This is a genomic window from Okeania sp. SIO2C9 (assembly GCF_010672455.1).
GTDB lineage: Bacteria > Cyanobacteriota > Cyanobacteriia > Cyanobacteriales > Microcoleaceae > Okeania.
In genome coordinates, this window is record NZ_JAAHGO010000001.1 from 113,595 (window position 1) to 171,265 (window position 57,671).

Consider the following 57,671-nt stretch of genomic DNA (forward strand, 5'->3'; position numbering starts at 1 on the left):
ATAAAAGCATCTATCTTGCTCTGTATCAATATAAAAATAATTCAAATATTTGGGAATTTGAGGATGATGCAAATTGGCAATAACTTTAGCTTCCCTCTCAAAAAGTTCTAATATTTTCCAGTCTTTTACTTGTTGTAAAGAAACAGCTTTAATTGCTACTCGTCGATAATTTGTCAGGTCTTCTGCTTCATAAGTAATTCCCATTCCTCCTTTTCCCAAAGCAGCAACAATACGATATCGTTGAGCAATAATATCATTAGGTTGGTGTAAAGTCATTTCAGTTAACAGTTATCAGTTATTAGTATCTCCTGGAATAGGGAGACTTGATACCAGAAATTTTCGGTCATATTCACTATTTTATAGAAAAGTCTTTATTCTATTTTACCTCAGACTAATTCACGTTAATCTAAAAAGAGAATTTTCTAGTTCAAAACTGGTATTGAAGCTATTCATTCTGACTGCTGACTCCTGACTCCTAAAAATATCCTAGCTATTTGTAGCAAAAATTTATCAAATTGGTATAAGGTGGCAGAGAATTATCATTTCCCTTATGGGTTTAATACCCCACCGTCAATGGGGGCGATCAAAATTGTTTGGGGGACGTAGACGCGGAGCGGCCCTTCGTTGACTATCCATAAGCAATTTTCCCTCCTGACTCCTGACTCCTGACTCCTGACTCCTTCTTCAATAAATTTATTAATCATGCAAATTCAGATTCAAACATTTACCGTCCATAAAAGATTTCCTTTAACTATTAGTCGAGGAACTACTGCCGAAAGTAACAACATTTTGGTAAAAATACAACAAGAAGGTATCGAAGGTTGGGGAGAAGCTTCACCTTTTTCTGCAGGGGAAAAACCACAAACTACAAAAATTTTACAGCAAACTTTAGAGCAAGTGACCCCCAGTCTAGAAAAGTTTACTCCACTTGACCGACAACAAATAGAGCAAATTTTGATAGAGTCAGAAATTCCATCCGCCGCCAGAACAGCTATTGATATGGCGTTGCATGACTGGGTAGGTAAAAAAGTAGGGTTGCCTTTATGGCGACTTTGGGGGTTAGAACGCGATCGCATTGTTCCCATCTCAGTTACTATTGGTATCAGCACCCCCGAAGCTGCCAAACAGAGAGTGCGGAACTGGCTAGAATTTATTGATGCGCGGGTATTGAAAGTAAAATTAGGTAGTCCAGAAGGTATTCAAGCAGACCAGGCAATGTTGATGGCAGTCAAAGAAGAAGCGCCCGCAGATGCTTTGTTATATGTAGATGCTAATGGAGGTTGGAGTCTGGAGGATGCAGTCAAAATGTGTGACTGGTTGGCTACAGTTGGGGTTATTTATGTAGAACAACCATTAGCTGCTATTTCAGCGATCGCCGATCTACCTCATCTTTATAGTCGATCGCCTTTACCTATTTTTGTGGATGAAAGTTGTTTTACTGCTAAGGATATTCCCGTTTTGGCAGAAATGGTGCATGGCATCAATATTAAGTTGATGAAGTCTGGGGGGTTAACTGAAGCAATGCGGATGGTTTATTTAGCTAAAGCTTGTGGGTTGAAAGTAATGTTTGGTTGTTATTCTGATAGTTGTTTGGCAAATACAGCAGCAGCACAACTTGCTCCCCTCGCTGATTATTTGGACTTGGATAGTCATCTCAATTTGATTGACGATCCGTTTATTGGTGCGGTGATGGAAAAAGGGCGGTTGTTGCCGAATGGTTTACCTGGGTTGGGAGTTTGTCTGAATAGTGGAACCTACATTCCGCACGTCAAAATGTAGTATAGAATCAGGAGTCAGGAGACAGCTATACTGGAGACATAATTTTAGAATGGCGCCCCTACATATGGCGTTTTTAAGGTTAATTTGCGTAAGTCCTGATGATTTGAAATGCTATGCTTGATTACCATCTCCTCTACTACCCTACTCCCTACTACAAAGATATATAGCAAACTTTTTGAGATTTGCTATTACGAGAGACAGCAGTGGGAGCATCTTGCTCCTGTGCTTTGTTACCAACATAGCTCCATTATTCGCTTCTTCCTTCTTCCTTCTTCATTCTTCCTTCTTCAGTCAATTTAACTGCACCTCTTTTTTAACATCTATTAATACTTTATTGTCTCGAATCAAACTATACTGACTCTTCCATTTACCTAGAGCAAGTGGACGCTGAGAATTATTGCGTTTACCGACATATCCCACCCATGTCTTTTTAGCAGATTTAATTTCTGTTTTATTGTCTATAACCTGCTCGCCATTAGGAGCAAATAATTGATAATGCTCTATATCTCCAGACAAGACACCGTATATTTGTACCCAAAATATTAATGCTGCAATATCTCCAGGTAAAACTGTGTCATAAAATTTGCCTTTCCATAAATCATCCATAGTAGGTGCTTCCCCAGCAAACCCAGTCCGAATAATACCAGTTGGTTTATAACTCAATGGTTGTTGCCAAATTGAGTTACGAGCAGTATTACAACCACTCTCAGCATTAACTCCCACAAATGGATCTACGATTTTTCCCTGATATCGAAAGCTCAAATGTACATGAGGAAAGGAAGCTAAACCAGACTCTCCCACCATTCCCAGTTCAGTACCTGCTTCCACAACTGTTCCTGGTTTAACGACAACACTACCATTGCGGAGATGGCAAGACTGAGTTTCCCAACCATTACCATGATCTATTACGACTCCATTACCGCATTCAATGCCATCAACTGCTTCTTTATCTGCCTGATTTTTTACGCGTTTGTCAGGTATTCCATCTCGCACTCTTAAAACTTTGCCTGGAGCTACTGCTTCTACAGGTACACCTCTGGTCATTGTTTTTTCATCCGGTATAGCAAAGTCTGTTCCTTTATGACCATCGTAAGTTTGCCTACCGCAACCAAAATCTACTGCTTTTGGACTAGGATCGCGATCGCTGTACAATAAAATAAAACAGTCTTTGTCTAAGTTACATTTTACGGGTAGGCCAAACTTGGAGTTTGGTACTTGAGCAATAGAATTGTCAATAATAGAATTTTCAAAGAGTGGAGTATTGGCATTAGCATTGTAGCTAGCTAATATTATGACTAATATTGTGAGGAAGGTGTAAAAATATTTTTTCAGTTTCATAAGTTTTTTATCCTCTAAAATTCATCATCAGCTTAACAATAGACAACTCTAGAAAAGAGGGAATAGGAGGAAAGAATTAATCAGGACTTACGCAAATTGACTGTCAAACCACCATCTGTAGGGGCGTTTGCGGAGCATTCCGTTAGGAAATGGCATTCGCCCTCTCTATGATATAGAGTCTCTACGTAAGTCCTGTTAATAATTCCCTTCTGCCTCCTGTCCTCTAGCTTTCCTGAGAAATTATCAATTATTTATCCCTGTTGCCTGTTGCCTGTTGCCTCTCTCCTAACTAACATCAAAAACATGATAACCCCATCCAGGTAAATCCAAATATAAACCTCGTGAAACCAAATTATCTCCCAAGCGATCGTGACTAATATCACTCATTAAATCTTGTAGTCGATACGTTTCACCCCTGAGACTCTCAAATGGCAACTGAACATAACATTGCCCTCGATAAGAAGCATAATTAACAGTTATCAACAACAGTCGCTCATCTTTTCCTTCCCAACTGAAAGCAATAAAATTATTCGATGTAGAATTTCCTTCCCATGCAGCAACACATTCAAGTAATTGCCAATTTCCCTCATGGAAAATATCCAGAGCTAAAGAATCTAATAATTGATGGTAAAATCTATCTATGTGTGGAACAGTAGCTTCTTGAGGAGCATAACATAAGTGCATCGAAATTTTTTTAGACCAACCTTGTAACTGACCTTGATGGAAAAAATGTAAACCAGGGGTAAAATAAGTCAAAATGGCAGCAGCTTCATGAACTCTTAGTGGAAAATCTGTATTCGCCCTTGGTTCATCGTGATTTTCCATAAACCGTGCTAATTTTTTTTGAAATTCAAGGCCAGCATAAAGATGCTCTCTGACTGGAACTGCCTGCTGTTGATGGAGGCGATCGTATAAGCGTTTGTCATAAGTGAAATTAAATCCTAACTGTTGCAACTCCCATTCCAAATTCCAATATACTTCTGCCATAAAGATAAAATCTGGATATTGCTGTTTAACTTGGGAAATTGCATCAGACCAAAACGGTTGTATTGGAATACCCCAAGTCTGCTCAAAAATATCTGGCAATATTAGCATTGCCATGTCGCAGCGAACACCATCGCACAAATGAACAATATTGAATAACTCTGCTAACATCTCCTCCTGTAATTTGGGGTTGCCGTAGTTCAGTTGCAAAGTATCAGACCAACCTGGAAAATAGGGGTCTCTTCCATGAGCAAATATTTGGCTACCTGCTGGCAATTCTATTCGTATATAGTTGTGGGGTTCTCGTTCAAGATCGGCCTGGGTTCCCTGAACATAAAAGTCAGGATGTGTTTGTATCCAAGGATGGTCGGGGGCGGTATGGTTGGGGACAAAATCAAGCATGAGTTTTAGTCCCTTTTGATGGAGGCGATCGCGCAGTCGTAACATAGCTGCATTGTCACCTAGATTTTCATGGACGTAATAACCAGTTACTGCAAAACAAGACCCACAAATATAATCTTCTTGGAAATCATCACCAAAAAGTTCTATAGCTTCCTTTCGCACATCAGGATTTGCACGAGAGATATCTCGCGCCATTATTCCTGTTTGCCAAACTCCTAAGAAGTACACCCAGTCAAATCCCAAGTTTACTATTTGGTCCAATTCTGCATCGGGAATATCATCTAAGGTGGCGCGACGACCCAACTCTTGGGACAATCTGTTGAGCCAAACACGGGTGTTTATTTGATATAGGGAAGGATTAATCATATAGAAGCTATTTGAGAGTTTTAAACTATTTATAACATCTTGAAAGCAAAGCTGAAAATAACTAAAGTCCTATAGAACAAATCTCTCATATAAAATCCGGTTAAACAGTCGTCATTGCGACGATAGGAAGCAATCTCCGCGCACCCTTGAGATTGCTTTCCTTACGGAATGCTACGCAAACCTTCCACTCCGTTCCAGTCGCAATGACTTGGAGATAGTAATTATCCGGATTTTATATCACTGGCAAAGCGATCGCTTGTTTCTGATCTTCTTTACGGATAAGGTTATTGATGCTGCATCTAACATCAAGTTGGTATTGTTTTAGTACAACGCTCCCAAATCAAATGTCCGGTCAACCGTTTGTCACTCCCCTTAAAGGAAGGTGTAGTTAATAATAAATAATTTTCTCTAAATTCAAAGAAACGTTTTTGGTTTGTACCAACCCAATTAGGAAATAAAGAGGCTTTAACATGGTGAATTACTTTTTTATCCTTAATTTCATAGCTACCACAATAGGAGATATATGTTTCCATAGCATTAGCTTTCTCTTGTGTACTTCCTCCCAAAAAATCTGCAGAGGAAAACTTGGGACGCCTTGCAGCCATAATTACCGCTGACATATATCCATCTTCTGCATACATTAGATATCCGATCGTATCTTGACCGTATGGGTAGGTTACTTCACCATTTACATCTTTGAGTTCAAAAGATACCAGTCGCCAAGTTCCAACAAATCGGTTTTGTACCATTTTATATCATGTCCGGTTGAATAGTTAAATTTTGGAGGAGGGAAGGCAGAAGGCAGAACGCAGAATGGAGGAGGGGAAGAAAAGTTGGTTGTGCGTCAAGAAAGTGTGGTAAGGGTGGGAAGTGTGGGGAGGGTGGGGAGACAGAGGAAGTAGGAGAAATAATTCTACCTGTATATTTTCCTAACTTTTTGGTCGCTCAAGCTGAAATATTTGCACTTTTTTGGCGGCCAAAATGCTAAAATTTTTATATATCAGTGCTTTTAGATTAGATTTGCCAGCCATACTTACTTATCCCACACTTTACTGATGCACAAGCGAAAAGTTCAAAGGGTAATGGTTTTTTTACTGATTATCCGGACATGATTTTAGTTCCTGATTTTGTTTTGCAACAGAACTATTTCCTACTACTGGCGTGACACGCCTAAAACTGTGTAATAGATTTTTGTTTCTAGGTCTCTTGATATCCCACACTCCCGACACTTCCCACACTTCCCACACCCCTCATCTAATCAACCATTTAAGGTGTGTCACGCCACTACCTAACTCCCATACTCCCTAAGCACGAAAATCATAGTCTAATTCAGCAGCGCCACTTATTTATAATATTTATTTTCTTGGTCTTCTTTCATCCAACTTCCGATATACATCTCGCAATTCAACATTATGTTGGGCTAGAGCAACTAAAGTATGGTAAAATAAATCTGCTACTTCCGAAGCGATCGCCTCTTTCTCATCATCCTTACACGCCATTACTACTTCTGCTGACTCTTCCCCAATTTTCTTGAGAATCTTATTATCTCCCCCAGCAAATAATTTACAAGTATAAGAACCTTCCTGGGGATGGTCGCGACGATCGCAAATCACATCAAAAAGCTGAGATAACATATCCGCACGTGGCTTGACAACCTCCCCATCTACCAGATGAAAACAACTCCTTTCTCCCTTATGGCAGGCAATATCTCCTACCTGTTCCACTCCCACTAACAAAGTATCGCTATCGCAGTCGTAGCGCATCCACTTAATATTCTGAAAGTGACCAGAAGTTGCACCTTTATGCCAAAACTGCTGACGAGAACGACTCCAAAACCAAGTTTGCCCTGTTTCTAGAGTTTTTTGCAATGCTCCCTGATTCATCCAGGCCATCATTAACACTGTACCATCTAAATAATCTTGAACAATAGCAGGCACAAGTCCTTGTTCATTGTAACGAACCTGCTCCACTGGAATTGATTGACTTAAAGCTACTGGTTCGGAGGTAGACATAATTTGCAAAAAAAATCTATTTGTGTACTCCTAGTTTAGGATATCTTCCCTAGTCTTTTCTAAATGTTTAATCTTAAATTAAATTTTATTATTTTGTTATCATAAAACATAGAAATTGTCAAAAAATAGCTTCATAATTCTCCAAAATTAACCTTAAATATGCACTAACTGCAATTATAGAATTAGGCAAATATTAAATATTAGGATTAGGTTTATTTTAATTTGGTGATAACATAAAATCTCCTATATGGATTTACATAAAAACGAATTAAGGAGATGAAAATTGGTAGTAACTACACTGAATACCACTAAATCTGAAGAAATTTTTGCAGCAGCCCAAAAACTCATGCCTGGGGGAGTAAGTTCTCCGGTCAGAGCATTTAAGTCTGTTGGTGGCCAACCAATTGTATTTGATCGAGTCAAAGGAGCATATATTTGGGATGTTGATGGCAATCAATATATTGACTATGTTGGTACTTGGGGACCAGCTATCTGTGGTCATGCTCACCCAGATGTATTAAATTCTCTCAAAGAAGTTTTGGAAAAAGGCACCAGCTTTGGCGCACCCTGTGCTTTAGAAAATATCTTGGCTGAAATGGTTATTGATGCTGTACCTAGCATTGAAATGGTCCGCTTTGTCAATTCTGGTACAGAAGCTTGTATGGCCGTACTGCGTTTAATGAGAGCTTTTACAGGTAGAGACAAAGTCATAAAATTTGAAGGTTGTTATCATGGCCACGCGGATATGTTCCTCGTTAAAGCTGGTTCTGGTGTGGCAACTCTGGGTCTGCCAGACTCTCCTGGAGTCCCTAAGTCTGTTACTAGCAATACCCTAACTGCTCCCTACAACGACTTAGAAGCAGTTAAGCAACTTTTTGCCGACAACCCTGACCAAATTTCTGGTGTTATCCTCGAACCAGTAGTTGGTAACTCTGGATTTATTATTCCAGATGCAGGTTTCTTAGAAGGGTTACGGATGATTACTCAAGACAATGATGCTTTACTGGTGTTTGACGAAGTTATGACTGGCTTTCGTATTGCATACGGTGGCGCTCAGGAAAAATTTCAGGTTACTCCAGACCTAACAACTTTAGGCAAAATTATTGGTGGTGGTTTGCCTGTAGGAGCTTATGGTGGTCGCGAGGATATTATGTCAATGGTAGCCCCAGCAGGCCCAATGTATCAAGCGGGAACTCTATCTGGTAATCCTCTAGCTATGACTGCTGGTATTAAGACTCTTGAGTTATTAAAGGAACCAGGTACTTATGAACAGTTGGATAAAATTACTAAAAGACTTGCTGATGGCTTGTTAGAGCTTGGTAAAGAAACTGGTAATCCTATTTGTGGTGGGCATATTAGTGCAATGTTTGGTATCTTTTTCAATAAAGGACCAGTTCACGATTATGATGATGCCAAAAAGTCTGATTTGAGCAAGTTTAGCAAGTTCCATCGTGGAATGTTGGAGCGAGGAATTTATTTAGCTCCTTCTCAGTTTGAGGCAGGTTTTACTTCTTTAGCTCACACAGAGGAAGATATTGACAAAACTTTGGCTGCAGCAAAAGAAGTTATGTCTAGTCTTTGACATACTCCCGACGCTGCACGATTGCGACAACGGGTGATTCTTAAACTCGCAAAGGAGTTGCAGTTTATACAGAGGTGATGTCCTCCTCCTGTATCTATAAGTATACCATGTTCTGGCTCTCATCCCGGCGCTGAATCAAATATTACAGCGCGGGACTTCCCGCCAGGAAAGTTAAATTTGTTATGTACGATTTTTATTCTGACTTTTAAACTTCTTCTTAATTGAACAAATGCTTCATAGAATTTGGCAATGGCTCAAAAATTTATGGGCAAAACTTTTAGGGTTGTTTTCTCACTCTCATCTAGATTTATCTGAGGACACTCAACCAACTTCTGAATCTTTGCCCCCACTGACAGATACAGATTACGATTTTTTGTTTGCTCAACTATTGGAGGGTGTTGCCCAGGGTTGGCAGTCTGAGCGCGTGCAGAAATTTTTTGATGAATTAGGAGAAAGGGGCAAACCTGAACTTTGGCAGGAATGGTTGCAACGGTTTGGAGAAAGGTTATTAGTCTCCCCTAAACCTAATGATGAGTTAGCTCAGAGAATGGTAGGGTTTGCTGAATTGACTCGACCGCTACCCTCTCTACAATCTTTGGGAGCAATGGGTAACAACATTGGTACTCAACTTTTAAGTAGGGATGATAGTGGGGCGATCTGGGAATATGATGGACCTGATGTTGGTGTTTCTCCACCTCTACAAACATTTGTGAGTGAAGAAAAAGATGATGATGCCATGTCAGAATTAGTAGTTAAACTTCAGGAAAATCCTAATTTATTAGCAACAGTTGCCCAGCAGTTAGGGGTACAAACGAGTGACCCTAGAGTAGTTATTCAGGCAATGGTTAGTCAGCTTGGGGTAGGAGTGGAAAATCAAGCACAGTCTGCTGAGAGTAATGCTGAAATATGGGCGAAGTTGGGTTTAGAGCAAGCTAAAGCAGGAGATTTAGTTGGAGCAGTTGATAGTTGGGAAAATGCTCTAGCTCTCAAGTCAGATTACCATCAAGTTTGGTACAATCTAGGGAAAGCTTTAGTACAACTAGAAAGGTGGTCAGAAGCGATCGCTAGCCATGACAAAGCAATAGAAATTAAGTCTGATGATTATTTGGCTTGGAATAACCGCGCTGAAGCACTGGGAAAGTTAGGAAGGTGGCAAGAGGCGATCGCTAGTTGTGACAAGGCTCTAGAAATTAAGGTAGATTATTATTTGGCTTGGTATAATAAAGCTAGTTTTCTAGTTAACTTAGGAAGTTTAACAGAAGCTATTGGTTGTTATAATAAGGCTTTAGAAATTAAACCTAATTTTGACAATGGTTGGTATGAGCGGGGAAATGTTTTGAGAGATTTAGGTTTAATGGAAGAAGCTAATAAAAGTTGGGAGCGCGCTAGGGAAATCAAGTCTAATTGACTACTTTAGAAGCTAAATTCATCAATATTCTGAGCTAATAGACATCTGGTAAAAATCAAAAATCAAATCAATTATCGTACAGAAATTATCAATTATTTCCCCCTCCATACCTATTCCCTATTCCCTCTTTTCTGGAGATGTCTAATAGACATCTGGCAAAAAAATCTATAGGCTTTTGGCGAATAGTAGGCAACAGGCAACAAGGGAAGAGATTTTTAGGAAAAAGGTACGAAAAATGATTTAGGGAAGTTAATTTTACAACTCTAGCTTATCTTAAACAAAGGGCAAGTTTATTTTATAGAGATATCTAATAGTCTTAAATAGGATAAATCTTTATTTTTTTATTTCTTTTAAAATAGTTAGGGAAAAGATAACTAGATAGAAATATGACTATGACACAACTGCCAGGTCCAAAAGCTCCAGTTTTGATTCAACTCCTCCAGTGGGTAGCCAAACCCTTGACATTTATGGAAAAATGTGCTTCAGAATATGGAGACACATTTCAAATAAAATTGAATTATCCAATGGTATTTATCAGTCATCCGAAGGCCATTGAAGAGATTCTTAAGACTAATCCCAAACAGTTTGATTCTGGTGTAGGAAATCAGTTTTTGCAGCCACTATTGGGAGATAAATCCCTAGCTTTGCTTGATGCTACTCTCCACCAACGTCAACGTCAACTATTAATGCCACCCTTTCATGGGGAACGAATGCAAGCTTATGGTGAGTTAATTTGCGCTATCGCTGAAAAAGTAGCTAGTAAGTGGGTAGTAGGGCAGCCATTTTCTATGAGAGAATCAACTCAAGAGATATCTTTAAAGGTGATATTACAGGCGGTCTTCGGTTTAGAGGAAGGACAGAGGTATGATAAATTAGAGCAACTTTTGACTTTAGCTCTAGAATCACTAGCTTCTCCCTCGAAAGCAAGTATGCTATTTTTCAAGTTTCTCCAAGTTGATTTGGGTAAATGGAGTCCGTGGGGTAAATTTCTCAGACAACGGCAAGAAGTTGATGAGTTGCTATATGCAGAAATTGCCGAACGTCGTCAACAACTAGACTCTGAGCGCTCTGACATCCTTACAATGTTGCTATTAGCTAGGGATGAAGCAGGGGAACCTATGAGCGATCGTGAATTGCGGGATGAGTTAATGACACTACTATTTGCCGGACATGAAACTACTGCCACAGCATTAGCATGGGCGTTTTACTGGATTCACCGCCAACCAGAAATTTATAACAAGCTATTGTCAGAATTGGAAGACCTTGGAGATAACCCAGACCCAATGGCAGTTATCAAGCTGCCCTATCTGAATGCAGTTTGCTCTGAAACTCTGCGCATCTACCCAGTAGCAATAATTGCATTTGCGCGAATAGCTAAATCACCAATTACAATTATGGGTCAAACATATTTAGAGGGTACTGCTCTAGCTCCTTGTATTTATTTAACTCATCACCGGGAAGATTTGTATCCCGAACCAGAAAAATTTAAACCAGAACGATTTTTGGAAAGGCAATATTCTGCTTATGAATTTTTGCCTTTTGGCGGTAGTAGTCGTCGTTGTATTGGAGCAGCATTTGCTATGTTTGAAATGAAACTGGTATTAGCAACTATTCTCAAACGTTATAGTTTGGCCTTGGCGGAGAAAAAAACAGTCAAACCAGTGCGTCGCGGTGTAACTTTAGCTCCTGCTGGTGGAGTAAAAATGGTAATGACTGGGAAGCGTATGTCACAAACACAACAATCTCCCTCGGTTGCTACTGTATAGAGTGTGGGGAGTGAGGGAGTAGGGGAGTAGGGATAGGGAGTATTTTTTGGTGGTGGTGCATTCTAATGGTGGTGCATTGTCATTATTTTTGTGACAAAAACAGTGGGAGCATCTTGCTCCCGTACCAGACATCTCTTGTTCTTGTATACCATTAAGGCTACAGGACTAGGCATTTTTCTACCTTTTGCCCCTATTCTCATTCCTCAATTTCCTGACTTATGATATCAAATCCGGTAGCATCGGTGTTATTCAATATTAAAGATAAGAGTCTATATTGTAGGGGCGCAATTGCGAAGCCCATGCCATCAGGCTATATGGCTATTCGCCCTTACCCATTGTATAACCATCGAAGGAATTATATTACTCCGAAGCCAACGGATTTGATATGAAACGCCCCTACAATAGAGTTGTCGCTAAATAGAGGGAAAAAATCGCTCCAACCTAGACAGAGCAATAATTCTCAGTATTTTTAATTCCTAATATCTAGAATCTTTACCGAATTATTAATTATTAATTATTAATAATTAAATAATTCGCGCCTTGAAGCCTCCCTTGGATAGGGGAAAAAGCGGTCGAGGGATGGCGAGGTCTCCTCGCCATATCCAATCGACCAAGAGAAAAGAAATAATATCTCCTGATATTCAATCAAGAGCGGTTTTAACCAGAGGTAATTATCAATTATCCATTATCCATTATCAATTAATGAAATAACAAGCTTTTTGGGGATTTTTTAGGTTATAAAGCGACAAGTCTAATAGTTAATAGACATCTCCTCCACCCATAGGGAGTAGGGAGTAGGGGGAAAGAATTGATAATTTATGTGGGATAATTGATTTTATTTTTTATTATTGGAGATGTCTAATAGTTTCACATAAGCTTTATTTATTCGAGCAAAACTCTAGCTACTTTTAAAGGTGTCTGATAGTCATGTGCTAAATTGACACCAATTTAACCCGCACCTACAAAAATTATTGCTGCACAACTAACACCGAACACTTCGCCCGGTGAATTACATAACTGCTCACACTACCTATAACCATTTCGCTGAAAACAGAATGTCCTCTGCGTCCCATAACTATTAGTTCAGCACCCCACTCCTCGGCTACTTTACATATCTGCTTTCCGGGTACACCTTCAGTTTGAATAAATTCTGTATTTACCCCTGCTGTTGTCGCTTCGTTAGCCCGTGACTGCAACATTTCTAGACATTTTTGGTCAAAATCTTTCCATTTTTGTTGATATTGCGCAATCAATTCTTTGTTAAATTCCCGGGAAATTGCTCCAAATTTAACGGGTATTTCTCCTTCTTCGGGAGATAAAACGTGTAATAGTTTTAAGTATGAATTATTTAGTTTTGCTAAGTTGAGAGCAGTGGCAAATACACGATTGCCTGCTGCTGATGTGTCCATTGTTGCTAGAATTTTTTGATACATAATCTTGATGATGAAAATCTAGTTATTTTATCTCAGGACTTACGCATGAGGTACGAAAAACTAGGGCTTGAGATTGCTTTCCTGTGGTTCGCAATGACGAAAATACGTTGTAATGCGTAAGTCCTATTATTTGATACTAATATTGTATCCGAATTATTAGAAAAATATATTTTTTTTAATTTTGATTTCACTATAGTCAATCTCAGACTAATTATTCCTACTAATTATTCCTAGTAGTCTGTCAGCTTTGAATTGATGAGTTGAGACGACCAGAGGGAGCAGAAAAGACAGAAGCTACAGAGGAAGATTAACCCATCAAAACTAACTTGACAGACCACTAGTGAAAATGGGAATTCTGATTTTGAGTAGCTTTCTTGATACAGTTAGCTACTACCAGAGTATTCATAATCAATTATTCATATAGCGTTTTTATCTGGGATGTGGAAACCAAATGCTATGAAAAAGGTATGGAGGGAGTAAAGGAGGGAAAACAGCATTAAATAGTAGCAAAAACAAGAATATAAGCTACTCTAACTGCACAGTTTTTTGACAAGAAAAAACCTCTATTTAGATTTACAACTCAAATAAAAACACTATAGATATCAATGAATACTAATGAATAATTGCTCATGACTAATCAATATCCCCAATAATAAAAAAATCAATCAATTACTGCATTCTTATTCATCAAATTTTTCCCCGTACTCCCTACTCTGTAGGGACGTTGCATACAACGTTCCTACTACCTCTTTTCTAAAGATGCCTAATAAAAAAAGCTAATCCTGTACAATATGAACAGAACAATGAGCACGATGAATAACATAATTACTGACACTACCCAATAGCAGTTCACTAAAAACGGAATGCCCACGGCGTCCCATAACGATTAAATCAGCATTACACTTTTGAGCTAATTTACATATTTCCCGACCAGGGTTGCCTCTGATTTGGGTAAATTCTGTATTGAACCCAAGTTCTTTTGCTTTATCTGCTTTTGATTTCAACATTTGTAAACATTGTTTCTCAAATTTTTCCCAAAGTTGATGATATTCTTTCATCATCTCTGGGTTAGTGCCAATGTCAGTACCAATCATTGGCCAATAATTAATCGGACTTTCTTCTGCCTCCTCCGAGAGAATATGAACCAACATCAGACTAGGGTTACTGATTTTTGCTAACTTTATGGCTATATCAAACACGCGATCGCCCATAGCAGATGTATCGATGGCAACTAAAATTTTTTCATACATAATTAATACTTCCAGTGGTTTTGTTAAATATCTATTTACATTGTATAAAATTACCAAGGTTATCTAATAATTAAATAAGTCAAGAATTATGAATCTTAATATCTTACCAGGTAATAGTTTTCCCATTGGCGCGACACTCTTAAAAGACCCCAAAGGAGTAAATTTTTCAATTTACTCTAAAAATGCTACAGCAATAGAATTATTACTATTTGATGAACCTGACGCAGCTCAACCAGAGCAAGTAATTTTACTCGACCCCAAACAACATAAAACCCATCATTACTGGCACATATTTATTTATGGTCTTAAGGCAGGGCAAATATATGCTTACCGAGTTTATGGACCACTTGAGCCAGAAAAAGGTCATCGGTTTGATGGTACAAAGGTTTTATTAGACCCTTACGCCAGGGTAGTAGTGGGACAAGAAAAATATAGTCGTGAAGCTGCTACTGGTTATGGTGATAACTGTGCTTATGCTCTCAAAGGGGTAATAGTTGACCCAACTACTTATGACTGGGAAGATGATGTACCTCTAAACATACCCTACGCTTATACAGTTATCTATGAAATGCACGTTGGTGGATTTACTCGTAACCCTAACTCTGGCGTTTCCCCAGAAAAACGGGGTACTTTTGCCGGACTAATTGAAAAAATTCCCTACCTGAAAGAATTGGGAATCACTGCTGTAGAATTATTACCCGTACAGCAATTTGATGAACAAGATGTGCGCGAACCTCTCATCAATTATTGGGGTTATAGCCCGGTCGCATTTTTTACTCCTCACCACAATTATAGTTCTCGCAAAGATATTTTCGGACCGATGGATGAATTCCGAGATATGGTAAAAGCTTTGCACAAAGCTGGAATAGAAGTAATTTTGGATGTGGTTTTTAATCATACTGCAGAGGGGAATGAAAACGGACCGACAGTTTCTTTCCGGGGATTGGAAAATTCTACTTATTACATTCTGGAGACAGATGACTCCACTTATTACAGTAACTATAGCGGTTGTGGCAATACTTTCAATACAAATAATCCTTTTGTACATCGCTTAATTGTTGACTGTCTTTGTTACTGGGTTAGAGAAATGCACGTTGATGGGTTCCGGTTTGACCTAGCATCTGTTATGTCTCGGAGTATGACTGGCGATCCGTTGGAAGATCCACCTGTGTTATGGGCAATTGAATCCGATCCTGTTCTGGCAGGGACAAAAATTATTGCGGAAGCTTGGGATGCTGCGGGATTATATCAGGTGGGTTCATTTATTGGCGATCGCTTTGCTGAATGGAACGGACATTATCGTGATGATGTTCGTCAGTTTGTCAAAAGTGACCACAAGATAGTTGATAAGTTAGCAGCTAGAATTATGGGTAGTCCTGATATTTATCCTCAACCAGACCGCGAACCCAATCATAGTATTAATTTTATTACTTGCCATGATGGTTTTACTATGAGTGATTTGGTTTCTTATAATGAAAAACATAATGAAGCTAATTGTGAAGATAATCGCGATGGTGCTAATGATAATTATAGCTGGAATTGTGGAGTTGAAGGATTAACAAATAAGTGGGAAATTGAAAGATTACGACTGCGACAAATTAAGAATTTTTTCACCATATTATTTTTCTCCCAAGGTACGCCAATGATTTTAATGGGAGATGAAGTAAGGCGAACTCAACTTGGTAATAATAATGGTTATTGTCAGAATAATAAACTAAGTTGGTTTGATTGGGAGCAAATTGAGAAACAAACGGATTTACTGCGATTTGTGAAAGGGATTATTAATTTTACCCAAGAGTTAGAAATGATGCGGGTAGATAAGGTTTTAGCTACAGTTGGTTCGGGTTCTCCAGAATCATCTTTACCTAGAGAAGAAGGGGAAGTTTACCCAAATGAAGTACCCAATATTAGTTGGCATGGAGTACGTTTAGATAAACCTGATTGGCATCTTGATTCTCGGACTTTAGCTTTTAGTTTGAAGCATCCTGAAAGTGGTGAATATTTTCATATTATTTTGAACGCTTATTGGAAACCTTTAATGTTTGAGTTACCACGTTTAAAAAAAAGGGAAAGTTGGTATTTAATTATTAATACTGCTTTTCCTTCTCCTAAAGATTTTAATGGTTTAGATACAGCTACAAAAGTTATTGGCGTTAGGTATCGGGTCGAGCCGCGAGCTGCTATTGTTTTAATGGCAAGATTTGATTCAGTGGAGACTTTACCGAATAATTAATAATTAATAATTAATAATTAATAATTAATAATTAAATAATTCGCGCCTTGAAGCCGACCCTTTTAAGGGGAAAAGTAGCTTAATTATAGAATTAATTGTATAGTATTAGTAGTCAATATAGTTAATTTCTTCATTTCCTAATGAACATAGGCATTTTATACACTGGGGGAACTATTGGTTCTGTACAGGGAATTGATGGACTGTATCCACTAGATACCTCTGGTTTCCAACAGGCTTTCGATGAGAATATTTTGCCGATTCTTAAAAGTCAATATAAAGATTGTACTCTTGGCTACATCGATATCGGTTTTGGTCCCAATAACAGCACTCTTGACAGTACCAACTTGCAGCCTGAAGACTGGTGTACGATTGCTATGGCAATCCTTAAAGCCTACAATAGCTATGATGCTTTTATTGTACTGCATGGCACGGACACTATGGCCTGGACTGCTTCAATACTGTCATTTTTGATGACGGGGCTAGATACCCATGGCAATTATAACGCTTTGTTGAGTAAGCCTGTGATTGTTACTGGGTCTCAACTGCCACTATTTGTAGAGAAAGAGGATAAATCCTATACTGTACGCTTCAACACAGATGCACTCCAAAACGTCTGTGGCGCAGTCACTTCCTGTTATGAAGGTGTGCCTGAAGTTTGTCTGTACTTTGATTCCAAATTAATGAGGGGCAATAGAACAGTAAAGACTAACGCCAGTGAGTTCAAAGCCTTCTCCACTCCCAACTATCCTAATCTTGGAGAATACGGCCTAGAGTTTGATGTGGACAACAAAGTAGTGCGTCCCTTACCCACAGACCCGGACCTTGCACTCTCTCAGGAAGGAGAGTCTGCTTATAACACTTTATTGGCTCAACTGAACTACATTAAAGACAATATTAACAACACTACCGTTATCCCCTTTCCGGCTTTCCCCGCCTATTATGATACCTCTGTCAAACCCAATACCAGCGTACTTGGCAATATGCTGGAAGCCTGTATTAATCAAGGAGTAGACGGTTTAATCTTAGAGTCTTATGGCGGAGGAAATTTTCCTTCTGGGAATCCAGACACTCCTGAGAATGGGGCTATTTACAAAATTCTCCAAGAGGCTAATAACAATGGTACGGTAATCGTTGACTGTACGCAGGTTCTAACGGGGACTGTCAATTCTCAGACTTATGCAGCCGGTTCCTGGCTAGCGGAGGTAGGCTCGGTTGGAGCTTATGATATGACCCCAATTGCAGCTGCAGCTAAACTGACTTACTTAAAGATATTGTCTCACTACAATAACTATAATTGGGATTAATACAAGATTAAGGAACTGATGATAACTAATCTGGTGGGCGAGATTATGGATGTCAACGTCCTAGATGCCAGAGGTGAAGGTTTTTTAGCACCTGGAGAGACTATTATGGCTCTTGATGGCTTAGATAGTTATTTATATTTTTTTTACCTTTTTTTCAATATTTCCTTCTTCTTCCTTCTTCCTTCTTTCTTACTTCTACTATTTGTAACAAATACTTATCAAATTGGTATTAATAGGGGTTTCTTGCACAATTGCTACTCAAACCCCTCTTTGCGTAAGTCCTGACTTATATATTTTGCGATCGCATACTAACCAATATAAATCTATATATCCCTTATATATCAAGCGCTTCAACTACATACTATACCTGATGACACGAATCTTCGCTTTACGCCTCAATGTAGCTTTTCACTGTTTTGACAAAATTGCCTTTTGAACGCTGATACTCGTAAAGCGTTTTGAAAAACTCAAGATCGACCTTGCGCCAGCTAACCCAGCCAATTCCTGAATATGTATCATCAGACAACGAGTACAGTACAAACCTTAACACATTGTTGATGTAAATCAGCGAAAACCCCTCTTGCTCCAGGATGACATTCTCTGTAGCACTACGCTGATGTACCATGATCTGGAATGGTGATTCGTTTTTCCAGTCATCTTGAATAGATTGATTGAGATGATTATATACCCTATTCTTGAAGTGATGAGCTTCATGCTCAAGCACAAAGCGCTCTTCTCTATCGGTATCCATTGCCGTTGTCCTGAAAAAATCATGCTTTCCCTTGGTTATAATCTTGCGGACAAAAGGAATGGAATATATAGCCTTGACATTACCTAAAGCATAAAGCGTTTCCACCGTCTCCAGTTGTGAGACAAAAAAGCGTCCCTGGTCAAGATCAAAGCTATTATCAATCACTTGCTTCAGTTCAGGAACTGTCTCCAACTTATCAGGATCAATATCGCTTAACAAAGCCGGGATGCTTTGTCTTTTTTGATATTGCGTATCAGGAACCAAAGTAAGTTCTCCCGTCTCCCCAGTAAGGAGATGATCTCTTAGTTGGCGTTGGAAAGAAGGAAAGTATACCTCCTCCTTTTTATTCCAAAAAATTGACTTAATTGACAACTCTCCCGATGAACTGACGGTATTATTAGTCTTCCAGTCTGCAACCACATGACCGACAATTTGTGATTTACCCAGGTGGGGTTCTCGTTCAGCTTGCCAAATCTGTACAGCTTTATGGGTTGGTCTGACGGGACCGACTTTCAAACTGTATTCGTGATCGAAGCTATAGCTATAAGCTTTTTCTTCTTGACGATTCTGTTGCGCGGTTCGCTCAATTTTACCTTCCATACCTGTTCCTTGAAGTGATAATGTTACTCCTGCGGATGTTTGTACAGAAGAAAGGCTGATTGTGACATTAGTATCATTGAATGAAATATTCTCATCATTCAAAGTAGCATAGTATTCTTTTATCAGAGTAAACCTAATTCCAGACAAATTATTGAAAGAATCAGTGTTTCGCAATCTTTTTACCAACTCTTCATACAGCAAACTTAGTATTAGTGATGAAGGCAGTGCAATTAACACTAATATTATCCATTCAGAGAGAGTCGATAACCAGAAAAAGGAAAGAAAAGAATTACTGAAAAAAATAGGCTCTGTTTCATCAAAGAACATATCAAATGCCAATACATATTGATTTCCATTAGTGTCTTTGAAACGATACCAGAGTGTTCTTATGGCATTGGGCGTAAAAGTATCAGTGATATCAATGAAAGTTCCAGTAAGTCCTGATGTATCTCCAGAAAAATCTTCCAAATAAACAGTCTCATATTGACTTATACCAGATTTATACCAAGGGCGCTCCCTGTAGTCAATTCTTCTCCCATTATTGTAAACTCCCTCTTTAGTACCAGGATAAAGAGCTATAACACCATTTTTTTCATCAAATAAGTACACAGTGTCTATTCTGAATCCAGGTAGTCGGTCTAAAAAATTAGAATCGCCTGTGAGATTGTTAATAAATATTCTGCTATATTCTAGACTAACGTCTTCACCTTTTTTCGAGACTAACTCAGCACCTTGCCCACGCACAATTTGGTCAAATTGACGAACAACAATGTCTTGTTTTGATTGCTCAGAGCGCTTTTTGTAGTCGGTTTTCGATTCTGTATCAAAGTCAGCGACACGGATACAATCAAAAAAGGCTTCTTTTTGATTTTTTCTTATGGATATTATGGGGGGCTTCACTTGTGGATTACATTTAGGAATAGTTTTTTCGAGACCTACCTCGTCCCTTATGAGCAGTTTATCTTTAACAATTTTCTCAAGATTTTCCTGAGCGTCTTTGATAAAATCCTCAAAAACCTGAGTATTAGGTGTTCCTTCTTTCAAACCTTGATACCATGCAATATTAAGAGCTTGTCGCTCTAATTCCTGAGGTAATCGAAAACTTGGAACTGCAACGAAATAGAATGCGATAAAAGCGAGTAAAAACCTTACTGGTTTTACAGACTGGAAATTCATTGAATAATTTCTCCAAAACAACAACATCGCTCAAACCAAACAGATTGAGGGAACAGCTAAAGAAGACTAAATATAATCAGGACTTACGCAAAGGCACTATTTATATTCCAAATACTATTGGACAATAGTTTTGAGCGCTATATATGACGTATCTGCGTAAGTCCTAATTTTATATAGAATCCGGTTACACAGTATATGTTTATAATTCTATCCACACTTTCTCGCCTTCAATCTCCGGAAACGCTCAACCCTTCCCACACCCAAATATATGATAAGTATTCAACCGGATTTGATATTACAGGTACCGAAAGCAATTGGGCCACGTAGCTAATTACAGCTTGAGGAATGTCTGCAAAACGCTCAGGGAAACGGGTTTCTAAACGATTTAATTTTTGGCGTTGCTGAAATGTAATGGTAAGTAGCTGAAGGTAAAATTGAAAAACTTATTTTTTGCGTTCATGCTTAATCTAAAAATCATTGGAGTTGGTCTTCTAGACATTGTTATCGGTTTATTAGCAATTGTGGGAACTATTGCTGCTTATCAATATCCTCGCCTGAGATTACTGGAAGAGGAATTGCCCGATGCTATTCGTGATATAGAATCTGGTTGAACAGTCGTCATTGCGATAGCAAACGGCAGCGTTTGCGAAGTATTCCGTAGGAAAGCAATCTCAGGGGTGCGCGGAGATTGCTTCCTTCCACTCCGTTCCAGTCGCAATGACTTAGCTATAGTAATTATCCGGATTTTATATGACTCCTAATATTATTCAACCAGCCGTTAAAATAGGCTGGCTAATTTTCTTGTATCTATTTTTAGGTTTATCCAAACAGTTGTGTTTGTCCTTGAACTTCCTCAGATCCCCGATGAATTGTTCGACTACCTTTAGGAATGTAAATCCAGCCAAACTCTTGCAGGCGGTAAGTTAAATTAGAAATGCTGACGCCTAACTCATCCTTAATTTTATAAAGATTTGACCACTTAGTTAAATCTTTGCCTTGTCTTTTCTCCTCAAGAATCGATTTTGGCATCAATAAACAGCCTGCAAAATATTGAGCTTGCCATTCAATAGAATCAATTTTGCTGCCACTTGCACCCCGACAAACAAAAGGCTGTTCTGACTGATTTGGTGTTCCATAATCACCAAGGTCGAGTTCTAACTGTTTCACAACTCCATCTGCTTCATCCTGATTAATATGCAGCACCCAATGACCAATTTCATGGGAAAGTGTTGATTCTTGAAAGCCTTGAGGCTTATCTAAAATCTTTTCATTGAGTTCAATCAGTCGTTCGGTTGGTAAAATTCGGGCAGCGATCGCTCCCCCTTCGTCAGGAGGAATTTCATCCCAAACCACTCCCAAGTCTAAAAAATCAGCAACTAAAGAAGCTTCAAAAGGCCATCTGGGAGCAAAATTTGTGGTCTTATGCATTCGCCTGAGAATATCATTTGCCCGACGCTCAATCGACTCTTTGCGATAAAAGCAATACGGTTTGAGGATACTCACGGCTTATTCTCCTTCTGTTGCAGCTTGAGATATTCTGTGAGCGAACTCAGGATTTTCTTGCATTCGTCGGAACAATGCTAGCATCTCTTTTGGATTTTGTTTGAGAATTTCCTCGTACTGTTGAGGAATTCTGCCAGCGAGGAAAATTAATTCCTCTTCATCCAAATCGAGATTTCTAGCTAACCCACGAATCACTTCTTCTTTTGGTGCATAGTCGGCGCGATCGTTCTCTAGCTTGGACAAATATGTAAAGTCCACTCCTAAGAATTTGGCCAACTCTCGTTGGGAATATCCTTTTTCTTTACGGGCCTGTCTAATTAACTTTCCAAAACTTTTTTCCACGGCTTTTACCTCCTAATAAGCATTGTAAGCAACTTTGACGAAAATTTCAACTTTACTCTTGACGATAAAATCAACATGCGCTACAATAAATTTAGTTGATAAATAAATCAACCAATGAGACACTACTGGTAAGGTTGAAAATTAAGTCAATTAAATTTAGGCTCTATATATGGAGTAATACTCAAGTTGGCTAATTGTAAATTTATGAGAGTCTCAACAAGTACCGCTCACCTGGAGGATAGCATTATGCTGAGAACCTGGACAGATACACACTACAAACTGGAAGACGAAGACTGGCTGTATATTGCCACCCATGAAGAACAGAGTTCAGCTTCTCTTGTTTGCCCAGGGTATGCAAGAGATGGGGAAGGCTTCAGTATTCACTTTACTCCTAGTCATATAGAAATGTTAGAGCATTTGTTGGGAGCATTGCGAATTATTAAAGCGCAGCAGGAAGCAACTACAGATTACCAATATCCACAACCAGCAAAGGCGACACATCTTATTAATTAGGGTTTGCTAATTGGTTGGTGGGGGGTAGGACACGGAGACGTGGGGACGCGGGGATGGGGAGATGGGGAGATGGGGAGATGGGGAGACGCGGGGATGCGGAAACACGGGGACGCGGAGACACGGGGACGCGGAGATGGAGGAACAGGCAATGGTTTCACCATAGCAAGGAACGAGTTGGTGTTTGACTTATTTTGATGATGAACCGTAAGACACCAGAGATATTTTTCCTACTGTTGCCTGTTCCCTATTCCCTGTTCCTTGCTATATAACCTACTACTTTTTTCAAGGCAGGCAAAAAATAAAATTCAAGGAAATAAAAGATGTCTAATTCTAATGTTAAAGCAAAAATTTATGTGTTTGGAGCTAAACCGAAACAAGCTTTATTGGTACCAGAAATTCCTATTGCAGTTCGTAACAATTGTCAGTCAGGACAATGGGTAATTGGAGACACAGATTATGGTTCTAAAATCTCAATGACAATTATCAAGTTTAGCAAATTTTTCGGCAATTTAGGTCAAACAATTAATACATTATGGGGTCAAATTTGGTTTGTTGCAGAGTCAGGAGAATTACCTCATGGAGTGTTAATGGTGACATATATTAAAAGTCGTTCTTTGAATGATTTTAATCGTTTAATTGCTTCAGTTCAGAGTCAAGGAGTGGAGCCAGCAACAGGGATTTTTCTTCCTGAATTTGTGAAGCATAGCGGTCAAAAACCAGATGAAAATGGTGTGGTAAAACCTATCAATTATTACAGCTTAAAATGGCGTTGGCAAGAACGTACAGATTGGTCAATTATTCATCAGGCCGCAGCAGTGCTTTCTGACGAAACTAATTTATCAAGAATGATTGACTTAGAAGGAACTAGAAAAATGGTTTGCTTAGATAATTTATCTGCTGAAGAAACTGCTAGTTTGATGGTAGCTCATACTAATAATAATCAAAATTCTTCTTTACTAGGTTCAAATATTAGTAATGATACAGCTTTACTAACAGGAAATGAGTCTTTAGCTGCTGCATTATCTTCTTGAAGAAGGAGTCAGGAGTCAGGAGTCATAAGACAGAATAAATTGACTCCTGAGGAGGTCTTCGTGACTTCCAGCCAAAGGCTGTTGATGAATATTTTGCGTCTCTATTTACAGCTTTTAGCTTGAAATTTTTTGTAGTTTTATACCAAGAAAACAAATTTGGGAAAACTTAAAGAGGTGCAAATGAGTAAAATTGCTAAATTCAGGATTTATCAGAGTGCCAAAACACCAAAAAAACAGCAATGGGAAGATAGTTTACGGGGAAAATTAGAAGTTAAGCATCAAATTAGAACTGATACTATTAATGACCTGGAAAATTTCAGTCAAGATTTACAACATATTAGTTTAGTTGTTGAATCTATTCAAAATAACTACCAGGTATTACTGACAGAAAATAGTCGCTTAAAATCCACTCTTTTAGAGTTAGTAGATGACTGTTACTGCTGGAAAGGAAATCGCTGTGAAAAATGCCAGAAAATTCTCAAGTCATTAGCACCAGAAACGACTAGGAAAAAATTAAATACTGCCCAAGAATATGAAGAGATTTTGAAGCAACTTCGGAAATTGGGATGAGTGGGTGGGAACGGGTGGGTGGGAACGGGTGGATGGGTGGATGGGAACGGGCAAGATGCCCATTCCACAAGACCACAAAACTATTAAAATCATCCCGCATTTATGCAACGCTGAATTATCAATATTAGGGAGAAAAAAAATGACACAAACTGCATCAGAAAGTAGCAAATTTAGAGTGATAAAATCATTTGAAGAAATTTTAGCTGCTAGGAAAAGTCTTGCATCAAAAGTAGCAACTAAGGAGGAAGAAGCAGAGAAGGAAAAAGGGAAACAAATCCTAGAAGCTGCTGCTACTTATACCACAGATAGTATTGTTAAAGGTTTGGCTGATTTACAATTAGATTTTGGTAGTATTGTTAATCAGTTATTAGACAATTTGCATCAAGAATCTACTAAACTTGAGGAATTAAAACTTGCCATTGAAATTGAAAATCAACATTTGCAAGAGTTACAAAAAGTTCGTGTTGTTGCTGATGCACTGCATATTTTAACTCAAGAACATCAAGAAAAATTAGGATTTATAGAGCATAATTTTAGCGAGCATCAAGAAAATATTGCAAAGGATATGACGACTAAGCGAAAGGCTTGGCAAAAGGAAGAACAAGAGTATGAAGCAGCAATTGAAGAGGAAAATCAATTGTTAATTAAACAACGAGAAAATGAAGCTGCTGACTATCAATATGAATTGGAACATCAGCGTAAAATTGAAACGGATGAATATGAAGAAATGAAGCGAAATTTGGAACGAGAATTACAGGAGTTAAATCAAGAGAAGGAAAAGAAATGGCAGGAAAGAGAAAGTTATTTGGCAGAAAATCAAGTTGAATTTGAAGAAAATAGACAGAAAGTTGAAGGTTTTGAAGAAGAGTTGAAGCAGGCTTATGTGAAGGCGAAGGATGATGCAATTAAAGAAGCAACCCGACAGGCAAAAGTTAAAGAAGATTTATTTGCTAAAGAGTGGGAAGGAATGAAGAATGGTTATGAGTTAAAGATTAAATCTTTAGAGGAAACAATTCAGCGACAAACTGAACAAATTAATGATATTTCTGTTCAGTTACAAGCAGCAATACAGCAAGCACAAGATTTAGCTATGAGAGCTTTTGCTAGTTCTAATAATGGCGCTCAAACTAAGTAGTTGTTGTTGAAAAGAAGAAGGAAGAAGGAAGAAGGAAGAGGGAAGAAGGAAGAGGGAAGAAGGAAGAAGGAAGAAGAAAAAATCTTACGTTTTCTGAGTTTTAACCTTTCCTTCGACTGTGATAAAAGCTATAAACTACATTCATCATATAGCCATTCAGCAACCCTAAGATTTGTCTACTCTATCCAGTAGCTCGTAAGCATTTAGCTAGCCTCTTGCAGAGGAACTGCGTGAACAGCTAAAAATCTAAGGGTTTAAGTCCCCCACTATATTTTAAAAAGCCCGTGGTGCGCCTTTTATGGGGGATTAAAACCCCCATTATACACCTTGAGAAGCTTATAGCTGACCGCTGACTGCTATTTCAATTGGTATAAATATTTAGGTGGTATTTATACCAAATATCCCCACCTATATCGCAGCTCAATTCAGTCGAAAAAATCGCAAATTTAACAGGAGAAAAAAAATGGCTAAAAGAGTTAATTCTAAAAATACAAAGGCTGAAATTTTAGAAGCTTTTGCAGAATTAAAAAAAGAAAAATCTGTCCTAGAAGCAGAAATAAATCAGCTCAGTCAAGAAAGTAAAACTACAACCAAAACCTCTGTAGGTTCAATATCAAAACAACCAGAAAAAGAAGTCGCAAAATTTATGAACTTAAATCAAACTCATAACAAACCAAGTATGCAGTACACAATTGAAAATTTGTTGATGGTACAAAGTGGTTTTGGTGGAGCTATCAGCGAATTATCAGAAAAACTCACTTCAGAAGCAACTAAATTAGAAGAAGTTCGACAGCAAGTTACAGAAGAAATTCAACAATTAAACAATTTGCATAATTTAGAAAATATCGAGGAAAATACTTTAGATAATTTGATTCAACAGTATGAACAAAGCGCCAAAGAATTCGAGACAGAATTTAGCGATCGCCAAGAAGAATTACAACAAGAAATAGAGTCCAGTAAACAAGCTTGGTCAAAGGAACAGCAGGAACATCAACGCAGCATAAAAGAACGAAATGAACATCAGGATAAAACTCGCCAACGAGATGAAGAAACTTATGAATATGACTTGAATTTGCAACACAATCTAGATATTGATCAGTATGAACAAAACAAGAAAAATTTGTATAAGGAGTTAGAAGAATTTCAACAGCAACAAGAGAAAATATGGTCTGAAAGAGAGCAGTCTATTTCTGAACGGGAAAAAGAATTTGCACAGGTAAAAACTGAGGTAGAAAACTTTAAAAAAGAACTAGAGTCTAATATTAATAACGGTAAGGAAAATGGGCGAAATATTGGTACTTACCAGGCGAAAGTTAAATCTGATTTATTGGCAAAAGAAGTAGAAGGAGAAAAGCAATTTTATGAACTACGGATTCAATCTTTACAACAGACAATTCAAAATCAAGAGCAACGAATTAAAAATTTATCTGCACAATTAGATTCCACCTTGACACAGGTTCAAGATTTAGCAGTGAAAGCTATTGAAGGTGCATCAAATTCTCGTTCATTTCAAGCGATGAAAGAAATTGTTCTAGAACAAAAGAATCAACAAAAGAAAAGTTAATTTTTGACGATCGCCTAAGTTCTAATAATCTAATCAGGACTTACGCATAACCACAAAACATAGTAGGGGCGAATACCATAATATAGGGCGAATACCATTCGCCCCTACATATTTAATACTGAAGAACACCGATGCTACCAGATTTGATATTAAAGATAAAAGGTTTTTGCTCACGTAAGCGGAACGGAGTTCTATCACTAATTATCCGGACATGATATTATAACCAAAATTTATCGTCAAACACCAAAAAACTTACTATTATAGTACAATTTTTTTACTGTCTACTCCTAAATATTATGTTGTCAATCTCAAACCCTATTTGTAGCGTTTAAAAAAAAGCCAAAATAAGAGCGATCGCCTGTGCCTATATTCAAACTGTCACTCCACTACTATTACTGTAAGTTTATACATATAAAATACGAATAAATCAGCCAAAAATTTTGATTTGAGGTAATAATTTTATGACCAACAAATATACTCAACAAAAAGATACTGCTGCATGGATACTTCAAGTTTGGGCTTCCTTTATTCTAGCTACTTCTGGCACAGCGATCGGCATTATTTACCTACCTGTAGATAATTGGATTAAAGGCTTTTTAGGAATGGGTTTAACATTTTCAGTAGGCTCAACTTTTACCCTGGCAAAAACTATTAGAGATAATCACGAATATCAAAGGATAACTGCCAGACTTGATGAAGCAAAAGTTGAAAAACTATTGGCAGAGCATCACCCTTTAGACAAATAATAATTACATCAAATCCGGTTAACTGGAGTTTAGACTAATTACAACTGACCAAAAACTTGCCAAGGGAGAATAGTAAGATAGACTAACTAGGCTGAAACTATTTCTGCATCCTGTAGACATAGACTAGGGTAGTTTCAACCCACCCACTCAACCTACCAACAGCCATGCTACAAGAACTAGCAATTGAAACTCGTGGCCTTACCAAACAATTGTAAAAGGCTAGTGCAGGATGACGGAAATAACTGACCAGTTATAAAATCCTAAAACAATTACAAATCAAAAATGATTGAATTTTGACTTTTGACTTTTTATATCATGTCCGAAGGCAATCGTTTGTGTAAAAGTTGGCGTGGATATTTGCAGGAAATTTAAGTTTTTTTCTTGCCTGTTGCCTGTTGCCAGATGAGCTGTTGCCTATTTACTATACAAGACCGATGCTACCGGACATGATATGACTTCCGCGTAGCGGCACTAGCTGATAGCTGATAGCTGACCGCTGAATGCTTACAAGCGTTCATATTCTTAATTCTTACTCAATCTCTAAATATTGACTAATTAGTTATTAGTCAAAAATTTAATTAAACATACTTTTTTTCTAGTGAATATTTCACTAAACTAGGAATTTCCGAAGGTCGTTTTGCTACTGGTATTTTAAATTCTTTAAAAGCTGAAATTTTACTCTTCATCTGATTGTGGAAATTATGTTTTACCCTTGAGTTTCTAGCACTAATTAAACTACTAGCGTGAGTGTAATTTTGATTTATTGGAGCATAAATACCAGCAATATAAGCAACTACAGGTTTATCAATTGTTTCTGATATATAAGAAGCTGCAATTTCCTCACTTGCACCACCAACTTCTCCTACTAAAACAATTAACTCTGTGCGGTCATCCTCATCTAATATTTGTAACCATTGCAAAAAAGAAGAACCAACAATTGGATCGCAACCAATACTAACACAGATAGATTGCCCCAATCTTGACTTTGTTAATTCCCAAGCTACTTCATAAGTAAGAGTATTGCTGCGACTAATAATTCCCACTGGGCCTGGTGTGTAAAACTGAGTTGGATGAGTGCCCAACAGTAATTTATCCGGCACGATAATACCTGCACAGTTAGGTCCAACAATCAGAGTTTCTGTAGCCTCAGCTTTTCTCAATAACTGGACCATATCTAAAGGTGGCACTCCTTCTGTAACGATGACAATTTGTTTAATGCCAGAAGCGATCGCCTCTAAACTAGCATCTAATACCCTATAAGCAGGCACAACTATCAAAGTGGTATCAATCATACCCACTTTTGCCACTGCTTGCTCTACCAAACTAAACACAGGTATACCAGACCATTCTTGTCCCCCTTCTCCAGGACTAATACCTGCTACTACATTTGTTCCATAGGACTTCATCATTAAGGCTATCTGGGTAGACATTTTTTCTGTAACACCCTGAACTATTACCTTACTATCTGGAGTTAAATTCATAATTCTTCAGCCCTTATTTGTATAGGCATTTATCAATGGATAATGGATAATGGATAATGGATAATTGCTTAATTTAGTCTAATACCTATTCATTTATGAAGAAAATAAAAAGAAAATATTTTCCTTAAGTTCAATCCTATCTGCTTTCCAGGAGAGGTAATTATTAATTATTAATTATTAATTGTTGAATGCTACCTAGCTAAAGAAACAGCTTTAGTAACTGCATCTTCTAAATTTTCGATTACCTCTACTGGTAGACCTGATAAACGTTCTCTAGCTCTACTCACTTCACCTCCTAATAAACGCAGTATAAAAATAATATTACTCTTGTCCATAGTTTTTAAATTATTCAAATACTCGTAAACTATAGTAATCAACTCATCACTTGTCTGAACTATACCTAGAAAATTTACTAATACTACTTTGACATTTTCTTTTTGACTAACTAAATCCAAAGCAGCAAACATTTTTATTCGTAAACTATCCTTGATCTCCAAATAATCACCTAACTTAATATTCAGAAAATTTGCTGGGTTTCCATTAGCTTCCATTACCAAATCAACAGTAGCCATTGTTAAACCTTCACCATTGCATAAAATTCCGATATTTCCTTGCAATTCTGTAAACTTCAGTTGATAATCTGGAATAATTTTTTCATTAGCTGCTGCATTGGTATTATTTGTAATTAATAAAGAATTTTTGTCTATTTGACTTACTTGTTTCTCTTGAATTTCATCATTATTAGTAATATTTTTGCCCACTAAATTTACCAATTCTAGATGACGACCTAGAGCACGATCATTCACACTTACTTTACCATCTAAAGCCATTACTTCTCCTGTAGGACTCACACCCAGAGGATTAATTTCTACCAAATCTAAATCCTTTTCTATAAATAATTGATACATTTTTTCCACTATATGACTAACTAATTCTATCAGTTGTCCTTGCAGTCCAATTTTTACCATCAGACGACGTGCATAAAAAGGGGAAAATTGTTGATTAACAACTACCTGTTGCATCCTTGTCATAGCTGCTTCTGTATCAATACCTCCTTGTGCTGAACCGAGAAGTACAGGACGGCGTACTATTGGGTCTAAAACAACTGCTAAGTATAATTCTTGATTAGCATTATATTTTGCTTCTGCCAATAAAACTTCTGGATACTCATCTTTGATCGGCAAATTAAAAATTGCCTGAGCTGCTGCCACAGCATCAATTGTATTTTCAACAAATTTAATTCCACCTAAGCTACTTCTTTCTCCAGCATGAACTTGAGATTTAAGTACCACTGGATAAGGTATTTTTAATTTTTTTAAATCTTTAGGATAATCTATTCTTTGAGATGGCAAAACAGGAATTCCCATGCCACTAAATAAAGCTTTAGCCTGATATTCTAATAAATCCATACTAATTTTAACGTTTAATTTTCTTAAGTTAATAACATTATTTTTAAGTTATCTGATATTTATTTGATAAATTTTGCAGCTATTATTTTTGCGAATATACTTAATAGTTCAAATCAAATTTAATTTTTATTAAATTATTAATTAATAGTTTTGAAGGAGGATAATTATTTCTTTTAAAAAGGAACTACTGTCTTTATTCCTTTTTGTTCAAAACGGAATTTGCATAATTTATTTTATCAATGTTACTATTAGAAGTAATTAGATTAATATTATGTAGATCAATCAATTGATTAGTTTATGATAATTTTAGCAATTCTAAATCTGAAAAATTGTTATGCCTATAACTTTGAGTATCGCGATTTTAGTTAAATAACATCAAACTTAGGTTTCACACTTTAGAAATAGAATTGCTATATATTTCATCTCCGATACTTAGTCTGTTAAAAACATTATTGATCGCTAGTAAGAGTAGTTCAAATTATCATCAAACTAAGTAATTAGATAATAATAACCTAAATTTTTAACTTTCCCAATCCCCTTTATGAATTGTTTTTACCCATTTTAGTCGCTTAGGTAATATAGACATCCTAGCAATAGTAGCGCCCATCACGATAAACCAATGCAACATATAAAAAGTTCCTCGCACACTTTCTAAAAAAGTAAGTAGTATAGACAACGGATGTTCTTTCTCAGAAACAAACTCCAACTTCCCTTCTTTAACGATACTCTTTTCTTGTTTCCTAGTTCGACGTAAACCAATAAACATTCCTAATACAGAAACTGTTACAGTAAACACAGTCAAAGGACTGGTGATGGGTAAACGACGCAAGATTGTTGCCATAAGTAAATCAGGTACAGCAGCAACCGATATTAGATATTGTGTCACCAAAAATTGCCATAAATCCCAAGTCTTACCAAATCTCATTCGGTTACGCAAAATCAATTGCCAGTAGTCTAGATAACGCTGATACCCACCTTCTGCCCATCGGGAACGTTGATGCCACAAAGCTTTTGGGTTAGTTACTCCTTCCTCCATTACTGCCGGAAAACTGAGAAAATCTATATCCCATTGGTTTAAGTGTAGACGAATTGTTAAATCTAAATCATCAGTAATAGTCTGTTCATTCCATCCCCCACATTCTTTCAGGGCATTCAAACGTACAAATTGGCCATTTCCCCTGAGTTCTCCAATCCCACCAATTGCAATTCGTTGTTCCTGAAGAAAGCTATCTAGAGCCATTTCTGCTGATTGGCCTTTTGTCCAAAAATTTAGACCTGCATTGGCGATCGCTTTTCTAACTTGTACTGCCCCTACTTCTTCTCTGGCAAAAAGTGGTACTACCTTTCGGAGTAGATCCGGTGTTACCTCTGCATCTGCATCAAACACTCCTAAAATTTCTCCCTTAATCAAAGGTATCGCAGTATTGAGAGCGCCTGATTTACCTCCACTGGCATCTGGACTTCTCCTAATAACATTAAGCTGCGGATATTCTTTTGCCAACTGTTCTAACAATACAGGGGTTTGATCTGTACTATTGTCATCTATTACCCAAAGTTCATAATTATTGGTTGGATAATCTAAAGCACAGATATTTTTTACCAGCTTACTAATTACAGCTTCTTCATTTTTAGCTGCTACTAATAGAGAGACATAAGGCCAGTCTGTCGAATTTTCTTCTGATAGAGGTTTTGGAGGTAGTTTTGGTTGAGCGAATAGTATTCTCATAAGTTGAACTGATAGTAAACCAGTCAGACCTAAAATTACCCAATATCCCCAGGAGAGTAAGTGCAGAGCGATAGTAGTGGTCCAAATCAGAAATGACATAAGTGCTGCTTTACGTCTACGACCATCGTAAATATTCTGATGACTATTTAACACTTCCTTTTCTTGTTTTATTTGACTCCGATCTAAGCATTTCTTAGTTTGTGCTACCTGATTATTTTGCTGTTCGTTACAGAAGTTATCGTTTTGATTAATTTGGGTTTCCCTATAATAATCATTTTGTGGCCAAGAACTGTTCGGCATAACTAAATTAATCTTAAAGATCCAATCACTAATAATTTTCTTATGTTTTAAGAGACTAACCTAATTCCGTCTGAAAAAACTATAAATATAATCTTTGTTAAGTGAAGAATGTAGTAAGTGAAGAATGTAGAGAGTAGTTTGGCTAACAATTGCGAAACCACAGGTAATATAAAGTTTTAGAGCTGATTTTTTAACACAGCTGAAACGTTGATTTAAATTTAGCTTTTATACATTGAGACTATAGTTACTTATAATATAATTTCCGGGGAATGGATATTATTGATTCAGGAAAGTAGAGGATGTCAATTAATCAATTAAAGCCAGCCGAAAAAGGGGAAATAGCTGTTTACACTCCATATTACCCAGATAATAGACGTAAATACCTAGCTCATGCTATTAGTCTTTACAAACAAAAAAATCTAGAAGGAGCGAGAAATATTGAAGGAGGAGAGAATATCCCTTTTGTTATTACCTGGAATGTTTCTATATTACCTGCAGACATAACTCGTTGCCGAATGCAGTTTGATGGTAATCAGGAGCTTAGTTATGATACAACAATGGCCACTTATGAGTTTGTTGATTCTTTAATCGATGTATTGCTAATTTATCATCGTACTCGTAATGTAGATTTTTCTAAGAATTTCTATGGAAAGTTACTTCGCTATGAGTGATTCAGCTTGAAATGTAATTCCTGAGATTTAATCTTGTTCTCATCGAAAAGTTTGGGTTTGAAACCCCGTGCTTTTAGCAGTGCTTTAAATTTGACTAATGTCGCTATATACTCAAAATATCATAGGAGAGATTAATATTGGTCACTCCAACCATAAAAACTTTGTTCATATCCCTTTTTGGCAATTGAGGCAAAAACTTAAATCCTTGTGTTTTCGATACGGAATTGACTATTTGGAACCACAAGAGTCTTACTTGTCCAAGGTGAGTTTTTACCACCGAGATGAAATACCTGTTGACAATGGCAATAACCCCAGTCAAACTAAATTTTCGTGTAACAGAATAAAGCATGGGTTGTATCGGACAAAAGCTCAACATTTGGTTTCAACAGATATTAATAGTAGTGTCAATATTTTAGTGAAAAGTAAGCACAGAATCAATTTTGAGCGAGTATATAGGGGGCTTTTGGCTAACCGTTTAAGGATTTATATTTCTTAACAATTCCCGCCGTTTGACGGCGCGGGAGTGTCAACCTTATAATTTAAAAATGTGAAACAAATTGACAACATTTAATCTAAAATCCAAATTATATTCACATTGACAAGTTCATTGATTGCGGGAGTGAGGGTGTGCCAAAATCTGCCAATCATTTGCTAATTGGATCGACTGAAGCTTATAGTGGCAAGTCTACAATTACTTTAGGAGTAGCCCATAAGCTGCAACAGCAAGGAATAAGTATTGCTTATGGAAAACCCTTGGGAAACTCTTTAAATTCAGCATCTGTAGAAATTGATGCTGATGTACAGTTTATTACTGAAACTCTCAAGCTTTCAGAAAATAGTATTCGGCCAACTCTGTTAATGCTGGATGAAAGTACTATCACAAAGCGTTTGCTTGGAGAGGACAACACTGACTATCAAAAATCTCTAGCTCAATATCTACAGGTAGAAGGAGAAGATTTAGTTTTATTAGAAGGACCAAGTAATTTAGATGAGGGTAATCTATTTCAATTATCCTTAGTACAAGTTGCGGAAATTCTTAATGCTGCCGTAATTTTGGTGACTCGTCCAAATTCAGGTTCTTATATAGACTCTTTACTCTCAGCTAAACAACGTTTGGGTAGTTCCCTGTTGGGTGTGGTCATTAATGATGTACCACTAGCAGCACAAGAAACACTAACTACTTTAGTGAGACCTTTTCTAGAGTCTAGGAACATTCCTGTATTAGGAATATTGCCCAGAAGCAGTCTCTTACGCAGTGTCACAGTGGCAGAATTAGTTAAGCAATTAAATGCCCAGGTACTTTGTCGCCCTGACCGACTGGATTTAATGGTAGAAAGCTTGACAATTGGCGCAATGAGTGTTAGTGCAGCTATTAAATATTTCCGGAAAGCTACAAATATGGCAGTAGTTACCGGAGGCGATCGCACAGATATTCAACTAGCAGCTTTAGAGACTTCTACCCATTGTCTAATTTTAACTGGGCAACTGCCTCCTGATGAGTTAGTGCTGCGTCGTGCCGAGTATGTAGAAGTACCTGTTTTGTCAGTGGACTGTGATACTCTATCTACTGTAGAAATTATAGATAGAACTTTTGGTACTGTACGTTTACACGAACCTATGAAAGTAGAATGTGTCAATAGACTAATGGCACAAGAGTTCGACTTTGAGTATTTGCTCAGTCATTTTCAACTAGGGGTTGGTTAAATAATTAATAATTAATAATTAATAATTAATAATTAACAATTACCGAATAATTAAGGTAAAAATCCTCTCACTCGCCGTGGAGAAACAACAGAATATTTTCTTTTTATTCAATCCTATCCGTTTTAGGGAGAGGTAATTATCCATTATCAATTATCAATTATTGAACTCTCCTTTAAAACAGATAGGATTGACAAAGAGATGAAAATTTTTCTTTATTATCCCCTTAAAAGGGTTGAGTCAAAAAATTATCTTTTTGTAGCAGGTTGAATATTCCATCGTCTACAGGGTGCTTAAAATTGTTTGGGGCAATAAGACACGAAGTGGCTTGTCGAAGACTATCCTCATGCAATTTTCCCTTCTACCTTGTTCAATACTCCTGACTCCAGGTACCGTGGAAACCAATTGGTATAACTTCTGGTAAGGCTAGCCGACAAACAGGTTCGGCATCTAATTTAGAACTATCAAATATCCAGACCTCACTACAGTTGCGATCGCCATCAAAAAGAACAGTTAATACCCATCCTTTCTGAGAATCTTCAGTATTAGGGGCATAGATAGGTTCCATAGGATAGCAATTTGGCCTTAACTCGGTGGTAGTGAGGATATTTTTTTGATGGTCGAAACAGGCGATCGCCCCAAGCATTTCTTGACTAATATCTATTCCTGGTTTATGAACTGACAAATAAGTAAAGCGAGATGGTTTTCCGACCTCAGCAGGAGCAACCGTAGGAAACTCACAGGGAATATCTAATAATTTATAACTCTCAATGATACGACCAGATTTAGGGTCTAGACGTATCTGCCAGAATATCCCATTAGCAGAAGTATGAGTTTGGCCAGTAGGTACTTCTTGAAGGTATTTATTTGTTTGGTTAAAATCTGTATAGCGGATTAAGTAAACTAATACTGTGCCATCCGAGTCTATATAGCTATTGCCAAAGTGCCACTGAAACCAGGGTTCCGTTTCTTGACGACTAATAAGTTGTAGAGATGAGCGATCGACCACTAAAATCTGTGTTCCTAGCTCTGGTTGCCAGGTTAAAGCATCACTAAAGCTTTTTACCTTTGTAAAAGCTGGCAGTAGTTGTAAACGTACTGGTGAAATAAAAAATATTAGGTATGGACCTGCTAAAACAAAATCGTGAATTAGAGGGACACCAGAAATAGGAATCAGACCTTTTTGCTGAATTTTGCCGGTACTATTACTGCGGTAGATATTGAGTGAGCTATTTAGTCCAGGAGTTACTCCGAAGTTATATATGTCACCTGTGACACTATCTATTTTAGGATGTGCTGAATAGCTTTGATGATTTTCTAAGCTTCCTAAATTTTCTAGTCCCAAAGTTGCCAAGGTTTCCAAATTGAGACTGTGGGGATGTCCACCTTCCCATAGTGCTAAAAGCCGGTCTGGTAAAGCCAAAACTGAGGTATTAGCAGCATTTTTTGTTGCTTTAGTGAGCTTATCCCACAGATTTCCTGGAGGGTTCATTCCATAGCCACCAAAAATAAATCTTTCTTTTTCTGTCTCAAGCTGATACCCTGCTGTTTGCACATAACGATAAGTAGCCCAAGGTTCTTGACCTTCCAAAAAAGAAGAATTAAAATGCACTGCTAGAATTGCACCATCTCCATCAAACCAGTGTCCTACTTGTTGTTGATTACGCGATAATCTAGCAGGACCATTTCTATACAAACAACCTCTCAATCCAGAGGGGACAACACCAGAAATAATTGATAGGGGGGTAGGTGGGAATTCTTGAGCTGGTTGAACAAAAGCCTTTGCCCATGCTGGAGTTTTTAGTGATTGATTTTTAACAATCAATTGTTATTTTTCCTATAAAATAGATGTACAAAAACATATTTAATTGTTATAATCCTTTAGGCAGTTTTATTACAGTAGATAAAATCTTTGAGTCAATCAATTGATATTCCCAAGGTAGATGATTTTTTACAGGAACTTTTAGCAATCCAACAAACAGGTTCTAAACGAATTGCTATTTTGGGTTCTCGTCATGTTCCTATTACTCATCAACAATTAATTGAATTGTTAAGTTATGCCTTGGTTTTAGGATCTAATCATGTTATTACATCAGGTGCAACAGGTACTAATTTAGCAGTAGTTCGGGGGGCAATGAGAGCCGATCCTAACTTAGTTACTGTTATTTTACCTCAAAGTATGAAACGGCAACCAAGAGAATCTCGCCAAGAATTGGATAAGGTTATTCATTTAGTGGAAAATCCTAAAAACGATCAATTATCTTTAGCTGAAGCAAGCTCTATATGTAATCAGGAAATTATTTCTCGATGCCAACAGCTTATTTGCTTTGCTTTTCACGAAAGTAATACTCTGTTGAAGACTTGTCAAGATGCAGAAGAACAACGTAAAGTAGTAACTCTATTCTATCTAGATTAACATAGCGAAAAAAATGAGTTTGTTGGAGTTACCAGCATCATCAATATTATTAGATTCCATAGTAATAGGAGTAGTGCTAGTCTACGCACCTTTTTTAGTAGTAGCCTACGGTCGTGTTAAAGTAGGCTATGACCTGGGTGCGCCTCGGGCTATGTTTGAAGAATTACCTGATTATGCTAAGAGGGCAACCTGGGCACATCAAAATTCTTTTGAAACTTTGATTTTGTTTACAGCAGCTTCTTTGATGGCATATCTAACACAACAAGATTCTATTTGGGCAATAGGAGCGGCAGTTGCTTTTGTGGTTGGGCGATTTTTTTATTCAATATTTTATATTTTGAATGTGCCTATTGGGCGATCGCTAATGTTTGTTGTTAGCTCTTCTGGTACTGCTATTTTATTTATTCTCAGTTTGATTAGTATTAATAATTTTTAATCTATGATTCTGGCTTAATTTAGAATAGTTTCTGTTTCTTAATTAAAATTTAAAGGTAATACTATTTGTTGGTATTAGGAATTTTTTTCCTAATATCAAGGCTTGAAATATAAACGATATAAAGAGTTTTTTTTCAATCAAAAATTTCAAATTAATTCATTGTATAGCAGAAGGAAAAAGGAAGAAGGAAGAAGAAAGAAGGAAAAGTATTAAGTTGCCTGAGTTTTAAACTTTTGAACTGTCCTAAGTAGGTAGGGGCGAATAAACGTTACTATATAACGAAATATTTATGCCGTCAAAACCCTTGAGATTGCTTTCCTTGCGGAATGCTGCGCAAACCTTCCACCCTGTTCCAGTCGCAATGACGTAGTTGTAAATTTCCTCACCTATCTACTTAAGTTTTCCTACAACTGCTATATCAATGTAGTCAATTTTTTAATACTTAAAGTCAAATAACAGTAATATATATTGAATAATTATGGCATCTACATCATCTTTTGATATAGTCAGCGATTTTGATAGACAAGAATTAGTTAATTCTATAGACCAAGCTGAACGAGAAATAAAAGCTCGTTATGATTTGAAGGATTCTAATACGACATTAGAATTGGGAGAAGATACAATTACTATTAATACCAGTAGTCAATTTGCTTTAGATGCAGTTCATACTGTTTTACAAACTAAAGCAGCAAAACGTAATTTATCGTTAAAGATATTTGATTTTGGTAAGGTGGAATCTGCTAGTGGCGGTAGAGTTAGGCAAGAAGTTAAACTGCAAAAAGGTCTTACTCAAGAAATTTCTAAAAAAATCACTAAGTTGATTAAAGATGAATTTAAGAAAGTACAAGCATCTATTCAAGGTGATTCTGTAAGAATTTCTGGTAAGTCTAAAGATGATTTACAAGCAGTAATGCAAAGGTTAAAGGAAGAAGATTTGCCTGTGCCATTACAATTTACAAATTATCGTTAATTAGTTAGTAGAAGGAAGAAGGAACAAGGAAGAAGGAACAAGGAAGAAGAAAAAGTATTATGCTGTCTGAGTTTTAAGCTTTTGATCTGTCCTAGCCTTTGCTTCGACTGCTATAACAATTTATCTTAATTTCTATGGAATATCTCAAGTAATATTCTGGTGTTGAATATTTGGCGTTGCTGATTCTGGGTATGATGCAAGCCCCCCTAGCCCCCAGGGCTAATTCATTGTTACGAGAGAAAAAAGAAGTCGGGGAGTGGGGGAGTGAGGGAGTAGGGGAGTAGGGGAGTAAGATAAATTCATCGTCAAGAGAGAAAAATTGTATCCTTTGAAATTTTGAAATTTCGTACATCTTAACTAGAATTAGTTAACCAAAGATATAGGGTTGTAAATATTCTCTGACGACAATGAATTAGCCCTGCCCCTAGCCCCCAAAATGGGGGGTAATAAAACTCTAAAAGTCCCCCTTGGAAATCCCCCTCCCGTCCCCCTTAGAAAGGGGGAAGCCAGAGGATGCTTCGCTTTTGAACGATGGGGGATTTAGGGGGCTTTACCAGAGCCAAACAATCGCACATTCATACTTCAATTCAGCAACGCCGAATATTTTTGGGATAACTTTAATTGTTTTGAATTTCAAAAGAGGAAATTCTCTAGGAGCTAATTAAAATGTTTAAAATTGCTTGGGGTTTGAATCGATAATTAATTTTCCCTTCTGCTTTCTGCTTTCTGTCTTCTGTATTTTTTCTTTTGTCTTCTGCCTTTTTCAAGATTTGATTTATTGTGTAATTTTTATTTTCTCTATTTTATACTGCGACTAGCTTTGAGGTATCTCTTTATCTAGTGAAGCAAGAAATTTTTGCATAAATTTCCGGAGGAGCGGTGAAACAATATCAGGTAATGAATTTTCTCAGGAGATTTAATCATGTGGGACAAAGTTGTGAAACAATTATCAATAGCCACAGCAACAGTAGGATTAGTAACTTTAGGTGCGACTTTTGCTCATACCCAAACTGCTAATGCTGCTGCCATCAGGTCAGGATTTAATTCAAATACCCTGCCACGCAATGATGATGATTCGACAAGTCTAGTTTCAATGGGCTTTGATATTAATTTCGGCAGCTTCATTTCCGACCAATTATACGTCAACAACAACGGAAACGTTACATTTGACCAGGATTTGTTTGAATACACACCATTCAATCTGACTAACACAACTCAGCAAATCATTGCACCATTTTTCGCTGATGTAGATACCGAAGGCCCGGGCGATCCTGTTACCTATGGTACAGGTATTGTAGATGGTCGTGATGCTTTCGGTGTTAACTGGATTAATGTTGCTCATTACTTTGAAAGTTTTCCACTCAATAGCTTTCAGTTGGTATTAATCGACCGCTCTGATACTGGAGTTGGTAACTTTGACTTTGAGTTTAACTACAACGAAATTTTGTGGGAAAGTGGTGAGGCCAGTGGTGGTAACTTCCAAGGTTTAGGTGGCGAGTCTGCTCGTGTAGGTTTTTCCAATGGTACTGGCAACCCAGGGACATTTTTTGAGTTACCTGGATCTGGAGTTAATGGAGCTTTCATTGATGGAGGGAGCAGTGCATTGGTTAGTAACAGCCTCAATAGTAATGTGTTAGGAAGGTATCAGTTTTCAGTAAGGGATGGGAAGTTCGTAACTTCAGTTCCTGAACCTACTTCTATACTTGGTTTATTCGCCCTCAGTGCTTTAGGCACAACTTTCTTGAAATGTAAGCAGAAAGAAAAAATGTACCTTCACAGGTCTAATTTCTGGTAGGCCTACTGGACCGACACACCTTAAATGGTGCATTGATGGGGAGTGTGGGGAGGGTGGGGAGAAAAAGATACCTAGTGGTCTGTCAAGTTAGTTTTGATGGGTTAATCTTCCTCTGTAGCTTCTGTCTTTTCTGCTCCCTCTGGTCGTCTCAACTCATCAATTCAAAGCTGACAGACCACTAGTGCAGAATGGCGGAAATAACTGACCAGTTACACAATCCTAAAAGCCTTACCAATCAATACTTCTGACTTCTGACTTCTGACTTCTGACTTCCGCGTAGCGGCACTAGAAATAAAAATCTATTGCAAAGTTTTAGCTGTGTCAGTCTACTACATCAATTTTAAAACCTAAATTAATTAGGGCTTGCTGATTAATTCTAAAAGTATTTACAGATAAAGGTTTTAGCGTTTTAGAGTTGAAAAAAGTACCAACTTTTTGGTGGAAAAAGCTCATGCATGCTGGTATTTTGGGATGATTATGGCAGAAAAATTGAGAGACAATTCTTGCTCCTAGCTCCTCTACATTCCCCGTTTCTCCTGTCTCCTGTCTCCAGTATAGCTGTCTCCTACAAAGAGCAAAAAGACTTTCCATACGCAGACCCTAATTATATCCTTCAGATATCTGTTTTTGAGGAGATGCACCTACCCAAAAATATTCAAAAATATTAGGGCGTATCTCGCTACGGGCAAGTTAGAAGTCAAAAGTCAAAAGTCAAAAGTCAAAAGTAATCTCTGACTTACTTTCAGCATTTAGTATTGTCCGCGCCCTAATTACGTGGTGCTATATCTCGCAATTTTTTTGTTGAGGCCAAAAAATCCTTGAAAAGCAATTTTCTTTTAGAGACTGTTTTTAAACAATTAACAATGGCCTGGGATTGACTGAAGAATACTCACAGACCATCAAGCTGAACCTGAAATACATAGTCATATTCTTAACCACATTTATGAAAAAATGTCAACAAGTTAACTACCCATTGAAGAAGTTGAATGAGAGTATAAGCTTTTGACATTGGTAGTTGGGTCGGAGTCATATTCTTATCTAGTTATCTTTTTTATTTTCTAATAATTTGAACTGTTAAGTTTTTTTCAATTTAGATATAAGTTGATAAATATTGCTAGAGCTTATTACTATCCAAAGTAAAAGAAATTAACATCGATCCCCGTAGATGTTAAATTATTGTTAACTGAAAATTAAAGAGATAAAAATACAGATAAATTTCTATGACTGCAACAACGCCAAAACCAACAACAGTTCCAGATTTTTGCGAAGGTATCCAATACTTTGGAGAAGCTTGGCCTGATTTTGAGACCCACGGTAATACTCCAGCAATAGCAGAAGGAAGTAAAGCGATCGCCTCACCAAGCGACCCTACTGGCGTATATCAAACCCTCCTCTATGCTGATGCACTCCGTTACCTAATGCTACAAGTCACAGGTAGCAAAGCATCTGGACACCCAGGTGGTTTTGCTAGTCAAGCTGAAGCTTATGCAGCACTGGTAATGTTAGGCTACAAAAATATTATGACAGAAGTCGGGCATCATGCACCCGGTTTTTATAGCGCTGCATTTCTAGACCGCTCCCTAGAAGACATGGAAATTTCCACAGTACAGCAAATGCGCGATCGCTTCCGGGAAATGCACGGACTTCTCGGACACTTATCTGGCTACATCCCAGGACTTTTAAACCCTGCGGGGCCACTAGGTCAAGGGCAACACTTCGCCATGGCAGCAGCATTATTACACCGTGACACTCTATTTCCATTTACCATGGGAGATGGTGGTATGGGCGAACCATACCCAGTCAGCGCCATGGCACACTTTAATACTGCTTATCCTGAAGTTACCAACTTTTTACCAGTATTAGTGTGGAATGGTTACAGTCAAGAACACCATAGTATGGTATCTACCAAAACCAATGAAGAAATGATTGCTTATTGGAAAGGTAACGGTTTTGCAGAAGTAATACTGGTAGATGCTAAAGACTTCGACGACAAAAACCAAGGAGGTGATTATATAGATAGCAGTGCTTTCTCTTTTGAAAAGCGCTTAGAGTTTACCAAAGCTGTATTAGAAAATGTTGACAAAGCTGCAAAATCTGCTCTCGGCGGCAAACTCACCATTTTTATTATCAAACAACTTAAGGGTACAGGGGTTCATGCTAGAGGTTCAAAATCTCATAACCTCTATCCTAAAGATACTCTCGACAGTCCCCACATGATCGACGCTCTCAAAGAACGTGCTTTACCAGTAGCAGGTTGGGAATTAGTCCGGAAAAATTGCGAACGTGCTGGTGGGGGTCCTGCTTCTAAAACAGTTGTCACTGAATTTGAATACCCGCTAGCAGAATTAGGTCAACTACCTCTAGAAGAATTTGCCGTTGCTGGAGATCCGAAAGTTGCCACAACTGCAATGGGAGCATTAATAGCTCATGTCGGTCAAAAAGACCCTCATTTCTTGCTGACAAATGCGGATGGTAACGCTGCATCGGGAATTAACAATGTTAACCAGGCATTGAAAATTATTCACCCCACCCCCGACGACATTTATTTCCAAGGCCCGAAAGGTCAGGTTTATGAACCTTTGAGCGAAGATGCTTGTGCGGGAATGGCTGCGGGTTTGGCATTGATGGGAGCGAGGACAGTTTGGTGTTCCTATGAATCTTTTGCTATTAACGGCGTACCTATTTGGCAGACTGTCACCCAAGCAATGGCTGAATTGCGTCACCTTACTCCTTCAACAATTACATTATTTACTGCGGGAGCATTAGAGCAGGGGCGCAACGGTTGGACGCACCAACGCCCAGAAATTGAGGCTTATTTTGCAGCGATGATGCGCAATGGGAATGTGTTTGCCCTGTTCCCACCCGATGCTAACAGTATTCAAGCTTGCTATGAGTGGGCGCTGACAACCAAGAATAAGGGTATAACAATCACTGCAAGTAAATCTCCGCTACCAATTCGGACTACTTTTGAACAGACAAGACAAGGGTTGCGGGATGGTGCTGTTGTTCTCCAAGAAGTTGCAGGAGACCGGACAGTTGTGTTTGCAGTAGTGGGAGATATGCCATTAATTCCTGTATTTGAAGCTGCTGCTTATTTGGAAACTGAAGGTATTGGGGTGCGCATAGTCTCGGTGATTAATCCCCGCCGTTTGTACCGTCCCCAGGATACAGGTTGGGATACTTGTTCTGAAGCTGATGGCGGATTTTTAGATGATGCTGGTTTTGAGCAGTTATTTGGTGGTGATGCTTTAATTGGCGTTACTGGTGGCGCAAGTTTGATGTTGGAACCGATAATGTTACGGAGTCAGGTTAAGCGGGATACCTTTGCTTGGCGTCGGGGAGAGACTGCTTCCAGTGCTGGTCAGGTGATGGCTTTTAATGGTTTAACTGCCGAGACTTTGACTAAGCGAGCGATCGAGTTGGTACATTGAGATGATGAGTTAATCTGAGTCGTAGGTTGGGTTAAGCGTTGATCGCAACCCAACACCCTAATGTCGCTACGCGGAAGTCATGCATTCAAAAGTCAAGAAGTAAGATTTTATATCATATCCGGTAGCATCATTTGTGTATAAAATTAAGGTGACAATGGGAGAAAACCTCCTGCCTCCTGCCTTCTGCCTTACTTTTTCCAAAGTGTAAGTATTCAACAGAACATGATATTAAGAGTGTGTTCCATCTTGCTGAAAACCGCTATAATGTTGTTTCTTCAACTTGCTCAGGAAGCGAACATTGAACTGTCACCTTGAGATTACTTTTAGCAGTACCTTTAGTTACATAGGGAATGCCAGCTTCTCCACCCAATTCAATGCCGAATTCTAGGGTTACTTTCTCTACATTGGGTATTCTCTTTTTCTTAAAAGCATTTAAGCCAATAATAGTATAACCCCGGATCGTACTTTCAATTGTTTGGGCGTGTTGTATTAGTTGCTGTTTTAATTTTTCAGCAGGACTTGCACCCTTGCCTCTGAGAGATTTTTCTACTACCTTTTTTGGACTGTCTACCACAGGAATGTCCAAACCTTCTGTAGCTTCAATATAAATAGTTGTACCGTCCTCTAGTTGAATTGGGGTTAATTGTGTCATAATGTAGTATAATTTGAGTTAAAGTATTTACCAAAAATATAATGGTAATTATAGAATCCGAATAATCACTATACCCAAGTCATTGCGACTGGAACGGAGTGGAAGGAAGCAATAGATACGGGTGCGCGGAGATTGCTTCCTATCGTCGCAATGACGACTCTTCAGCCAGATTCCATATAACACTTTAGAAAAGGTGCGTGTTGGTAATTTTCTGGCTGTCTTGGGTGCTTCGGGTAGTGGTAAATCTAGTGTTGTTAGGGCAGGATTGTTATATCAGTTACAGTTGGGAAGGCGGTTATCTGGTAGTGAAAGTTGGCAGATTAAAATATTTCAACCTGGGGAACATCCCCTAAATTCTTTAGCACTCGCTTTTTTAGATTCTGAGTTATCCGATATCGAACGCGCTACCCAATTAGCTCAAGCTGAGGAATTGATAAAAAAGGGTTCTGAAGGTTTGAGACAAATAATTTCTGTGGCGGATACACCGAAAGTGGTGCTGGTAGTTGATCAGTTTGAAGAAGCTTTTACCTTATGTCAGGATACCTCAGAACGTCAGGAGTTTTTTGCCTGCTTGTTTGATGCTTTACCGAAAACCGATAAACTCTGTTTAGTGTTGACAATGCGGGCATATTTTTTTAGTAAATGTATTGAACAGGAATATAGCGGACTCGCACAACTTATGCAGCAACATGGTGTTGTTGTCATGGGAATGTCCGAAGAGGAGTTAAGAAAAGCCATTGTCGAACCAGCAAAACAGGTAGAATTGGAAATTGAGCCAGCACTGGTGGAACAAATACTGGCAGATGTAGCGGATGCTCCAGGGTATCTGCCATTGTTACAATATACACTGACACGACTGTGGGAGGAAAGAACAGATAATTGTTTGCGACTCAAGACTTATGTGCAATTGGGTGGTGTGATGGGTACATGGCGTCAACGTGCTGATCAGGTGTATGAGGGATTTGATGAAGAGGAAAAAGCAGCGGTGCGACATATTTTTCTGGAACTAACTCAGTTGGGAGAGGGTACAGAGGATACCCGCAGAAGAGTATTGCAGCCGAATTTAGTTAATCAGCGTTATGGAGAAAAACTGATTGAGACTGTAGTTCAGAAGTTGGCTGATGAAAAGTTGGTTGTTACGACTGAAATGGTAGGTAAAGGAGGAGGAGTGGAGAGAGTAGCAGTGGTGGATGTGGCACATGAAGCATTGATTCGTCACTGGAGTCTATTGCGGAGTTGGGTGAGTGAAAACCGCGATGTCATTAGAATCAAGCGTAAGATTGAGATGGCGGCTGAAGAGTGGGAAAGTCAAAGGAAATTGAAGGATGATTTGCTTGTGGGGTCAAAGTTGACGGAAGCAGAGAATTTTTTGGGGAATTATGAAAAGTTAGGTTTGCTGTCTTTTTTGGGGAAGGAATTTATTGATCGCAGCATTCAGCAACGTAACATAAATAAATTGTTAGCGGTTATGACACTTGTGGGTGCCATCACTTCGATAGCCTTTGATGCATTTGGCGGAGTTACAATTGAATGTACTACCCGAAAAATAGATACTTCTCCAGAAATTAGAAAGTCATGCAAGTTATGTCTTGGCCTCCCTTGGTCCAGATGACAAAAAGATTCTTAGTAGAAGCATTGACTTAATTGATACAATACCTTAAAAAGCATACTATTAAACAGACCACCAGTACGCATACATGAAATCCATCAGAACCAAGCTCAAACTGAATAACAAACAGAAAACCCTGATGGCTCAACACGCTGGTTATAGCAGATGGTGTTATAATTGGGGTTTAAGTTTATGGAATGCTGCTTATAAAAATGGTTATAAACCAAATATTCCTAAGCTTAGAGAAACTTTTACCAATCACACAAAACCTCTTTATCCCTGGATGAAAAACTTGTCATCTAAAGTCTATCAATATGCTTTTATCAACTTGGGTGAAGCATTTGAGAACTTCTTTCAAGGGTTAAGTAAATATCCAAGATTTAAGAAAAAAGGTAGGTCTGATTCTTTTACAATTGATAATTCTGGAAGACCCATAGAATTAAATGGATGGAATCATAAATTACCTTTTATCGGTTGGGTCAAAACTTATGAACCTATTGAGGCAACAACTCAAAAAATAACTATTAGTAGACAAGCTGGCGATTGGTACTTAAGTTTTTGCTACGAATTTACTCCGACTCCAACACCTAAAAAGACTGAAGTTGTGGGTGTAGATTTAGGAGTAAAAACTTTAGCAACTTTAAGCACAGGAGAAGTATTTGAAGGAGCTAAATCTTACAAGAAATTTGAAGGCAAGCTATCTAGACTACAATACCTGAACCGCAATAAAAAAATTGGTTCAGCTAATTGGAGAAAAGCACAACTAAAGATAGCAGCATTGCATAGAAGAGTAGCAAACATCCGTAAAGACACACTTCATAAATTGACAACATACTTAGCCAAAAACCACGGCACTATTGTCATAGAAGATTTGAATGTTCGCGGAATGTTAGCCAATCATAAGCTAGCTAAATTAATAGCAGACCAAGGATTTTATGAATTTCGGAGACAGCTTGGGTACAAATGCCAATGGTACGGTTCAGATCTCGTAGTAGTAGATAGATTTTTTCCATCCTCAAAGACTTGTTCTAACTGTGGTCACGTCCAAGATATGCCATTAAATCAAAGGACTTATGATTGTCCAGAGTGTGGCCTGTCGATAGATAGAGATTTAAACGCAAGTATAAATTTGAGAAATGCGGTCGGCTCGACCGTGAATGTCTGTGGATGAGTAACCGCCGACGGACTCAGTAGAAGCAGGAAGTAAACATCAGATTGTCACTTTATGTGGCGTTTGTATCAGTTTTATAGAGCAGTGGGGACAACACCTTGCATTTGTGGCTCAGTTTAGATGGGCAAAATTTGTTAAAAGAGGGATGCGATCAACTACAATTTCATCCTGACCTCGTTAAGCATGATAAAGCAGCAGAAGCTTGTCTCAAGTATGCAGGTTGGAACGATAAAGCCAAAGCGGAATTTCGGGAGAGACAACGTTTGTCTAGAGAATAAGGAAAATGTCAAGATTGCCGTTATAGCATTTCCCATAAAAATGAGATACATTTACGATCCCCCTAAATCCCCGAAAAGGGGGAATTTGAGGGCTTCCCCCCTTTTTTAGGCAGCAGGGGGGATCTATTAGACAGAATCAGGATCGACCCCTAACTCTTTTAGTTTAGCAGTCAGACTTTCAGCCCGTTGACGTTCCTGGTCAGCTACTTCTCCTGGCAATAATACCAAATTTCCTTGCTCGTCATAAAATCGTAACCACACTGCCGACTCTTGCAGAATAGTTCCTTCCCAAGTACCCAACCATAACTCTAACTCCTCACACCACAACCATCCTTTATCATTCCGCTGTAACTCCTGATATTTAGAATTTTCCAGACGCCATCCCTGCAATGAGTTCGGGTCAAATGGATGAAAGATAAAATAATATGGGGTGCGGAATATTTGCTCATAAATATCCTTTTTCTTGCCAATGTCTACACTAGCAGTTGAAGCAGATGTGAGTTCAATTATCACATCTGGATAACGACCTTCTTCTTCCCAAACCACCCATCCTTGACGATCTGTCTTGCCATCAACATCCAAAACCACAAAGAAATCAGGACCTTTGTAATCACGATTTCTCGCTTGAGTGCTACTGTAATAAATAAACATATTGCCACCTGCAAAAAAGTCGTTGCGGTGTGACCAATGTTGATACAAGGAATTAATCAGAGAATTCATGGCAATACGGTGACGTTTGCTTTCCAAGAGTTCTCCATCATCAAAGATTAAGTCTGTAGGTGGCATGGGTGGTTCCCAGTCGGGAGTTACTTCGGTTGGTAACTCGGTTTTGGGAGATGTTTCTGTAGTCATTGTTCGCCCCCTATTTTATGTTTTCATTTTTTTAGAGTAGCATGGATTAAATAATATCAGGACTTACACAACACACCCTAATGGACTGACACACCTTAAATGTTGCATTAGGAAAAAATTCTCAAACCTTGCTATAATAATTATACCAAAACAGCACTCTGCACAGTTTTAGCTGTGTCAGTCTAATACTGGACTCTAATGGTTTAAGATGCAGGTTATAGCAGATAATTACAATATGGAACAACTCACTGTCGATCAATTTGGTCGTATCGAAATCCCTGAAAAAATACGCCAACAATTAGGAATTAACAATCAAACTAAGTTATTCTTAAAAGTTGAGAATGATCAACTTATTCTTCAACCCTTAAAACCAGAATTAGAAACCTACTATGAAGATGGAATATTAGTCTTTAAAGCTGAACCAATATCTAATCCAGAAACAATTATTGATGAACTGAGAACAGAAAGAATTAATGAATTAACATCGTGGTAAAAGCTTTATTTGATACAAGTGTTTTAGTCGCTGCATTATGGACTAATCATCCTAAACATTCAGCTTGTCTTTCACGATTAAAAAAAGTTAAATCTGGAAATATTCAAGGAATAATTTGCACTCATACTTTGGCAGAACTCTATTCCGTTTTAAGAGGTTGTCTGAGAAGTCCCATTTACTACATCTAAGCCCCCGCGCATCCCCCAATTTTGGGGGACTAGAGCAAGCAAATTGACTCTTGTTCCCCCCAAAGTTGGCTTGCTCGGGGGGCAAAATTCAGTATCAAAAAACTTTTCAGATATCCTCTAACTCGCCTTCCTATAAAACCTGCTGTTTCCCCACAACTTTCACAACAATTAATCAGAGAAAATTTAGCAGAATTTGAAGTAATTTCTGGCGTTGCTGAATTGAAGTATGAATGCGCGATTGTTTGGTTCTGCTCAAGCCCCCTAAATCCCCTTTCAACAAAAAGCGAAGCAACATCTGGCTTCCCCCTTTCCAAGGGGGACGGGAGGGGGATTAAAGGGGGACTTTTAGAGTTTTATTCCCCCCAAAATTGGGGGGTTAGGGGGGCTTGCATCATACCCAGAATCAGCAACGCCTAATTTCTCTTTCTACTGAAGATTATCAAACTGTTATTAATAAAATGGTAAATTTTAATTTAACAGGAGGTGGAATTTACGATGGTTTAATTGCTCAAGTTGTTTTTAAAGTAGAGGTAGATCGGTTACTTACTTTAAATCCTAACCATTTCATACGTCTTGGTGAAGAAGTAGCAAAATTAGTAGAAGTACCGACATAAAATTTACGGCGATCGCATAATATTGTTAACCCCCTATTTTATGCTTTTATTTTTTTAGAGTAGCATGAATTAAATAATCAGGACTTACGCATGAGGTACGAAAAATTAGGATTTGAGATGGCTTTCCGTCCCGGAATGCTCCGCCAACCCTGTCGGTCGCAATGACGAAAATACGTTGTACTGCCTAAGTCCTGATAATATTATGTCCAGTTAAATAGTTTAAATATAATGGTAATAGGCGATCGCTCTCCACGCATTTGGGCATTTAAAACTCACTCAGAGATTACTTCAGAACTTACGCATGTACACTAAACACAGTTAGGGCGAATGCCATTCGCCCCTACATATGGCGTTTTCAAGGTGAATTTGCGTAAGTACTGTACTTTTAACTTTTGACTTGTGCGTAGCGCTATACCTATTTTTTAAACAAATAAACATCATCCCGTTCGTAACTAAGCTGAAATTCTGAATTAATTTTGAGTTTATCTACTAATTTTCGCGAATATTCCTGACTACATTTCCACCCTGGATGACGTACATTTACCAACACATAATCATACTCATCTAATGCTTCATTTGTTGGTAATTTATCTTCTTCCACAATTAACTTAATGAACTGACGATGAGTTAAATGAGGCGTAATTTCAGAAGTAGTAAAAACACCACCTTTTGTATTAACTAAAGCCACTGCTTCTCGTGCTGCTTGCCAAGTATCTAGATAATCTAAATAAATAGACCAAAAATACCCATATTTAGCCAGAGCTAAAAATCCGATGCAAGACCAAATAATAATAAATTTTGGTAAGCGATCGCTAACAATTGTAGATATATTTTCAGCTTTATCTATTTGATGTCGGCGTAAATTCCATAGCCAATACCATAAACCACATTTTCCATCAGCAATAGCATAAATTACAGCCATTAATAAAAAAGGTAATATTGGTAAAGAGTACTGATGAATTAAGTCTCGTTGAGCATCAACTTTAGAGAGAATATTCATCGCCAAAACGGGAGAAGCTGCTATTAAAGGAGTTAAATATTTAGGAGCCAGCCACCAAATTACGGGCAGATTTAGTAATAGTAAATATTCTAGAGTTTTCAGTGAAATTAATTTGCCAAACACCAGTTCTGGTCTTAAAAAAATATTCAGTAAAATTTCTTGTATGGAGCCTCCTAAATATCGGTAACGTCCGACTCCTCCTGGTGGTTGACCATCTTTAAAATAAGGTATTAGTACTTGAGTAGCAATAATAAACCAAGCTGTACCAGCAAATAAAGCTATTCCTCCGCACAGTCGTTTTTTTTCATAGAAATATAACCAAAAACCCATTCCAGCGACTGGTAAAGATAAAGCATCTTTACAACCTAAAACCCAAATAATAGCTATACAAAACCAAAGAGTTTTATCTAATTTTGCTGCTAAAATTGCCCCTAACATTGCTGGCAATGCCATTACTTCTGGATGAAAATCAAATAAATTGAGATTGAATATTACTGGGTACGATAAATAAACTATTGCCATAGCAAAAGCAAGTTTTTTATTTAAGCCAGAATGACGCGCTAAACTCCAGGTAGGTATTGTTCCTATTGCTAAACAAATAGCTTGTATTAGTAATAACCAATAAACTGAAGGATAAATTTTATAAAGTAATGCCACGGGATACATTGACCAAGCAGCATGATTACCTAAATGATGTACTTCTAAGAAGGAAGAAATAGGGGGTAAACCTTGACTTATTAAATAAGTAACTTGGTCATAAATTCCCATTTCAAAAGCAGTAGATTGAAATAATAAATGACGTGTACTACTACATATAAATAAAATTATGGCAGCAATGATTGTTATTGTAGAGAGAGGAGCAGATTTTAGTTGTTTGACAATTAGCATTTTAGAAGTAAGAAGTAAGAAGGAAGAAGGAAGAAAATTTTAGCAACTGAGTCTAAGTTTGACAATATTCAGTAATATTTTCTGACTGTACTTCTATTTAGAAGGAAGAAGAAACAAGTAAGCAAATTTTGAATATAGCAATTTACGCTAGCATATTTACAAGTTACAGGAACTGTCTAATAGCTAAAAGTCTTATATTATCGGTTTTTTATTTCCCCAGATGAGCTGTTGTCTATTACCTGTTGCCTGCGCACAGCGCTATAACTGATACCAAGTCCATAAGTATATTCAAAGTAAGCCTGCTTCTAAGTATGGCTTGCTGAATAAAGTTAAAAGTCAGGATCGCTAAGGTAATGAAGCTCTTTATATTCAATTTATCTCCTAGTTATTGGCTAGTTTTGCCTCAAAATACTGAAATTTTCTGCTGAAATTCAAGAAAATTTTTTCACATAAAATTGCCGAAACCGTTACCTGTTACCCACACGTCCCCGCGTCTCGGCGTCCCCGTGTCCTACCCCACCAACCAATTTTTTCAGCAAGCCCTAAGTACCTCTAAGTCGGAGGTCGCCGTACTTGGCCTCCAGAGAAGATATCCCCATCTGATTGACATCCTCCCGGTATTACGGAACTGTCTGCGGTTGTCTCAAAGTTGGATTTATTAGTATATTTTTCCTGAACTAAGTTCTGTAAATCAATTTCCCAGGCTTTAATCTCAGGCGTTTTTGACACACACCCTTTTAAATCGTCTATAGACTCTGGCTCGGCTACTGTTTCAGTATCTGGCTCAGAGTCTTGTTCTACCGCAAAATATTCGCTGATAATTTCGGCTGCCAAATCTTCAGGGTTTTGACCTTTTTCTTCGGCCTTTTTTCTGAGTAAAGCCATCACCTCTTCAGGCAGTTTAATTTTTGACCTTTTTCTCTTTTTCTCAGGACTAACAGTTGCTTCTATTAATCCCGCAGTAATGGCCATATTTTCTTCTTGACTGCGACAAAGTATGTTTTTCCAAGCGTCTTCAACGTCATAGTCACAGCCTTTCTTCACTAAAGGTTCATATAAAGCGTAGGCTTGAGATACATTGCTGGGAAGTTCGTTGAACCCGGCAACCATCAAATTCCAAGCTGTTTGAGCTGCCTTGATAATGTGTTCGACTCGCCAAGCTGTTTTCTTGACTCGTTTCAGGCAGTACTCTTTGAAGTCTTTAAATCCTAATTTTTTGTAGAGCTTATAAACTTTGATGATGCTATAAGCCATACCTTCTTGTATATAAGAATAGCTAGCTTTAGTCCATATTTGTTCTACACGGTCTATTTGTAATTCGAGGTCTGGGACATTGTTGCAGAGAAACAGATCCTCGTAAGAATACCAAATATATTCTCCCCAAACAGGCAGATCGTCGGGGCTAAAGCAATTGGCAAAACCGAATGTGTCAAAGATTCCAGACATTTGAAAGATGTAAAAAGGGGTAAAAGGGGTAAGAAAGGGGTGAAATTAGTAGACAAAAGCCTCACCCGGAAAGATATAGATTAGATAGTCACTGAAAATAAGTATGGCTACTTCAGTTAAGTACTAGGTTTTAACTGTTTGAACTGCTTCGTTGGGTGTCACCTCCCGAACATTTTTGGCGTATTTGTTTAATATTATTATTACTTACGTATAATATAATGTCAAGAGGTTTAAGTAAAATATTTTTGTACCCAAAAGATGAGTGACGTAAAAATATATGGCCGGAAAACCGAAATACGGAATCAGGAAAGACAAATTAAATCTGTCAGTAACTCCTAAAACAAAGGAAAGAATGAAGGAGATAGCAGAGGCATTGAATACAAGTCAAAGCGAGCTGCTGGAGAAGTGGGTTCAAGCGTGGGACGAACTACAATCTATAGGATTATTGGGGGAATCCTTGACCTGCTTCGGGAAGTAGTTTCAGAAGCATTAGATTACATGAACGCTCATAACGAGCATTTGGAGAAAAGATTGACAGAAAGCCAGGCAGCCAAAGCTGGATTTCTAAATAAAACAGTTTCTCTAGAAAAAGAAATAGCTAGACTGTTGGAGCAGGTCGAAAAACTACCAGAAGACACAAACGAAGAAGAATAAAAAATCAAAGGAGCCGATCGCAGCAATGTGGTCGGTAATTTTTTAGGCGTTGCTGAGTGGTAATGATTTTTGGAAGCATTCAGCTATTAGCTGTCAGCTCTCAGCTCTGATGAGGGGGTTTAAATTAATATAGACTTTAAAGCAGACTTTGATAGTAAGTATAAATTCTGCCTCAATTACTAAAGCTTTTATATAGAGCTAAAAGCAATAGCTGAACCCTGTTTGCGTAGCATCCCGCAGGGAAGCACTAACGGCTGAATGCTTACTAAAATAATGAGGATGTATTTCGGTTTATTTCTTACTCACAGTTTTTTCCACTCCCCATCTCCCCATCTCCCCATCTCCTTATCCCCTTATCTCCTTATCTCCCTATCTTTCCCTACAATTACGGCTGCAGCACTACCAATTTTTCCTCCTTCTTCCCTCTGAAATACCAGTACATCATTCTCCTGATAATTTAATTCCCATTCTTGGTTATTTTGAAGATTTTGAGAAAGGATAATACCTGTCTCCTCAGTATCCGGCCAAGGATGACGTAAATTCAAAACTACATAATCAAATTCATCTAAATTATCTGGCTTTGTTTGATTTAATAATTTTACTGTTGAACGATGAGTAAAATGAGGTGCTAATCGATTATCTGTGAGCACTCCTCCTTCAGTTTTGACATAAGTAATTGCATTTTTTGTGGCTTGCCAAGTATCCAAACTCTGCCAATATAAAAATAAATCTGCTACATTGCCAAGCAAGAAAAACATTAAAACAGACCACAAAATAATCATTTTAGGAGCTTGAAAATTTGGTACTGATAATCTCAGATTAAATTTGGGAATTTCTAACTCTCTTTTCCCAGATGAATCTAATGAAATATGATTTTCTTCAGTTTTTGAAGCTGCTGCTAAACAGGAAATTACTGATAATAATAAAAAACCAATCGCTGGCAATGAATATTGATAATTTAAACTTCTTTGAAATGATACTTCAGACAACACATTCAACACAATTGTGGGAATAGTTGGAATGAGAGGGATAAGATGAGGCAAAATAGTCTGATTTGTCTGAATTAGAGGAAATATTCCCCAAATTACAGGTAACAATAACAGACAAATATATTTGATAGTTTCAAAAGATAATATCTTCCCTAACACTACTCCTGGTTGTAGCAAAATATTAATCATAATTCCTACAACAGAATCTCCCAGATAACTATAACGCCCTACTCCAGCTACCTCTTCACCACTGAAAAAAGGAATAATTCCTTGAGTAACAACCACAAACCAAAAAATACCTAAACAAAGAGCAACTAAACCACAAAACTTCCGCCTTTCAAAATTTAGTAACCAAACACCCATAAAAACTACAGTTAATGATAAAACTGCCTTGCAACCTAACACCCAAATAATTGCCAGACAAAACCAGAAAATAAGTTGCAGTCTAGCAGCTAAAATTGCTCCTAAAATAGCAGGCAACGCCATAACTTCTGGGTGAAAATCAAATAAATTAATATTAAAAACTACTGGGTAAAAGAGATAAGAAATAGCGATCACTACTGCTTGTTCTTGATTTAAACCCGCCTGTTTGGCCAAACACCAAGTAGGCCACGCTCCCAAGGCCAAACATATAGCTTGTACTAAAAGTAGCCAGTGTACATTAGGATAAATCAGATACAATAATCCCAGAGGATAAACTGCCCAAGCAGCATGATTCCCCAGATGGTGATACCCCAAAAAAGAAGAAATGGGAGATTCTCCTTGACTAATCAAATATACAACTTGGTCATAAATACCTAAGTCAAAACCAGTAGAATAGAACAATGCGTGGCGTAAACTACTACACAGAAAGAAAATCAAAGCTGCAACAATTATTATCCTACTCACAACAGGTGGTGGAAAAAGCATCATATTTTTAAATCCCACATTCCGCAAGTCAATTTGTCAAATAAAAAGTAGCACAAAGGACAAAAACTAGCGATTCTCTAAGTATTTATATCGCGTAAATTATCTTTATTGGCCTTTTTCAACAATTAATAATGAATAATGAATAATGAATAATGAATAATTACCTCTCCTTGAAAAGAAGAGGATTGACAAATTCATGAAAATTTTTTTTCACAGGAGTCGATTGGATATGGCGAGGTCTCCTCGCCATCCCATCCTAGGTCATGCTGCGCAAACGACCGCTTATTATCCCCTTAAAAGGGGAGGCTTTAAACCACAATTTTTCGGTAAGAGTCAAATTATCAAGAAAATATTAAGTATAAATAATGAATTTATTTTGAGTTATTGGCGACTACTACTCTCTCCTGACTGTACGTCGCCAATTTGACAGCTTTCTTACCTGACTACTTATCTTTATATACTAGGTTTTGAAGTGCGGAATGTAAGTTAAATCTTATTTTTTCGCTCTTTTTCAACAAGTATTCCCATGATTTTTTTACTAATGTTTTGAACAGGTTATACCAATTTGAAAAAATAATTTTACAAATAGTTTCAAACTCTATAAAATCTTAATGCATGACTTTTGACTTCCTCCCAAAGGGGGTGAAACGGTATTAGTTGGGATTTTTCACGAATTTACAATACTCAGAAAGTGTTAAAGCACAATTTTCATACTGCTTAATCCCTTCTGCCATTGATGTCGGAGTTATTTTTTGTTCTAATTTTCTAGGGTTTCTGACAATACGACCTGCTTTGATATTCTCTTTAGAATCACCTATTCCAGGTCTTCCTGTTTTATTCGTTACTTTGTATTCCTCCGAAAATTCTGATTGTGTTCTAAGGACTTTTTTTAAAGCATCAAAAACTAAGTCCGTCTGATTCAGTAGTTGATCGTAGGAAATCATCAAAGTACGTTCTTTGCTATTGATTAACTTTGCATATCTTTCTAAAGTTGATAAGCGATTTAAATAATAAGTTAATACTTTTTCTTCACTCCAGTGTGGCTTTAGGTCGAGAATACTAGCTATTGTTCTCTCTGGTTCTCTGATGAGAAATATACTATATAAATTTTCCGAAGTTAACAATTTTTCATCTAAAAAAATCTTATTATGTAAAGCTTTATCGAGAATATATTTATGATTCATTCTCAAACTTTTTAAGTCTTGCAAATTGCGAATATTTTGGGTTTTACGATACACTTTAGATACTAATTTATTCAAATCAAATTCAGAGGCATATTGAATGTGAGTTTCACCATATCCTAAGATTTCTGTATGAGAACTTAATATATTAGCTAGTAATGAAGAACCAGAACGCATATGGCTGAGAATAAAAATGAACTTGTATGGTTCCGTTCTGAACATTGCTCGGTATGGGTCTTCAACTTGATTGATTCTCAAGTCATAATACTTATGAATCATGTCATTTTTAATCAATCGGATAGATTGACGTATTTCCTTGATTAAATTACTCATTTTTCACAGTAATAATTTTTTGCTCTATAATAGCTTATTTAGAAAAAGCTGCCAAGCATTACTAAGTTTTTTTATATCAGTTTTGATTTTTATATTATATCTAGTATATTAGCTTGATACTATCAGGAAATCTTAAAAGAGGACTCCCGCTATAATCTATGATTTAGCGGTGATACGGGACGTATAAACTGCTTGGTAAAGGCACGCTAGACAGCCACAATGCGAATTTAAATCAGCAAATTAATTGAGCGGTAGCGAATCAATCAAAGTTATTAATGTTTTATTTTCAA

The 57,671-nt window shown here is 37.7% G+C and carries 50 protein-coding genes and 1 pseudogene; 28 read left to right on the forward strand and 23 right to left on the reverse strand.

Features of this window, described 5'->3' with window-relative positions; all coding sequences use genetic code 11:
- Positions 1-276: pseudogene (locus F6K23_RS00450) on the reverse strand (serine/threonine protein kinase); the annotation flags it as partial.
- A gap of 272 nt (positions 277-548) precedes the next feature.
- Positions 549-704: a hypothetical protein gene (locus tag F6K23_RS00455; protein WP_161564342.1), complete on the reverse strand. Its 156-nt coding sequence runs from the start codon at positions 702-704 to the stop codon at positions 549-551.
- Here F6K23_RS00455 and F6K23_RS00460 point away from each other — a divergent pair.
- Positions 703-1,779, forward strand: coding sequence for a dipeptide epimerase (locus tag F6K23_RS00460; RefSeq protein ID WP_293149470.1), 1,077 nt, complete (start codon positions 703-705; stop codon positions 1,777-1,779). The two genes, F6K23_RS00455 and F6K23_RS00460, sit on opposite strands and share 2 nt — an antisense overlap.
- Before the next feature lie 291 nt (positions 1,780-2,070).
- Here the strand turns inward: F6K23_RS00460 and F6K23_RS00465 are convergent, their stop codons facing one another.
- From F6K23_RS00465 to hisIE, 5 genes are all read right to left on the reverse strand, one after another.
- Positions 2,071-3,117, reverse strand: a complete 1,047-nt coding sequence (locus F6K23_RS00465) for a M23 family metallopeptidase (RefSeq protein ID WP_293149472.1) — start codon at positions 3,115-3,117, stop codon at positions 2,071-2,073.
- Positions 3,118-3,402: 285 nt separating this feature from the next.
- Positions 3,403-4,869 (reverse strand): alpha-amylase family glycosyl hydrolase, encoded by a 1,467-nt coding sequence (locus F6K23_RS00470; RefSeq protein WP_293149474.1) that lies wholly within the window; start codon positions 4,867-4,869, stop codon positions 3,403-3,405.
- 305 nt (positions 4,870-5,174) lie between these two features.
- Positions 5,175-5,618, reverse strand: coding sequence for a lipocalin-like domain-containing protein (locus F6K23_RS00475; RefSeq protein ID WP_293149476.1), 444 nt, complete (start codon positions 5,616-5,618; stop codon positions 5,175-5,177).
- Between the two features lie 342 nt (positions 5,619-5,960).
- Complete coding sequence (locus tag F6K23_RS00480) at positions 5,961-6,116, reverse strand: hypothetical protein (RefSeq protein ID WP_293149478.1); 156 nt, start codon at positions 6,114-6,116, stop codon at positions 5,961-5,963.
- A gap of 108 nt (positions 6,117-6,224) precedes the next feature.
- Complete coding sequence (hisIE, locus tag F6K23_RS00485) at positions 6,225-6,881, reverse strand: bifunctional phosphoribosyl-AMP cyclohydrolase/phosphoribosyl-ATP diphosphatase HisIE (protein ID WP_293149480.1); 657 nt, start codon at positions 6,879-6,881, stop codon at positions 6,225-6,227.
- A 283-nt stretch (positions 6,882-7,164) separates the two neighbouring features.
- Between hisIE and hemL the strand changes: the two genes are divergently transcribed.
- The 3 genes from hemL (at position 7,165) to F6K23_RS00500 (ending at position 11,637) form a co-directional block, all read left to right on the forward strand.
- Complete coding sequence (gene hemL, locus F6K23_RS00490) at positions 7,165-8,463, forward strand: glutamate-1-semialdehyde 2,1-aminomutase (protein WP_293149482.1); 1,299 nt, start codon at positions 7,165-7,167, stop codon at positions 8,461-8,463.
- 229 nt (positions 8,464-8,692) lie between these two features.
- Entirely contained in the window at positions 8,693-9,871 is a 1,179-nt protein-coding gene (locus F6K23_RS00495) for a tetratricopeptide repeat protein (protein WP_293149484.1), read from the forward strand.
- A 392-nt stretch (positions 9,872-10,263) separates the two neighbouring features.
- Complete coding sequence (locus F6K23_RS00500) at positions 10,264-11,637, forward strand: cytochrome P450 (RefSeq protein WP_293149486.1); 1,374 nt, start codon at positions 10,264-10,266, stop codon at positions 11,635-11,637.
- A gap of 62 nt (positions 11,638-11,699) precedes the next feature.
- Here F6K23_RS00500 and F6K23_RS00505 read toward each other — a convergent pair whose 3' ends face one another.
- From F6K23_RS00505 to F6K23_RS00515, 3 genes are all read right to left on the reverse strand, one after another.
- Positions 11,700-11,837 (reverse strand): hypothetical protein, encoded by a 138-nt coding sequence (locus F6K23_RS00505; RefSeq protein WP_293149488.1) that lies wholly within the window; start codon positions 11,835-11,837, stop codon positions 11,700-11,702.
- 768 nt (positions 11,838-12,605) lie between these two features.
- Positions 12,606-13,070 (reverse strand): universal stress protein, encoded by a 465-nt coding sequence (locus F6K23_RS00510; protein ID WP_293149490.1) that lies wholly within the window; start codon positions 13,068-13,070, stop codon positions 12,606-12,608.
- Positions 13,071-13,846: 776 nt separating this feature from the next.
- Positions 13,847-14,320, reverse strand: coding sequence for a universal stress protein (locus tag F6K23_RS00515; RefSeq protein ID WP_293149492.1), 474 nt, complete (start codon positions 14,318-14,320; stop codon positions 13,847-13,849).
- An 88-nt stretch (positions 14,321-14,408) separates the two neighbouring features.
- Here F6K23_RS00515 and glgX point away from each other — a divergent pair, with 88 nt between their 5' ends.
- Positions 14,409-16,553 carry a glycogen debranching protein GlgX gene (glgX, locus tag F6K23_RS00520; RefSeq protein WP_293149494.1) on the forward strand — a complete coding sequence of 715 codons (2,145 nt, stop codon included), beginning with the start codon at positions 14,409-14,411 and terminating at the stop codon, positions 16,551-16,553.
- Between the two features lie 140 nt (positions 16,554-16,693).
- Complete coding sequence (locus F6K23_RS00525) at positions 16,694-17,857, forward strand: asparaginase (protein ID WP_293149496.1); 1,164 nt, start codon at positions 16,694-16,696, stop codon at positions 17,855-17,857.
- A 388-nt stretch (positions 17,858-18,245) separates the two neighbouring features.
- On the opposite strand, the gene F6K23_RS00530 is transcribed toward F6K23_RS00525, so the two are convergent.
- Positions 18,246-20,384 carry a hypothetical protein gene (locus F6K23_RS00530; protein ID WP_293149498.1) on the reverse strand — a complete coding sequence of 713 codons (2,139 nt, stop codon included), beginning with the start codon at positions 20,382-20,384 and terminating at the stop codon, positions 18,246-18,248.
- Between the two features lie 434 nt (positions 20,385-20,818).
- Between F6K23_RS00530 and F6K23_RS00535 the strand changes: the two genes are divergently transcribed.
- Positions 20,819-20,995 carry a hypothetical protein gene (locus F6K23_RS00535; RefSeq protein ID WP_293149500.1) on the forward strand — a complete coding sequence of 59 codons (177 nt, stop codon included), beginning with the start codon at positions 20,819-20,821 and terminating at the stop codon, positions 20,993-20,995.
- Between the two features lie 208 nt (positions 20,996-21,203).
- On the opposite strand, the gene F6K23_RS00540 is transcribed toward F6K23_RS00535, so the two are convergent.
- Positions 21,204-21,887, reverse strand: a complete 684-nt coding sequence (locus F6K23_RS00540) for an ImmA/IrrE family metallo-endopeptidase (protein WP_293149502.1) — start codon at positions 21,885-21,887, stop codon at positions 21,204-21,206.
- Positions 21,888-21,890: 3 nt separating this feature from the next.
- Positions 21,891-22,229: a RodZ family helix-turn-helix domain-containing protein gene (locus F6K23_RS00545; protein ID WP_293149504.1), complete on the reverse strand. Its 339-nt coding sequence runs from the start codon at positions 22,227-22,229 to the stop codon at positions 21,891-21,893.
- A 246-nt stretch (positions 22,230-22,475) separates the two neighbouring features.
- Here F6K23_RS00545 and F6K23_RS00550 point away from each other — a divergent pair, with 246 nt between their 5' ends.
- The 7 genes from F6K23_RS00550 to F6K23_RS00580 all read left to right on the forward strand — a co-directional run bounded on the left by F6K23_RS00550 (position 22,476) and on the right by F6K23_RS00580 (position 27,788).
- Complete coding sequence (locus F6K23_RS00550; RefSeq protein WP_293149506.1) at positions 22,476-22,742, forward strand: hypothetical protein; 267 nt, start codon at positions 22,476-22,478, stop codon at positions 22,740-22,742.
- Between the two features lie 3 nt (positions 22,743-22,745).
- Positions 22,746-22,937, forward strand: a complete 192-nt coding sequence (locus F6K23_RS00555; protein ID WP_293149508.1) for a hypothetical protein — start codon at positions 22,746-22,748, stop codon at positions 22,935-22,937.
- Positions 22,938-23,062: 125 nt separating this feature from the next.
- Positions 23,063-23,773 carry a hypothetical protein gene (locus F6K23_RS00560; RefSeq protein ID WP_293149509.1) on the forward strand — a complete coding sequence of 237 codons (711 nt, stop codon included), beginning with the start codon at positions 23,063-23,065 and terminating at the stop codon, positions 23,771-23,773.
- Between the two features lie 180 nt (positions 23,774-23,953).
- On the forward strand, positions 23,954-24,343 hold the full coding sequence (locus F6K23_RS00565) for a hypothetical protein (RefSeq protein ID WP_293149511.1): 390 nt from the start codon (positions 23,954-23,956) through the stop codon (positions 24,341-24,343).
- A gap of 139 nt (positions 24,344-24,482) precedes the next feature.
- Positions 24,483-25,478 (forward strand): hypothetical protein, encoded by a 996-nt coding sequence (locus F6K23_RS00570; protein ID WP_293149513.1) that lies wholly within the window; start codon positions 24,483-24,485, stop codon positions 25,476-25,478.
- A 463-nt stretch (positions 25,479-25,941) separates the two neighbouring features.
- The gene (locus F6K23_RS00575) at positions 25,942-27,042 is read left to right on the forward strand and encodes a hypothetical protein (RefSeq protein ID WP_293149515.1); all 1,101 of its coding nucleotides are present in this window, start codon (positions 25,942-25,944) and stop codon (positions 27,040-27,042) included.
- A gap of 461 nt (positions 27,043-27,503) precedes the next feature.
- Complete coding sequence (locus F6K23_RS00580) at positions 27,504-27,788, forward strand: YiaA/YiaB family inner membrane protein (protein ID WP_124145612.1); 285 nt, start codon at positions 27,504-27,506, stop codon at positions 27,786-27,788.
- Between the two features lie 578 nt (positions 27,789-28,366).
- On the opposite strand, the gene F6K23_RS00585 is transcribed toward F6K23_RS00580, so the two are convergent.
- The 3 genes from F6K23_RS00585 to F6K23_RS00595 form a co-directional block, all read right to left on the reverse strand.
- Positions 28,367-29,269, reverse strand: a complete 903-nt coding sequence (locus tag F6K23_RS00585; RefSeq protein ID WP_293149517.1) for a CoA-binding protein — start codon at positions 29,267-29,269, stop codon at positions 28,367-28,369.
- A gap of 191 nt (positions 29,270-29,460) precedes the next feature.
- Entirely contained in the window at positions 29,461-30,678 is a 1,218-nt protein-coding gene (locus tag F6K23_RS00590) for a succinate--CoA ligase subunit beta (RefSeq protein ID WP_293149519.1), read from the reverse strand.
- A gap of 520 nt (positions 30,679-31,198) precedes the next feature.
- On the reverse strand, positions 31,199-32,704 hold the full coding sequence (locus tag F6K23_RS00595) for a glycosyltransferase family 2 protein (RefSeq protein WP_293149521.1): 1,506 nt from the start codon (positions 32,702-32,704) through the stop codon (positions 31,199-31,201).
- A 299-nt stretch (positions 32,705-33,003) separates the two neighbouring features.
- Between F6K23_RS00595 and ebsA the strand changes: the two genes are divergently transcribed.
- Together ebsA and F6K23_RS00605 are read left to right on the forward strand one after the other, a co-directional pair.
- Positions 33,004-33,375, forward strand: a complete 372-nt coding sequence (gene ebsA, locus F6K23_RS00600; protein WP_293149523.1) for a type IV pilus biogenesis protein EbsA — start codon at positions 33,004-33,006, stop codon at positions 33,373-33,375.
- A 627-nt stretch (positions 33,376-34,002) separates the two neighbouring features.
- Entirely contained in the window at positions 34,003-35,079 is a 1,077-nt protein-coding gene (locus F6K23_RS00605; RefSeq protein WP_293149525.1) for a phosphotransacetylase family protein, read from the forward strand.
- A 367-nt stretch (positions 35,080-35,446) separates the two neighbouring features.
- Here F6K23_RS00605 and F6K23_RS00610 read toward each other — a convergent pair whose 3' ends face one another.
- The gene (locus F6K23_RS00610; RefSeq protein WP_293149527.1) at positions 35,447-36,901 is read right to left on the reverse strand and encodes a carotenoid oxygenase family protein; all 1,455 of its coding nucleotides are present in this window, start codon (positions 36,899-36,901) and stop codon (positions 35,447-35,449) included.
- 87 nt (positions 36,902-36,988) lie between these two features.
- Between F6K23_RS00610 and F6K23_RS00615 the strand changes: the two genes are divergently transcribed.
- The 5 genes from F6K23_RS00615 (at position 36,989) to F6K23_RS00635 (ending at position 44,124) form a co-directional block, all read left to right on the forward strand.
- A complete protein-coding gene (locus tag F6K23_RS00615) occupies positions 36,989-37,492 on the forward strand; it encodes a DNA recombination-mediator protein A (protein ID WP_293149529.1) in 504 nt (167 codons plus the stop codon).
- Positions 37,493-37,505: 13 nt separating this feature from the next.
- Positions 37,506-37,928, forward strand: a complete 423-nt coding sequence (locus F6K23_RS00620; protein WP_293149531.1) for an MAPEG family protein — start codon at positions 37,506-37,508, stop codon at positions 37,926-37,928.
- A gap of 478 nt (positions 37,929-38,406) precedes the next feature.
- The gene (locus tag F6K23_RS00625; RefSeq protein WP_293149533.1) at positions 38,407-38,898 is read left to right on the forward strand and encodes a YajQ family cyclic di-GMP-binding protein; all 492 of its coding nucleotides are present in this window, start codon (positions 38,407-38,409) and stop codon (positions 38,896-38,898) included.
- A gap of 922 nt (positions 38,899-39,820) precedes the next feature.
- The gene (locus F6K23_RS00630; protein WP_293149535.1) at positions 39,821-40,693 is read left to right on the forward strand and encodes a nidogen-like domain-containing protein; all 873 of its coding nucleotides are present in this window, start codon (positions 39,821-39,823) and stop codon (positions 40,691-40,693) included.
- Between the two features lie 1,220 nt (positions 40,694-41,913).
- Positions 41,914-44,124: a phosphoketolase gene (locus F6K23_RS00635; protein WP_293149537.1), complete on the forward strand. Its 2,211-nt coding sequence runs from the start codon at positions 41,914-41,916 to the stop codon at positions 44,122-44,124.
- 259 nt (positions 44,125-44,383) lie between these two features.
- On the opposite strand, the gene F6K23_RS00640 is transcribed toward F6K23_RS00635, so the two are convergent.
- Positions 44,384-44,776 (reverse strand): CU044_2847 family protein, encoded by a 393-nt coding sequence (locus tag F6K23_RS00640; RefSeq protein WP_293149539.1) that lies wholly within the window; start codon positions 44,774-44,776, stop codon positions 44,384-44,386.
- A gap of 193 nt (positions 44,777-44,969) precedes the next feature.
- On the opposite strand from F6K23_RS00640, the gene F6K23_RS00645 reads away from it, so the two are divergent.
- The 3 genes from F6K23_RS00645 to F6K23_RS00655 all read left to right on the forward strand — a co-directional run bounded on the left by F6K23_RS00645 (position 44,970) and on the right by F6K23_RS00655 (position 47,834).
- Complete coding sequence (locus tag F6K23_RS00645; RefSeq protein WP_293149541.1) at positions 44,970-46,388, forward strand: hypothetical protein; 1,419 nt, start codon at positions 44,970-44,972, stop codon at positions 46,386-46,388.
- An 85-nt stretch (positions 46,389-46,473) separates the two neighbouring features.
- On the forward strand, positions 46,474-47,556 hold the full coding sequence (locus F6K23_RS00650) for an RNA-guided endonuclease TnpB family protein (RefSeq protein ID WP_293149543.1): 1,083 nt from the start codon (positions 46,474-46,476) through the stop codon (positions 47,554-47,556).
- Between the two features lie 98 nt (positions 47,557-47,654).
- Entirely contained in the window at positions 47,655-47,834 is a 180-nt protein-coding gene (locus F6K23_RS00655) for a hypothetical protein (RefSeq protein WP_293149544.1), read from the forward strand.
- 126 nt (positions 47,835-47,960) lie between these two features.
- Here the strand turns inward: F6K23_RS00655 and F6K23_RS00660 are convergent, their stop codons facing one another.
- On the reverse strand, positions 47,961-48,686 hold the full coding sequence (locus F6K23_RS00660; RefSeq protein ID WP_293149546.1) for a Uma2 family endonuclease: 726 nt from the start codon (positions 48,684-48,686) through the stop codon (positions 47,961-47,963).
- Between the two features lie 235 nt (positions 48,687-48,921).
- Here F6K23_RS00660 and F6K23_RS00665 point away from each other — a divergent pair, with 235 nt between their 5' ends.
- From F6K23_RS00665 to F6K23_RS00670, 3 genes are all read left to right on the forward strand, one after another.
- Complete coding sequence (locus tag F6K23_RS00665) at positions 48,922-49,179, forward strand: AbrB/MazE/SpoVT family DNA-binding domain-containing protein (protein ID WP_293149548.1); 258 nt, start codon at positions 48,922-48,924, stop codon at positions 49,177-49,179.
- A complete protein-coding gene (locus F6K23_RS41335; protein WP_367267572.1) occupies positions 49,173-49,367 on the forward strand; it encodes a type II toxin-antitoxin system VapC family toxin in 195 nt (64 codons plus the stop codon). Before F6K23_RS00665 ends, F6K23_RS41335 begins: the two co-directional genes overlap by 7 nt.
- 386 nt (positions 49,368-49,753) lie before the next feature.
- Positions 49,754-49,981, forward strand: a complete 228-nt coding sequence (locus tag F6K23_RS00670) for a hypothetical protein (RefSeq protein WP_293149550.1) — start codon at positions 49,754-49,756, stop codon at positions 49,979-49,981.
- A gap of 415 nt (positions 49,982-50,396) precedes the next feature.
- On the opposite strand, the gene F6K23_RS00675 is transcribed toward F6K23_RS00670, so the two are convergent.
- Together F6K23_RS00675 and F6K23_RS00680 are read right to left on the reverse strand one after the other, a co-directional pair.
- On the reverse strand, positions 50,397-51,869 hold the full coding sequence (locus F6K23_RS00675) for a DUF2079 domain-containing protein (protein WP_293149552.1): 1,473 nt from the start codon (positions 51,867-51,869) through the stop codon (positions 50,397-50,399).
- Positions 51,870-52,421: 552 nt separating this feature from the next.
- Positions 52,422-53,315, reverse strand: a complete 894-nt coding sequence (locus tag F6K23_RS00680) for a hypothetical protein (protein WP_293149553.1) — start codon at positions 53,313-53,315, stop codon at positions 52,422-52,424.
- 417 nt (positions 53,316-53,732) lie between these two features.
- Between F6K23_RS00680 and F6K23_RS00685 the strand changes: the two genes are divergently transcribed.
- Positions 53,733-53,969 (forward strand): hypothetical protein, encoded by a 237-nt coding sequence (locus F6K23_RS00685; protein ID WP_293149555.1) that lies wholly within the window; start codon positions 53,733-53,735, stop codon positions 53,967-53,969.
- A gap of 353 nt (positions 53,970-54,322) precedes the next feature.
- On the opposite strand, the gene F6K23_RS00690 is transcribed toward F6K23_RS00685, so the two are convergent.
- Both F6K23_RS00690 and F6K23_RS00695 read right to left on the reverse strand, forming a co-directional pair.
- Positions 54,323-55,870: a DUF2079 domain-containing protein gene (locus F6K23_RS00690; protein WP_293149557.1), complete on the reverse strand. Its 1,548-nt coding sequence runs from the start codon at positions 55,868-55,870 to the stop codon at positions 54,323-54,325.
- A 650-nt stretch (positions 55,871-56,520) separates the two neighbouring features.
- Positions 56,521-57,381, reverse strand: coding sequence for a sulfotransferase (locus tag F6K23_RS00695; RefSeq protein WP_293149559.1), 861 nt, complete (start codon positions 57,379-57,381; stop codon positions 56,521-56,523).
- Between the last annotated feature and the right edge of the window lie 290 nt (positions 57,382-57,671).

What these genes read in the sequence shown, in the direction of transcription:
- glgX (WP_293149494.1), top strand. Translation starts at nt 14,409, where the DNA reads ATGAATCTTAATATCTTACCAGGTAATAGTTTTCCCATTGGCGCGACA.
- F6K23_RS00665 (WP_293149548.1), top strand. Translation starts at nt 48,922, where the DNA reads ATGGAACAACTCACTGTCGATCAATTTGGTCGTATCGAAATCCCTGAA.
- F6K23_RS00695 (WP_293149559.1), bottom strand. Translation starts at nt 57,381, where the DNA reads ATGAGTAATTTAATCAAGGAAATACGTCAATCTATCCGATTGATTAAA.
- hisIE (WP_293149480.1), bottom strand. Translation starts at nt 6,881, where the DNA reads ATGTCTACCTCCGAACCAGTAGCTTTAAGTCAATCAATTCCAGTGGAG.
- F6K23_RS00495 (WP_293149484.1), top strand. Translation starts at nt 8,693, where the DNA reads ATGCTTCATAGAATTTGGCAATGGCTCAAAAATTTATGGGCAAAACTT.
- F6K23_RS00550 (WP_293149506.1), top strand. Translation starts at nt 22,476, where the DNA reads ATGCTGAGAACCTGGACAGATACACACTACAAACTGGAAGACGAAGAC.
- F6K23_RS00500 (WP_293149486.1), top strand. Translation starts at nt 10,264, where the DNA reads ATGACACAACTGCCAGGTCCAAAAGCTCCAGTTTTGATTCAACTCCTC.
- F6K23_RS00650 (WP_293149543.1), top strand. Translation starts at nt 46,474, where the DNA reads ATGAAATCCATCAGAACCAAGCTCAAACTGAATAACAAACAGAAAACC.
- ebsA (WP_293149523.1), top strand. Translation starts at nt 33,004, where the DNA reads ATGTCAATTAATCAATTAAAGCCAGCCGAAAAAGGGGAAATAGCTGTT.
- F6K23_RS00590 (WP_293149519.1), bottom strand. Translation starts at nt 30,678, where the DNA reads ATGGATTTATTAGAATATCAGGCTAAAGCTTTATTTAGTGGCATGGGA.
- F6K23_RS00565 (WP_293149511.1), top strand. Translation starts at nt 23,954, where the DNA reads ATGAGTAAAATTGCTAAATTCAGGATTTATCAGAGTGCCAAAACACCA.
- F6K23_RS00690 (WP_293149557.1), bottom strand. Translation starts at nt 55,870, where the DNA reads ATGATGCTTTTTCCACCACCTGTTGTGAGTAGGATAATAATTGTTGCA.
- F6K23_RS00560 (WP_293149509.1), top strand. Translation starts at nt 23,063, where the DNA reads ATGTCTAATTCTAATGTTAAAGCAAAAATTTATGTGTTTGGAGCTAAA.
- F6K23_RS00460 (WP_293149470.1), top strand. Translation starts at nt 703, where the DNA reads ATGCAAATTCAGATTCAAACATTTACCGTCCATAAAAGATTTCCTTTA.
- F6K23_RS00475 (WP_293149476.1), bottom strand. Translation starts at nt 5,618, where the DNA reads ATGGTACAAAACCGATTTGTTGGAACTTGGCGACTGGTATCTTTTGAA.
- F6K23_RS00515 (WP_293149492.1), bottom strand. Translation starts at nt 14,320, where the DNA reads ATGTATGAAAAAATTTTAGTTGCCATCGATACATCTGCTATGGGCGAT.
- F6K23_RS00570 (WP_293149513.1), top strand. Translation starts at nt 24,483, where the DNA reads ATGACACAAACTGCATCAGAAAGTAGCAAATTTAGAGTGATAAAATCA.
- F6K23_RS00470 (WP_293149474.1), bottom strand. Translation starts at nt 4,869, where the DNA reads ATGATTAATCCTTCCCTATATCAAATAAACACCCGTGTTTGGCTCAAC.
- F6K23_RS00455 (WP_161564342.1), bottom strand. Translation starts at nt 704, where the DNA reads ATGATTAATAAATTTATTGAAGAAGGAGTCAGGAGTCAGGAGTCAGGA.
- F6K23_RS00530 (WP_293149498.1), bottom strand. Translation starts at nt 20,384, where the DNA reads ATGAATTTCCAGTCTGTAAAACCAGTAAGGTTTTTACTCGCTTTTATC.
- F6K23_RS00505 (WP_293149488.1), bottom strand. Translation starts at nt 11,837, where the DNA reads ATGAGAATAGGGGCAAAAGGTAGAAAAATGCCTAGTCCTGTAGCCTTA.
- F6K23_RS00630 (WP_293149535.1), top strand. Translation starts at nt 39,821, where the DNA reads ATGTGGGACAAAGTTGTGAAACAATTATCAATAGCCACAGCAACAGTA.
- F6K23_RS00620 (WP_293149531.1), top strand. Translation starts at nt 37,506, where the DNA reads ATGAGTTTGTTGGAGTTACCAGCATCATCAATATTATTAGATTCCATA.
- F6K23_RS00510 (WP_293149490.1), bottom strand. Translation starts at nt 13,070, where the DNA reads ATGTATCAAAAAATTCTAGCAACAATGGACACATCAGCAGCAGGCAAT.
- F6K23_RS00635 (WP_293149537.1), top strand. Translation starts at nt 41,914, where the DNA reads ATGACTGCAACAACGCCAAAACCAACAACAGTTCCAGATTTTTGCGAA.
- F6K23_RS00640 (WP_293149539.1), bottom strand. Translation starts at nt 44,776, where the DNA reads ATGACACAATTAACCCCAATTCAACTAGAGGACGGTACAACTATTTAT.
- F6K23_RS00525 (WP_293149496.1), top strand. Translation starts at nt 16,694, where the DNA reads ATGAACATAGGCATTTTATACACTGGGGGAACTATTGGTTCTGTACAG.
- F6K23_RS00585 (WP_293149517.1), bottom strand. Translation starts at nt 29,269, where the DNA reads ATGAATTTAACTCCAGATAGTAAGGTAATAGTTCAGGGTGTTACAGAA.
- F6K23_RS00625 (WP_293149533.1), top strand. Translation starts at nt 38,407, where the DNA reads ATGGCATCTACATCATCTTTTGATATAGTCAGCGATTTTGATAGACAA.
- F6K23_RS00675 (WP_293149552.1), bottom strand. Translation starts at nt 51,869, where the DNA reads ATGCTAATTGTCAAACAACTAAAATCTGCTCCTCTCTCTACAATAACA.
- F6K23_RS00680 (WP_293149553.1), bottom strand. Translation starts at nt 53,315, where the DNA reads ATGTCTGGAATCTTTGACACATTCGGTTTTGCCAATTGCTTTAGCCCC.
- F6K23_RS00595 (WP_293149521.1), bottom strand. Translation starts at nt 32,704, where the DNA reads ATGCCGAACAGTTCTTGGCCACAAAATGATTATTATAGGGAAACCCAA.
- F6K23_RS00575 (WP_293149515.1), top strand. Translation starts at nt 25,942, where the DNA reads ATGGCTAAAAGAGTTAATTCTAAAAATACAAAGGCTGAAATTTTAGAA.
- F6K23_RS00580 (WP_124145612.1), top strand. Translation starts at nt 27,504, where the DNA reads ATGACCAACAAATATACTCAACAAAAAGATACTGCTGCATGGATACTT.
- F6K23_RS00465 (WP_293149472.1), bottom strand. Translation starts at nt 3,117, where the DNA reads ATGAAACTGAAAAAATATTTTTACACCTTCCTCACAATATTAGTCATA.
- F6K23_RS00660 (WP_293149546.1), bottom strand. Translation starts at nt 48,686, where the DNA reads ATGACTACAGAAACATCTCCCAAAACCGAGTTACCAACCGAAGTAACT.